At 69.2% G+C, this 57,671-nt stretch carries 48 protein-coding genes (2 of these 48 only partly in view); 19 read left to right on the top strand and 29 right to left on the bottom strand.

The genetic code is table 11. The features are described 5' to 3' along the window. Together LQ566_RS11070 and LQ566_RS11065 are read left to right on the top strand one after the other, a co-directional pair. On the top strand, positions 1-37 hold the 3' end of the coding sequence (locus tag LQ566_RS11070; RefSeq protein WP_231091761.1) for an HSP90 family protein. Its footprint begins 1,763 nt before the window's first position; 37 of the gene's 1,800 nt are visible here — the last part of the coding sequence; its start codon lies off the left edge, out of view; its stop codon occupies positions 35-37. An 18-nt stretch (positions 38-55) separates the two neighbouring features. Then, positions 56-2,842 carry a hypothetical protein gene (locus LQ566_RS11065; protein ID WP_231091760.1) on the top strand — a complete coding sequence of 929 codons (2,787 nt, stop codon included), beginning with the start codon at positions 56-58 and terminating at the stop codon, positions 2,840-2,842. Positions 2,843-3,207: 365 nt separating this feature from the next. On the opposite strand, the gene LQ566_RS11060 is transcribed toward LQ566_RS11065, so the two are convergent. The 6 genes from LQ566_RS11060 to gabT form a co-directional block, all read right to left on the bottom strand. After that, a complete protein-coding gene (locus LQ566_RS11060) occupies positions 3,208-4,578 on the bottom strand; it encodes an NAD-dependent succinate-semialdehyde dehydrogenase (protein ID WP_231091759.1) in 1,371 nt (456 codons plus the stop codon). A gap of 16 nt (positions 4,579-4,594) precedes the next feature. Then, entirely contained in the window at positions 4,595-6,058 is a 1,464-nt protein-coding gene (locus tag LQ566_RS11055) for an NAD-dependent succinate-semialdehyde dehydrogenase (protein ID WP_231091758.1), read from the bottom strand. A gap of 27 nt (positions 6,059-6,085) precedes the next feature. Further along, positions 6,086-7,669, bottom strand: coding sequence for an APC family permease (locus tag LQ566_RS11050; RefSeq protein ID WP_231091757.1), 1,584 nt, complete (start codon positions 7,667-7,669; stop codon positions 6,086-6,088). Between the two features lie 3 nt (positions 7,670-7,672). After that, positions 7,673-8,548 carry a universal stress protein gene (locus LQ566_RS11045; RefSeq protein WP_231091756.1) on the bottom strand — a complete coding sequence of 292 codons (876 nt, stop codon included), beginning with the start codon at positions 8,546-8,548 and terminating at the stop codon, positions 7,673-7,675. After that, positions 8,545-9,903, bottom strand: coding sequence for a flavin monoamine oxidase family protein (locus LQ566_RS11040; protein ID WP_231091755.1), 1,359 nt, complete (start codon positions 9,901-9,903; stop codon positions 8,545-8,547). The genes LQ566_RS11045 and LQ566_RS11040 overlap by 4 nt, the downstream gene beginning before the upstream one ends. Positions 9,904-10,003: 100 nt before the next feature. Continuing rightward, complete coding sequence (gene gabT / locus LQ566_RS11035; protein ID WP_231091754.1) at positions 10,004-11,362, bottom strand: 4-aminobutyrate--2-oxoglutarate transaminase; 1,359 nt, start codon at positions 11,360-11,362, stop codon at positions 10,004-10,006. A gap of 136 nt (positions 11,363-11,498) precedes the next feature. Between gabT and LQ566_RS11030 the strand changes: the two genes are divergently transcribed. From LQ566_RS11030 to LQ566_RS11015, 4 genes are all read left to right on the top strand, one after another. Then, on the top strand, positions 11,499-13,028 hold the full coding sequence (locus LQ566_RS11030; RefSeq protein ID WP_231091753.1) for a PucR family transcriptional regulator: 1,530 nt from the start codon (positions 11,499-11,501) through the stop codon (positions 13,026-13,028). A gap of 192 nt (positions 13,029-13,220) precedes the next feature. After that, complete coding sequence (locus LQ566_RS11025; protein ID WP_231091752.1) at positions 13,221-14,006, top strand: DeoR/GlpR family DNA-binding transcription regulator; 786 nt, start codon at positions 13,221-13,223, stop codon at positions 14,004-14,006. Beyond that, positions 14,003-14,947, top strand: a complete 945-nt coding sequence (locus tag LQ566_RS11020; protein ID WP_231091751.1) for a 1-phosphofructokinase family hexose kinase — start codon at positions 14,003-14,005, stop codon at positions 14,945-14,947. The genes LQ566_RS11025 and LQ566_RS11020 overlap by 4 nt, the downstream gene beginning before the upstream one ends. A 28-nt stretch (positions 14,948-14,975) precedes the next feature. Continuing rightward, positions 14,976-17,000, top strand: a complete 2,025-nt coding sequence (locus LQ566_RS11015) for a PTS fructose transporter subunit IIABC (RefSeq protein ID WP_231091750.1) — start codon at positions 14,976-14,978, stop codon at positions 16,998-17,000. 361 nt (positions 17,001-17,361) lie between these two features. Here LQ566_RS11015 and LQ566_RS11010 read toward each other — a convergent pair whose 3' ends face one another. The 3 genes from LQ566_RS11010 to LQ566_RS11000 form a co-directional block, all read right to left on the bottom strand. Further along, positions 17,362-17,943: an endonuclease domain-containing protein gene (locus LQ566_RS11010; protein WP_231091749.1), complete on the bottom strand. Its 582-nt coding sequence runs from the start codon at positions 17,941-17,943 to the stop codon at positions 17,362-17,364. A gap of 470 nt (positions 17,944-18,413) precedes the next feature. Next, positions 18,414-20,012, bottom strand: coding sequence for a PfkB family carbohydrate kinase (locus tag LQ566_RS11005; RefSeq protein WP_231091748.1), 1,599 nt, complete (start codon positions 20,010-20,012; stop codon positions 18,414-18,416). Beyond that, positions 20,009-20,527 (bottom strand): flavin reductase family protein, encoded by a 519-nt coding sequence (locus tag LQ566_RS11000; protein ID WP_231091747.1) that lies wholly within the window; start codon positions 20,525-20,527, stop codon positions 20,009-20,011. The genes LQ566_RS11005 and LQ566_RS11000 overlap by 4 nt, the downstream gene beginning before the upstream one ends. Before the next feature lie 98 nt (positions 20,528-20,625). Here LQ566_RS11000 and LQ566_RS10995 point away from each other — a divergent pair, with 98 nt between their 5' ends. After that, a complete protein-coding gene (locus tag LQ566_RS10995; RefSeq protein ID WP_231091746.1) occupies positions 20,626-21,219 on the top strand; it encodes a PadR family transcriptional regulator in 594 nt (197 codons plus the stop codon). Positions 21,220-21,596: 377 nt separating this feature from the next. Here LQ566_RS10995 and LQ566_RS10990 read toward each other — a convergent pair whose 3' ends face one another. The 10 genes from LQ566_RS10990 to LQ566_RS10945 form a co-directional block, all read right to left on the bottom strand. Continuing rightward, entirely contained in the window at positions 21,597-22,952 is a 1,356-nt protein-coding gene (locus tag LQ566_RS10990; RefSeq protein ID WP_231091745.1) for an NtaA/DmoA family FMN-dependent monooxygenase, read from the bottom strand. 33 nt (positions 22,953-22,985) lie between these two features. Beyond that, a complete protein-coding gene (locus tag LQ566_RS10985) occupies positions 22,986-23,837 on the bottom strand; it encodes an ABC transporter permease (RefSeq protein WP_231091744.1) in 852 nt (283 codons plus the stop codon). 62 nt (positions 23,838-23,899) lie between these two features. Further along, the gene (locus tag LQ566_RS10980; protein ID WP_231091743.1) at positions 23,900-24,694 is read right to left on the bottom strand and encodes an ABC transporter ATP-binding protein; all 795 of its coding nucleotides are present in this window, start codon (positions 24,692-24,694) and stop codon (positions 23,900-23,902) included. After that, the gene (locus LQ566_RS10975; RefSeq protein ID WP_231091742.1) at positions 24,691-25,800 is read right to left on the bottom strand and encodes an ABC transporter substrate-binding protein; all 1,110 of its coding nucleotides are present in this window, start codon (positions 25,798-25,800) and stop codon (positions 24,691-24,693) included. The genes LQ566_RS10980 and LQ566_RS10975 overlap by 4 nt, the downstream gene beginning before the upstream one ends. 169 nt (positions 25,801-25,969) lie before the next feature. Further along, positions 25,970-26,845, bottom strand: coding sequence for a MurR/RpiR family transcriptional regulator (locus tag LQ566_RS10970; RefSeq protein WP_231091741.1), 876 nt, complete (start codon positions 26,843-26,845; stop codon positions 25,970-25,972). Continuing rightward, complete coding sequence (gene phnE / locus LQ566_RS10965) at positions 26,829-27,656, bottom strand: phosphonate ABC transporter, permease protein PhnE (protein WP_231091740.1); 828 nt, start codon at positions 27,654-27,656, stop codon at positions 26,829-26,831. Before phnE (LQ566_RS10965) ends, LQ566_RS10970 begins: the two co-directional genes overlap by 17 nt. Continuing rightward, positions 27,653-28,471, bottom strand: a complete 819-nt coding sequence (phnE, locus tag LQ566_RS10960) for a phosphonate ABC transporter, permease protein PhnE (RefSeq protein WP_231091739.1) — start codon at positions 28,469-28,471, stop codon at positions 27,653-27,655. The genes phnE (LQ566_RS10965) and phnE (LQ566_RS10960) overlap by 4 nt, the downstream gene beginning before the upstream one ends. Next, positions 28,468-29,292: a phosphonate ABC transporter ATP-binding protein gene (gene phnC, locus LQ566_RS10955; RefSeq protein WP_231091738.1), complete on the bottom strand. Its 825-nt coding sequence runs from the start codon at positions 29,290-29,292 to the stop codon at positions 28,468-28,470. Before phnC ends, phnE (LQ566_RS10960) begins: the two co-directional genes overlap by 4 nt. After that, positions 29,293-30,282: a phosphate/phosphite/phosphonate ABC transporter substrate-binding protein gene (locus tag LQ566_RS10950; protein WP_231091737.1), complete on the bottom strand. Its 990-nt coding sequence runs from the start codon at positions 30,280-30,282 to the stop codon at positions 29,293-29,295. A gap of 23 nt (positions 30,283-30,305) precedes the next feature. Next, positions 30,306-30,983 carry an HAD family hydrolase gene (locus LQ566_RS10945; RefSeq protein WP_231091736.1) on the bottom strand — a complete coding sequence of 226 codons (678 nt, stop codon included), beginning with the start codon at positions 30,981-30,983 and terminating at the stop codon, positions 30,306-30,308. A 122-nt stretch (positions 30,984-31,105) separates the two neighbouring features. Here LQ566_RS10945 and LQ566_RS10940 point away from each other — a divergent pair, with 122 nt between their 5' ends. The 8 genes from LQ566_RS10940 (at position 31,106) to LQ566_RS10905 (ending at position 40,134) form a co-directional block, all read left to right on the top strand. Further along, positions 31,106-31,816, top strand: a complete 711-nt coding sequence (locus LQ566_RS10940) for an amino acid deaminase (RefSeq protein WP_231091735.1) — start codon at positions 31,106-31,108, stop codon at positions 31,814-31,816. A 35-nt stretch (positions 31,817-31,851) separates the two neighbouring features. Continuing rightward, the gene (locus LQ566_RS10935; RefSeq protein WP_231091734.1) at positions 31,852-32,613 is read left to right on the top strand and encodes a TIGR00645 family protein; all 762 of its coding nucleotides are present in this window, start codon (positions 31,852-31,854) and stop codon (positions 32,611-32,613) included. Positions 32,614-32,751: 138 nt separating this feature from the next. Next, the gene (locus LQ566_RS10930; RefSeq protein ID WP_231091733.1) at positions 32,752-33,954 is read left to right on the top strand and encodes a pyridoxal phosphate-dependent aminotransferase; all 1,203 of its coding nucleotides are present in this window, start codon (positions 32,752-32,754) and stop codon (positions 33,952-33,954) included. Positions 33,955-34,170: 216 nt separating this feature from the next. Then, a complete protein-coding gene (gene chvE / locus LQ566_RS10925) occupies positions 34,171-35,349 on the top strand; it encodes a multiple monosaccharide ABC transporter substrate-binding protein (protein ID WP_231091732.1) in 1,179 nt (392 codons plus the stop codon). Positions 35,350-35,434: 85 nt separating this feature from the next. Next, a complete protein-coding gene (gene mmsA / locus LQ566_RS10920; RefSeq protein WP_231091731.1) occupies positions 35,435-36,976 on the top strand; it encodes a multiple monosaccharide ABC transporter ATP-binding protein in 1,542 nt (513 codons plus the stop codon). After that, positions 36,973-38,151, top strand: coding sequence for a multiple monosaccharide ABC transporter permease (mmsB, locus tag LQ566_RS10915; RefSeq protein WP_231091730.1), 1,179 nt, complete (start codon positions 36,973-36,975; stop codon positions 38,149-38,151). Before mmsA ends, mmsB begins: the two co-directional genes overlap by 4 nt. Before the next feature lie 37 nt (positions 38,152-38,188). Next, positions 38,189-39,367, top strand: coding sequence for an ROK family transcriptional regulator (locus tag LQ566_RS10910; protein WP_231091729.1), 1,179 nt, complete (start codon positions 38,189-38,191; stop codon positions 39,365-39,367). Further along, complete coding sequence (locus tag LQ566_RS10905; protein ID WP_231091728.1) at positions 39,364-40,134, top strand: ATP-binding cassette domain-containing protein; 771 nt, start codon at positions 39,364-39,366, stop codon at positions 40,132-40,134. Before LQ566_RS10910 ends, LQ566_RS10905 begins: the two co-directional genes overlap by 4 nt. Before the next feature lie 64 nt (positions 40,135-40,198). On the opposite strand, the gene LQ566_RS10900 is transcribed toward LQ566_RS10905, so the two are convergent. The 5 genes from LQ566_RS10900 to LQ566_RS10880 all read right to left on the bottom strand — a co-directional run bounded on the left by LQ566_RS10900 (position 40,199) and on the right by LQ566_RS10880 (position 43,862). Then, positions 40,199-41,341 (bottom strand): UDP-N-acetylmuramate dehydrogenase, encoded by a 1,143-nt coding sequence (locus LQ566_RS10900; protein ID WP_231091727.1) that lies wholly within the window; start codon positions 41,339-41,341, stop codon positions 40,199-40,201. Between the two features lie 2 nt (positions 41,342-41,343). After that, the gene (locus LQ566_RS10895; protein ID WP_231091726.1) at positions 41,344-41,751 is read right to left on the bottom strand and encodes a MaoC/PaaZ C-terminal domain-containing protein; all 408 of its coding nucleotides are present in this window, start codon (positions 41,749-41,751) and stop codon (positions 41,344-41,346) included. Beyond that, positions 41,748-42,197: an FAS1-like dehydratase domain-containing protein gene (locus tag LQ566_RS10890; RefSeq protein ID WP_231091725.1), complete on the bottom strand. Its 450-nt coding sequence runs from the start codon at positions 42,195-42,197 to the stop codon at positions 41,748-41,750. The genes LQ566_RS10895 and LQ566_RS10890 overlap by 4 nt, the downstream gene beginning before the upstream one ends. Before the next feature lie 57 nt (positions 42,198-42,254). Next, positions 42,255-42,971 (bottom strand): HAD family hydrolase, encoded by a 717-nt coding sequence (locus LQ566_RS10885; protein WP_231091724.1) that lies wholly within the window; start codon positions 42,969-42,971, stop codon positions 42,255-42,257. A 96-nt stretch (positions 42,972-43,067) separates the two neighbouring features. Next, positions 43,068-43,862: a sulfite exporter TauE/SafE family protein gene (locus tag LQ566_RS10880; protein WP_231091884.1), complete on the bottom strand. Its 795-nt coding sequence runs from the start codon at positions 43,860-43,862 to the stop codon at positions 43,068-43,070. A gap of 83 nt (positions 43,863-43,945) precedes the next feature. Between LQ566_RS10880 and LQ566_RS17675 the strand changes: the two genes are divergently transcribed. The 3 genes from LQ566_RS17675 (at position 43,946) to LQ566_RS10865 (ending at position 50,358) form a co-directional block, all read left to right on the top strand. Continuing rightward, entirely contained in the window at positions 43,946-44,710 is a 765-nt protein-coding gene (locus LQ566_RS17675; RefSeq protein ID WP_231091723.1) for a GntR family transcriptional regulator, read from the top strand. Between the two features lie 149 nt (positions 44,711-44,859). Next, positions 44,860-47,052: an alkaline phosphatase family protein gene (locus LQ566_RS10870; RefSeq protein ID WP_231091722.1), complete on the top strand. Its 2,193-nt coding sequence runs from the start codon at positions 44,860-44,862 to the stop codon at positions 47,050-47,052. Positions 47,053-47,073: 21 nt separating this feature from the next. Then, positions 47,074-50,358 (top strand): LamG-like jellyroll fold domain-containing protein, encoded by a 3,285-nt coding sequence (locus tag LQ566_RS10865; RefSeq protein ID WP_231091721.1) that lies wholly within the window; start codon positions 47,074-47,076, stop codon positions 50,356-50,358. A gap of 80 nt (positions 50,359-50,438) precedes the next feature. On the opposite strand, the gene LQ566_RS10860 is transcribed toward LQ566_RS10865, so the two are convergent. The 5 genes from LQ566_RS10860 to LQ566_RS10840 all read right to left on the bottom strand — a co-directional run bounded on the left by LQ566_RS10860 (position 50,439) and on the right by LQ566_RS10840 (position 57,525). After that, complete coding sequence (locus LQ566_RS10860) at positions 50,439-51,197, bottom strand: SDR family NAD(P)-dependent oxidoreductase (protein ID WP_231091720.1); 759 nt, start codon at positions 51,195-51,197, stop codon at positions 50,439-50,441. 25 nt (positions 51,198-51,222) lie between these two features. Continuing rightward, positions 51,223-52,419 carry an ATP-NAD kinase family protein gene (locus tag LQ566_RS10855; protein ID WP_231091719.1) on the bottom strand — a complete coding sequence of 399 codons (1,197 nt, stop codon included), beginning with the start codon at positions 52,417-52,419 and terminating at the stop codon, positions 51,223-51,225. Next, positions 52,419-54,011 (bottom strand): aminomethyl-transferring glycine dehydrogenase subunit GcvPB, encoded by a 1,593-nt coding sequence (gene gcvPB, locus LQ566_RS10850; RefSeq protein WP_231091718.1) that lies wholly within the window; start codon positions 54,009-54,011, stop codon positions 52,419-52,421. Before gcvPB ends, LQ566_RS10855 begins: the two co-directional genes overlap by 1 nt. Before the next feature lie 13 nt (positions 54,012-54,024). Continuing rightward, entirely contained in the window at positions 54,025-55,395 is a 1,371-nt protein-coding gene (gcvPA, locus tag LQ566_RS10845; protein ID WP_231091717.1) for an aminomethyl-transferring glycine dehydrogenase subunit GcvPA, read from the bottom strand. 72 nt (positions 55,396-55,467) lie between these two features. After that, positions 55,468-57,525: a beta-galactosidase gene (locus tag LQ566_RS10840; RefSeq protein ID WP_231091716.1), complete on the bottom strand. Its 2,058-nt coding sequence runs from the start codon at positions 57,523-57,525 to the stop codon at positions 55,468-55,470. Between the two features lie 131 nt (positions 57,526-57,656). On the opposite strand from LQ566_RS10840, the gene LQ566_RS10835 reads away from it, so the two are divergent. Then, positions 57,657-57,671, top strand: the 5' portion of a protein-coding gene (locus tag LQ566_RS10835) for a GntR family transcriptional regulator (RefSeq protein ID WP_231091715.1). The gene runs 642 nt beyond the window's last position; 15 of the gene's 657 nt are visible here — the first part of the coding sequence; its start codon is at positions 57,657-57,659; its stop codon lies beyond the right edge, outside the window.

Here is a 57,671-nt window from a genome sequence, read left to right as displayed (position 1 = left end):
CGCGATGATCGACCTGTCCGCGCGATCCGCGGACTGAGAACACCGCAGGAGTGACATGACCCAGGCCAGCGCCCGCATCCGCGAACTGTTCGCACAGATCGACATGACCCCGTGGGGTCCCGAGGAGCAATCGCTCGTCGCCGAGGCGGTGAAGCTGGCCGTCGAGCTGGGCGATGAGGAGCTGGAGTACCGCGCCCGCATGCGCCAGACCTCCTCGGCCAACATGGCCGGCGACACCGAGCTCACCCTGAGCTCATTCGCCTGGTGCCTCGGCCGTCATGATGCCGATCCGGTGCGCTTTCCCACCGACGTCGGATCCGGTGCGGATCTGATGTGGCAGTTCAAGTGGATGGCGGGATCCCTGCGCTGCTCCCCCGCTTTCACGGAAGCACAGATCGACGCCGTGCTGGACGACATGGAGGAGCACTATCGCCGTGAGGGTCTGGGCCTCAGCGGCGTGTGGATGGCCCGCTTCGAGAGCGCCTGGTCCCGGGGCCTGATCGAGGAGGCCGAGAAGTACCGCGCCCTCCTCACCAGCACGCCGCGCGACGAGCACAGCCACTGCGATGCCTGCACGCGCAGCCAGCTCGCCGGGTTCTTCGTGGATCAGGGACGGGCGGAGGAAGCGCTCGCCCTCATCGACGAGCTCGTGGAGGGCGGCTTCAGCTGCGCGGAGGAGCCCGAGCACGCCCTCGCCCGCGGTCTGCTCTCCTACCTCCGTGCCGGACGCCTGAACGATGCGGTGCTGGCGCACCGTCGCAGCTACCGGCTGGCGCGCACCGACCCCGACAACCTCGCGATCGTCATGCTGAACCTGCAGTTCGTCGTGGTGACCGGCAACTATCCGCGCGCCCTGGCCATGGTCGAGCGTCACCTCGGATGGCTGGCGCACGACGGGCTCAACGACGACGCCCACGCGGTCGCTCTCGCAACGATCGCGCTCGCCCTGGAGGCCGTCGATCGCGACGGCCACGGAGATGCCGTGGTGCGGGGTGCGGACTCCCCCTCGCTCGTCCGCTTCTTCGGCGAGCACACCGGCGCGTGGACGGCGGCGGAACTGGCCGCGGCAGCGGGCGCCGGGGCGGACCGGATCGCCCGGCTCTTCGACGCACGAAACGGCAACACCAGCTTCAGCGAGCGCATCGACGCGATCCGCGCGCTTCGTGACGAGCGCATCGAGGTGCCGTTGGGCTCGGAGGGATATGCGCCGCAGACGGCGACGGACGCTCCGGCCACGCCGGAGGAGCGACTGCATCGCGCCGTCTGCCTGGCGGACTGGGGAGCAGCGCCCGAGGCCATCGCGGCGGCCACGGCGGCTGTCGCCGACGGACTGGATGCGGCACGACTGCACGGCATCATCGTGGGCGCGCATGCGGCGCGAGACGACTGGGACGCGGCGGCCGCCGCCCTCCCGACCCGCATCGCCGCGCTGCGCGCCGCCGGTCGCGAAGCGCAGGCGGATGTGGAGGATGCCGCCGGGCTGGCCCTGTACGGCCGCACGCAGGAGGGCGATGCCGAGAACATCGCGCACCTGCTCGCTCGTCAGGATCTGCCGGACGAGGCCCGCGGCGACCTGGAGCTGGCCGTGGCGTCGGAGCGTGTGGACAATGCCGACACGGAGGGTGCGATCACGCACACGCTGTCCGCCATCGGCGCGTTCCGCGACGCCGGCCTCGATGACCGCGTCGCCGCCGCCGAGATGGTTCTCCTGTCGCTGCGCGCGGGTAGTGGCACCCCGGTGCTCGAGGAGATCGACGAGCTTCTGGAGCGCCCCGCACTCACTGCCGGCAGCCGCGGACGACTCCTGGAGCTGCGCGCCCGGCTGCGGGGAGCCGCGGGCGAGTACCACTCGGGCGCTCTGGACGCCGACGAGGCCAGCCGCATCGCAGCTGCGCTCGGCATCACGGCCGACGTCTACGCCGTCTACGGGCTCGCCGCGATGCTCTTCCACGATGCCGGAGCACCGGCCGAAGCCGCCGCACGCTATCGTGTGGCGGCGCGGCTGGCGGAGTCGGACGGCAACCCGCAGCAGTATCTGACGCTGCGATACCAGCTGGGTGTCTCGCTCATGAACGCGGGTGATGCGGGAGAGTCGGCGGAGGTCCTCGCCGACACGCTCAACCGTGAGACCGAACTCGGCGTGCCCGACGCGTCCCGCGGACAGACGGCGGGAGCGCTGGCGCAGGCGCTGGAGCTGGACCAGCAGTTCGAGGATGCGATCGGGGCCTGGCAATACGCCGGCGAGCTGTTCGCCTCCGGCGGCGACCAGGTGATGTCGGCACACTGTCACGTGCACGCCGGGCGGCTGTTCGGCAAGTTCGGCATGCACGAGGAATCCGTGGAAGAGCTCACCGATGCCGTCGCGATCGCCCGCGCCCACCCCGATGAGGATGAGCTGCTGATGCGCTCGCTGCACCTGCTCGGCCAGGCCACCGGTGCTGCCGGCGATCCGGTGTCGGACACCCACCTCGACGAGGCGTACGCGATGGCAGAGGCCGAGGGCAACGCCTGGACCATGGCGGACATCACGGACTCCCGCGCCCGCGCCCGCGCGGCACGCGGCGACGTGGACGGTGCGGTCGCTGCTGCTCTGCAGGCCGCGGACGCCTTCGTATCGGCCGGGGACTCGGACGGCGCTGCGGGCAGCGAGCTGTTCGCGGGCCGAGTGCTGGCAGGCAACGGCCGCGCCGCCGACAGCGTTCCCGTCTTCCGCGCGGCCCTCGAGCACGCCGATCCGCAGGGTCCGCTGCGTCAGCTGTCTGCCATCGAGTTCGGCGAGGTGCTCGCCTCCCTCGGCCGCCACGGCGAGGCCGCCGAGATCCGCGGCATCGCGGACGCCTGAGACGGCGCTGAGGAGGACTGAGACCAGCAGCGCCGAGCTCCGGAGACGGCAGCGGAGAACTCCCGAGACGGCAGCGGAGAACTCCCGAGACCAGCAGCGGAGAACTCCCGAGCACGGCAGTGCTCAACTCCCGAGACCAGCAGCGCTGAACTCACGAGACCAGCAGCGCAGCACTCCTGAGACCAGCAGCGGATAACTCCCGAGACTGGCAGCGGAGAACTCCCGCGACCAGCAGCGCTGAACTCACGTGACCAGCAGCGGAGAACTCCCGAGCCCGGCAGTGCTCAACTCCCGAGACCAGCAACGCAAAGGCCCTTCGGCACGCGGCAACACTCCTGCGCGAGTCGAAGGGCCTCTGAGCGTCCTCAGGCGGTGCGAATGAGCTTCTTGTTGACGAACTCGTCCGCTGCCAGCGTGCCCAGCTCGCGGCCCGTTCCGGAGGACTTCACGCCGCCGAACGGGAGTTCAGGAGCGTCGGCCAGCACGAGGTTCACGTACACCATTCCCACGTTGAGGCGGTTGGCCACGCGATCAGCCTGCTCCACGTCCGTCGTGAACACGTAGGAGCCGAGACCGAACGGTGTGTCGTTCGCGAGCTCGACCGCAGCATCCTCATCCGCCACCCGGTAGACCACTGCCGCGGGGCCGAACAGCTCCTCGCGGTAGACAGCCATCTCCGGGGTGACGTCGGTGAGCACCGTCGGGTGGAAGTAGGCGCCGTCGCGCTTGCCGCCGAGAGCGAGGGTCGCTCCCTGGGAGACCGCCTCGTTCACCTGCGCCTCCAAGCGCTCCGCGGCGGCCAGCGAGGACAGCGGTCCGAGGACGGTGTCCTCCACCGTGGGATCGCCCACCACAGCGTCCCGCATGGCCGCCGTGAACTTCTCCAGGAACGCATCGTAGAGACCGTCCACGACGATGAACCGCTTGGCACCGTTGCAGGCCTGACCGGTGTTGTCCAGTCGGGCATCGACGCCGGCCGCGACGACAGCGTCCAGATCATCTGCGGAGAGCACGATGAACGGGTCGGAGCCTCCGAGTTCGAGCGCCACCTTCTTCAGGTTGCGCCCGGCCACCTCGGCCACCGCGGCTCCCGCCCGCTCCGAGCCGGTGAGGGAGACGCCCGCGACGCGACGATCGGCGATGATGTCCGCAGACTGCTCGTTCGTGGCACGGATGTTGACGTACGCGCCCTCAGGGAAGCCCGCGTCCCGGAAGATCTGGGCGATCGCCTCCGCAGACTCCGGGCATTGCGGCGCGTGCTTCAGGATCACGGTGTTCCCGTTCATCAGGTTCGGTGCAGCGAAGCGAGCCACCTGGTAGTACGGGAAGTTCCACGGCATGATCCCGAAGATCACGCCGAGTGGCGCCCGGCGGATCACCGCTGAGCCCTCGCCGCCCGAGATGAGCTCGATGGGCTCGTCGGCGGTGAGCTTCTCAGCCATGTCGGCGTAGTACTCGATGATGTCGGCGGCGAACTCTGCCTCGCCCACGGCGGCGGCCTTCACCTTGCCCATCTCGCGCACGATGATGTCGCCGAGCTCTTCGGCGCGCTCGCGGTGCAGGCGTGCCACGTTGCGCAGCAGACGCGCGCGCTCCGCGGCGGACGTGTTCACGGCCCAGTCGCGGAAAGCAGCGGATGCGGCCGCGACCGCGGCGTCCACCTCTGCGGCCGTGGCGGTGGCGTACTCGGCCACGGTCTGCCCCGTGGCGGGATTGACGACGGCATAGTCGGTCATCGGTTCATCCTTTCGATCAGCTGACGGGGATCAGGGTGTACTTCGTGGACAGGTACTCGTGGATGCCCTCGAGACCGCCCTCGCGGCCCACGCCGGACTGCTTGACGCCGCCGAACGGCGCGGCCGCATTGGAGACGACGCCCACGTTGAGACCCATCATCCCGGTCTCCAGCTTGTCGATCATGCGCTGACCGCGTGCCAGGTCCTGCGTGAAGACATAGGAGACCAGACCGTACTCGGTGTCGTTCGCCAGGCGCACCGCTTCCTCTTCGTCCTCGAACGTGGCGATCGCGAGCACCGGACCGAAGATCTCCTCGCGGAGGATGTCGGAGCCGGCGACCACACCGGTGACCACGGTGGGCTGGAAGAACGAGCCCTCCCCCGCGATGGCCTGACCACCGGTGGTCACGGTGGCGCCGCGCGAGACGGCGTCGTCGACGAGCTCGACAGCCTTCGCGACCGCGTCGTCGTCGATGAGCGGGCCGATCGCGACCCCGTCCTCGGTGCCGCGGCCGATCTTCATGGCCGTGACCCGCTCCGTGATGCGGCGCGAGAACTCCTCCGCCACCGACGAGTGGACGATGAAGCGGTTCGCGGCCGTGCAGGCCTGGCCGATGTTGCGGAACTTCGCGGCGAGAGCGCCCTCGACCGCCTTGTCCAGATCCGCGTCGTCGAAAACGACGAACGGCGCGTTGCCGCCGAGCTCCATCGACACGCGCAGCACACCGTCGGCGGCCTGGGCGATGAGCTTGCGGCCCACCTCCGTGGACCCGGTGAAGGAGAGCTTGCGCAGTCGCGGGTCGGCGAGGATCGGAGCGGACAGCGCCGACGAGCGCGAGGTCTGGACGACGTTGACGACACCGGCGGGGAGCCCCGCCTCCTCCAGCAGCTTCACGAAGAACATCGTGGTCAGCGGAGTGAGTGCCGGCGGCTTGATCACCACGGTGCAACCGGCCGCGAGCGCCGGAGCGATCTTGCGCGTGGCCATCGCGAACGGGAAGTTCCACGGCGTGATGAAGAAGCACGGGCCCACCGGGCGCTGCGAGACCACCATGTTCCCGGTGCCCTCAGGGTTCAGCCCGTAGCGCCCGGCGATGCGGACCGCCTCCTCGCTGAACCAGCGGTTGAACTCGTTGCCGTAGGAGACCTCCCCCTTCGCCTCAGCGAGGGGCTTGCCCATCTCCAGGGTCATCAGCAGGGCGAGATCGTCAGCGCGCTCGCGCACCAGGTCGAAGGCGCGACGCAGGATGTCGCTGCGCGTGCGTGGCGCGGTCGCGGCCCACGAGTCCTGCGCGGCGACGGCGGCGTCGAGCGCCCGCTTGCCGTCGGAAGCGCTCGCGTCGGCGATGACCTTGATGACGGCGTTGGTCGCGGGATCGCGAACCTCGAAGGTGCGCCCCTCCTCCGCCGCCACCCAGGCGCCATCGATGTACAGGCCGTCAGGAACCTCGGCCAGAAGGGCTGCTTCGCGGTCAGTCATGTGAATGTCCTCTTTCTTGTGGGGAGGTCAGCGGGCGGCGCGCTGGCTCGGCGGTGCATCCATGCTCAGCGTCTTTCCTTGGAAGAACGCGGGAGACAGGGCGCGCTGGACCAGCATCAGCACGGCGCCGAAGACCAGCAGGCCGACGCCGATGAAGAACACGATTCCGATACCGCCCTCGCCGTCGGCGTTGGCGCCGATGGCGATGGAGCCGTAGTCGGGGGCGAGGCTGTCGATCGCGGTGATGACAAACAGCACCAGCAGGATCACACCGCCCACGAGCGGGCTCGCGAACTTGAAGAAGAAGTCCTTGCCCGAGTCGAACCACTGGTGACGGAAGTACCAGACGCACGACAGCGCAGTGATCCCGTAGTAGAAGCAGATCATCATGCCGAGCGCGAGGATGGTGTCCCAGAGCGCATCCTCGCTCAGGAAGCGCATCACGGCGTAGAAGCCGCCCGCGACGATGGCGGACGCGATCGTGGCGAAACCCGGAGTGAAGAATCGCGGGCTCACGCCGGCGAACTTCTTCGGCACGGCGCCGTAGTGCCCCATGGCCAGCAGCGTGCGGGCGGGCGAGATGAAGGTGGACTGCAGCGAGGACGCGGACGAGGTCAGCACCGCGAGCGAGAGCAGGAACGCCAGACCGCCCATCACCGGGCCGGACAGCGCGAAGAACACGTTCCCGCCGATGTCCTCGTTGGTCAGTCCGAGTCCGGTGTCGCCGATGCCCGAGTACATCAGGCTGCTGATGGTGAGCAGGAGATACAGCGCGATGATCGAGATCACGGTGAGCATCGCCGCCCGCCCCGGCGTGCGCTCCGGGTCCTTCGCCTCCTCGTTCATGGTGAGGGTGACGTCCCATCCCCAGAACATGAAGACGGATGCGGACAGGCCCATCACGATCATGGACACCCCGCCCTCGATCGCGAACGGGTTGAACCAGGAGAACTCCGGCATGTTCGACTCGAAGCCGCCGCCGTTGACCGCCTGCGTGATCGCCATCACGGCGAACACCACGAGGATCACGACCTGGAACGCGACGAGTCCGTACTGCAGCTTCTGCGAGGTGGACACGTCGCGATACGACACCCAGGTGGCCAGCGCGACGAACACCAGGCAGACGCCCACGTTGACGAACGGGTTGCGGGTGATCTCGGCGATGGCCTCGTTACCGGAGATCTGAGAGATCAGGAGGAAAAGGAAATCCACCGCGATGCCGGCGAGATTGGACAGCACCAGGATCGTCGCCACGATCAGTCCCCAGCCCGCCATCCAGCCGACGTACGGCCCGAACGCACGGGTCGCCCACGTGAAGCTGGTGCCGGAGTCGGGCATGGCCTTGTTGAGCTCGCGGTAGCCGAACGCCACCAGCAGCATCGGGATGAAGCCGAGCAGCAGGATCGCGGGCACCTGGAATCCGACCGCACCCACGGCGCCGCCGATGCCGGCGGTGTAGGTGTACGCGGGGGCGATGCAGGAGATGCCCATGACGAGCGCACCGAGCACGCCGACAGTGCCGACGCTGAGACCCTTACGGGAGATTCCGCCGGTGACCGGATCCGGTTCACCGGCAGCCGGGGAGAGCCGAGACTTCGTTGACTCGCTCATGTGTCACGCTCCTTCGGGGCGTTCGCGGGGCACGACGATCATCGGCACCGGGAGTTCGTGCAGCATCCGCGCTGCGGTGGAGCCCAGGAACAGCCGACGCGGCTGTGCCAGGCGGCTGGATCCGACAAGCGCGATCTCGTTCGCATCCCAGTCGAGGTGGGAGGTGGCATCCTCGATGCTGCGCCCTCGTGCCACCTCGACGGCGACGGTCTGACCGTCGGGCAGCTGAGCCGTGGCCTCGGCCTGCATCTCGTCGGCGAGGTCGCCGGCGGCACTGCGCGCCTCATCGGCGGACATGCCCCCGGGCAGATCGATAGCCGCGAGCGACAGCAGACGCAGTTCCGCCCCCAGCTCACGGGCGAGCGCCACGGAGCTCTCCAGCAGGTAGTCCGCACCGGGGCGGTTGCCCACGGCGCATGTGACGCGGGAGATCGGGTGATCCGCATCGACGCCACCGGAGGCGGCCAGCGCCACCGGCACCGGCGAGGAGTGCAGGAGCTGCTGGGCCACCGATCCCAGGGTGTAGCGGCCGAACCGCCCGCCGCCCGCGCCGCCGATCACGATGATCGCCGCGGCGAACTCCTCCGCCGCGGCGATGAGCCCCTCCCCGAACGACTCGCCGAAGCGCACGTGGGCGCTGCGGGTGACGCCGGCGGGAACGTGAACCGCCGCCTCCCGCAGCCACTTCTCGGCCTGCGAGCGCAGGTACTGCTCATAGGACTTCTCCGGCGGCACGATCGGGCTGCGAGTGCCTTCATTCGGCAGCACGATGACCAGATGGAGGGTCACGCCGAGCCCCGCGGCGAGGCGGGAGCCCAGGCGCAGCGCGTCACGACCGGCGTCGGTGGCGGTGTATCCGACGACCACCGACCCGCTCATGCGCGGACCTGGGCGACAATCTGCTCGGCGACCAGGCGACCCATGCGGATCGCGCCGTCGACGTGCTGGAACCCGGCGCCGGCCATGTCGGAGCACGCGAAGTGGATCGGGCCGACCGCTTCACGCAGATCCTTGCCGTACCGGCTGAGGCCACCCAGGTCGAAGCTGGCCGCGTACGCTCCGCGCGTCCATTCCTCCGAGCCCCAGTCGCTCTCGTAGTAGACCACCGGGTTCTTCGCCTCTTCGCCGTAGTAGTGCGACAGCGACTCGAGGATGCGGGCCTTGCGCTCCTCGGCGCTCAGCTCGAAGACGCCGTCGGCGTTCAGATCGGAGACGAAGCCGACGAGGGTGCCTCGTTCATCGCCGTGGTTGGTGTTGTCGTACGCCTCGTGGGACAGCTCGTAGGGGCTGAACGCGGTCCCGGACAGGCCCTTGTCGCGCCAGAACGGGGTCTCATACACGGCGTGAACCTTGATCACGAAGCCCATCGAGATGTGCTGGTGCATCTGGTGCTGTCGGCGCGGCAGCGGCGGCACGAAGGAGATCCGGTCGTACAGCACGGGGGCATGGGCGAGCAGCGCGTGACGGGCGTGGACGATCATGCCGTCCGCACGCGCGGTCACGCCGTCATCGCCCCATTCCAGGAATCGCACCGGCTGCTCCAGGAAAACGTCCTCACCGAGGCGCTCGGCCAGCAGGATCGGCACCTGCTGCAGGCCCCCGACGACGCGCTTGTCGAGAATGAAGTCCGCATCGACGAGGTGGGAGTAGCTGCCGGCGGACGCGGCCATGTGCAGCGACTGGAGCAGCGACACGGTCGCAACGGGCTTGGTGAGCATCGCCGATCCCGTCGGGAAGGCGAGGTTGCGAACGGCCTCGTCGTCCGAGGTCTGCGCCTTGAGCCACTCCAGCCAGGAGATCGCGTCCCACTCCGCGGCCTTCGGGTGAGCCCACGGACGATCCGCGTCGATCTCGGCGGTCATCGCATCCAGCATCTCGGTGATGCGGTCGATCTCACGGCCGGTCTCCTCCGACACCGGGAAGTGCTCGCCGGTGAAGCGGGACAGCGTCCCATCCGGTCCGATGTAGACGCTGTCGCCCTCACGGTAACGGTCGTAGGTGGACAGGCCCAGCTCCGCCACGGTCTCCTGCAACGCGGTCTGGTCCGGGCTGATCCACTGCCCGCCGATCTCCAGCATCGCGCCGTCGATCACGTCGGTCCACAGACGCCCGCCGACGCGGTCGCGCGCCTCCAGGACGGCCACGGACAGGCCCTTCTTGCGCAGCTCGTTCGCTGCGGTGAGTCCGGCGGCGCCGGCTCCGATGATGACGACATCGCGTGTGATCTCGTTCATGAGTGCTCCCTTGCTCTCGTACTGCGAATGGGGGTGCGCATGTCGACTGCGCGGGTGTCGGATGCCCTCCCGGCGCCCCCAGAGCGCCGGGAGGGGTGGCTCAGGCTCCGGCGAGTGCGCCGAGCACGACGTCCAGTCCCTCGTGAAGAAGGGCGTCGTCGATCGACAGCGGCGGCAGGAACCGGATCACGTTGCCGTAGGTGCCGCAGGTGAGGACGATGACACCCTCGGCGATCGCCTGCTTCGCGATCGCACCGGCCAGCGCTCCGTCCGGCGCGCCCGTGGCCGGATCCACGAACTCGACGCCGATCATGGCGCCGAGGCCGCGCACCTCGCCGATACGGGGGTCGCTCGTGGCGGCCTCCTGCATGCGGGCGACCAGGATGCGGCCGATCTCCACAGCACGCTCGGCCAGGTTCTCCTCCTGGTACGCCTCGACGGTGGCGAGGGCCGCGGCGCACGCGACGGGGTTGCCGCCGTAGGTGCCGCCGAGCCCGCCGGTGTGGCTGGCGTCCATGATCTCGGCACGGCCGGTGACGCCCGCCAGCGGCATCCCGCCGGCGATGCCCTTGGCCGTGGTGATGAGGTCCGGTTCGATGCCGAAGTGCTCGCTGGCGAACATCGCGCCGGTGCGAGCGAAGCCGGTCTGGACCTCGTCGGCGATGAAGACGACGCCATTCGCGCGGCACCACTCCACGACGGCGGGAAGGTAGCCGTCGGCCGGAACGATGAAGCCACCCTCACCCTGGATGGGCTCGATGATGACGGCGGCGAGGTTGTCGGCTCCGATCTGCTTCTCGATCATCGAGATGGTCTTCGCAGCAGCCTCGGCGCCGGTGAGTCCGTCACGGAACGGGTACGACGCCGGAGCGCGATACACCTCGGGGGCGAACGGCCCGAAGCCGCTCTTGTACGGCATCGCCTTCGCCGTGAGGGCCATGGTCAGGTTCGTGCGCCCGTGGTAGCCGTGGTCGAAGGCGACGACGGCCTGGCGGCCGGTGTGCTTGCGTGCGATCTTGATCGCGTTCTCGACGGCCTCGGCGCCGGAGTTGAACAGCGCGGTCTTCTTCGCGAACGAGCCCGGCGTGAGCTCGTTGAGCTTCTCCGCCACAGCCACGTACGACTCGTACGGCGCGATCATGAAGCAGGTGTGCGCGAACTGCGCGATCTGCGCCTGAACGGCAGCGACCACCTTCGGGTGCGCGTTGCCGACCGTGGTGACGGCGATGCCCGCACCCAGATCGATGAGCGAGTTGCCATCGGCGTCGACGACGACGCCACCGCCCGCGGCCACTGCGGCGACCGGCACGGTGTGGCCGACGCCCGCGGGCACGGCCGCAGCTTTGCGGTCCAGGAGCTCCTGCGAGCGCGGGCCGGGGATCGCAGTGACGAGGCGACGCTCCTGCGGGAGCGAGGGTCCGCCGAGGGGGGTGGTCTGGGTCGCGTCGATGAGGCTCATGGGGCCGAGCGTACGACGCGGGAATCGCCAGTGCATTATCCAGTGTGTACATTCTTTGTGATACCGATATACGCACTGGACGGTCGCTGCCGACGGCGGCAACACCGGACCGCGCGGGGGCTGAGAGGGCGAGTCGATGGCCGAACAGAGCGTGGTGCCCACGGTGCGGACCCTGCTGGGACGCACCGACCTGCAGTTGTCTCTCGTCGGAGCAGCGAACGAGCAGCCCGACGGCGATCTCGATCGCCCGGTCCGGTGGGTGCACAGTTCCGATCTGGCTGATCCGACCCCGTTTCTCTCCGACGAGGTCGTTCTCCTGACCACCGGCAAGCAGTTCGAGGAGGGCGACGGTCCGAGCGTCTACGTCGACGAGTACGTCCGCCGTCTCGTCGCCCGCGGCGTGCTGGCGCTCGGCTTCGGTTCCGGGGTGGTGCGTCCCGGCGTGCCCGCACCGCTCGCCGAGGCCTGCGTCCGGCATCGACTGGTGCTGTTCGAGGTGCCCTACCGCACGCCGTTCATCGCGGTGGCGCGTGCGAATGCCGAGGCCGTGGCTGCGCAGGCATACGAACGACGGTCGTGGGCCCTGTCCGCGCAGCGCGCCATCTCGCTCGCGGCGCTGCGACCGGACGGGCTCGCCCGCACACTGATGGAGCTCGGACATCAGCTCGGCACGTGGGTGGGACTGTATGACGCTGCCGGGGTCCTGCTGCGGGAGCACCCCACCCACGCCCTCTCCCCCGCGGTCTCCGCCGCCGTGGACGCCGAGGTGGAAGCCGTGCTGCGCCGCGGCGCACGTGCGGCGTCGGCCATCAGCGTGGACGGCGAGCCGTTCACCCTGCAGACACTGGGACGTGGGGGACGGCTGCGCGGCGTCCTCGCGATCGCGTCGGCGGAGCTGGACCAGGAGGGGCGCGGAGTGGTCACCTCCGTCATCGCGATGGCGGGACTCGCCATGGAGCAGCAGGAGGGCGTGCAGCGAGCCCACTCCCGACTCCGCGCCGGAGCGGTGGAGCTGCTGCTCGGCGGGCAGACCACCCTCGCCCGCAGCGTCGCGCGGGAGCTGACGATGCCGCTGCCGCCCGGCCCGGTGCAGGTGGCTCTCGCGGAGGGAGCCGGGCGCACGCTCGCCATCGCGGAATGGCTGGAGCTCTATGCCGCCGACCACGGCGGGGAGGTGTTCGCCGGGCGCGCGGGCAGCGACCTGCTGATGGTCGTATCCGAAGGCTCTCCTGCACCGCAGGAGGTGGCGGCGCGCTTCGAGGTGCGAGTCGGGCTGTCGGAGCCGTGCTCGTACGCCGACGCGCCGGCCGCCGTGGAGCAGGCACGAGTCGCGCTGCAGGGCGCCGAAGACGGCCTGCTGTCGTTCCGCGACCGCCGCGGGCGAGGCGTCCTGGACTCACCCTCCGCCGACGCGCAGGCCGTGGCGCGAGCAACGCTCGCGCCACTGCGGGACCACGACTCGCGCGCCGGTGCCGACCTCACACGCACGCTGCGGGTGTTCCTGGAGAACGACGGATCCCATGAGGCGACGGGCAGGGCGCTGTCCGTGCATCGCCACACCGTGCGCGCCCGGGTTCAGGCAGCGCAGCGTCTGCTGGACGTGGATCTGTCGTCCTTCCCGGTGCGCGCCGAACTCTGGGCCGCCTTCCGCGCCGCGGAGGACTGAGCCGGTGCTTCGCTCGTGCCCTGCGCGTGGATCGCCCGGTTCATCGTGCGCACGTGAACCCTTCGGCCACCCTTTTCGGGTCAGGTGCGCGCAACGAAAACCCCGCCAGAACCTCGCGTCTGTGTCTTCTTGGGTTTATGTTGCTTTTTCTGCGTTTGGTTCGTATTCTGTGGGAACCGGCAAGGAGGCAGGATGTACGCGAGCGAACGGCAGGATGAGATCCGCGCGGTGCTGCGAGAGGACGGACGCGTGTCCGTGCTCGCGCTGTCCGAGCGGTTCGACGTCACCCCGGAGACGGTCCGCCGGGACCTGGATCTGCTCGAGAGCGAAGGGCTCGCCAAGCGCGTGCACGGCGGTGCTGTGCTCGGGCCGCGGACCAGTCGCGCCGAAGTTCCCCTCGTCGAACGATCCCACCGCGTCCCGGAGGCGAAGCAGCGCATCGCCGCACGCGCGCTCCAGGCACTGGAGCCCGGTTTCCGCGGATCGCTCTACCTCGACGCCGGATCCACCACCGCGCAGGTGGCAGCGAACCTCGACACCCACCTCGCGGCGATCGGCGGACACACCGAGGTGGTGACGCACTCCATGCAGCTCGCTGCCGTCCTCTCCGGTGCAGAGCACCTCACCCTCACCGCCATCGGCGGGCGTGTGCGCGGCCTCACCGCCGCCGCCGTCGGGGGCGAAACGATCCGCTCGATCAGCGCGCTGCGCCCCGACATCGCCTTTCTCGGCACCAACGGGCTGTCGGCGGACTTCGGTCTCAGCACGCCCGACCCCGACGAAGCGGACGTGAAGACCGCGATCGTGGCGGCGGGCCGCCGGGTCATCGTGCTCGCCGACGCGGAGAAGTTCGAGGAGGACCTCCTCGTGCGCTTCGCTTCGCTCTCGGACATCGATGTGCTCGTGACCGACGCCGCTCCCCCCCAGCCCCTCGCAGACGCACTCGACGCCGCCGGCGTGGAGGTGTGGCTGGCATGACCATCGTCACCCTCACGCTGAACCCGGCGCTGGACCAGACCATCCGTCTCACGGATGCACTCAGGCCGGGCGACGTCCAGCGCGCTGATGATCAGCGCACCGACGCCGCGGGCAAAGGCGTGAACGTCGCGCGTGCCATCTCGGCTGCCGGCGCCGCCTCCATCGCCGTACTCCCCCTCGCCGACGACGACCCCTACGGACCGCTGCTGCGCGCCACCGGCCTCGTCATCCGTGCGGTGCCGGTCAGCGCCCGGGTGCGCACCAACCTCACCCTGACGGCGCCGAACGGGGAGACCACGAAGATCAATCTCCCCGGCGGCGCCCTCGATGACGCCGAGCTCGACGCGATCATCGCGGTGGTCGTCGCGGCCGCGCGCGGTGCCGAGTGGCTGGTGCTGGCCGGCTCCGTCCCGCCCGGGGTGCCGGCGGACGTTTACGCGCGGATCGCTTCGACCGTGCGCGCCGCCCTCTCCCCCGCCCCGCGGATCGCCGTCGACGCCGCGGGCACCGCGCTCGCCGCAGCGGTGAACGCGCCGGCGAGCGGGCGGCCCGACCTCATCAAGCCCAACGAGGACGAGCTCGCCGAGCTGGTGGGCGCGTCCGCACTCCCCGATGTGAGCGACGTCGCCGCCGCCGCGAGTGAGCTCGTCCGGGGCGGGATCGCGAATGTGCTGGTGACGCTCGGCGGCGACGGAGCGATCCTCGCCGACGCAGACGGGGTGCTGGCAACACCCGCGCCACGCATCCAGGTGAGCAGCACGGTCGGCGCGGGCGACAGCGCGCTGGCCGGATATCTGCTGGCCGACACCGCCGGTGCTGGTCGTGAAGAACGACTGCGCCAGGCCATCCGGTACGGGTCGGCGGCCGCCACCCTGCCCGGGACCCAACCCCCTTCCCCTGCCGATCTCGGCACCGAACCGCTTCCCGTGCGCGCGCTCTGAGCGCACCCCTCGACCGACGGAGGTCATCATGGTTTCAGCAATCACCCCCGAGCTGGTGTCGCTCGATGCGCCCCTGGGCGCCGACAAGAGCGCCGTCATCACCGCACTCGCGCAGCGCGTGGCCGACACCGGTCGCGCGACGGACGCTGCGGGCCTCTATGCCGCCGCGTGGGCGCGCGAAGAGCAGGACGAGACCGGGCTTCCCGGTGGCATCGCGATCCCGCATGCCAAGACCGCAGCCGTCGCGGTTCCCTCGCTCGCCTTCGCACGGCTGAGTCCGGGCGTCGACTTCGGTGCCGATGACGGTCCCGCGGATCTGGTGTTCCTCATCGCCGCGCCCGCCGACGCCGACGAGGAACACCTGGGCATGCTGTCCAGTCTCGCCCGAGCCCTCATGACTGACGAGTTCACCGACGCGCTGCGCGCCGCCGCGACCCCCGCTGATGTGGTCTCCCTGGTGCGGATCGCCGTCGGAGAAGAGGACGCGGCGCCGGTGGAGGCGCCCGCGGCCGCACCCGTCTCCACCGCCGCGCCGGTGGACGACACGCTCCTGATCGACGGTCGCCCGGCCCGCATCGTCGCGGTCACGGCATGTGCCACCGGCATCGCCCACACGTTCATGGCCGCCGATGCCCTCACCGCGACCGGCGCGGACCTCGGCGTCGACCTGGTCGTCGAGCCGCAGGGCTCCAGCGGATACAAGCCGCTCCCGCAGCACGTCATCGACGAGGCAGACGCCGTGATCTTCGCGGTGGATGTGGACGTCCGCTCCCCCGAGCGATTCGCGGGAAAGCCCGTCATCCGCTCCGCCGTGAAGCGCGGCATCGAGCAGCCGAAGCAGATGATCGCCGAGGCCGTCGCTGCCAGCAGGGACCCGCAGGCGGCGCGTGTGACCGCCACGTCGCAGGCGAGCACCGCCGACACGGCGAACGAGAGCGCCGGAGCGGCCGTGAAGAGATGGCTGCTCACCGGTGTCAGCTACATGATCCCCTTCGTCGCCGGCGGCGGTCTGCTGATCGCGCTGGGCTTCCTGCTCGGCGGGTACAGCGTCACCGATGACGCAGCGAAGGTCATCACGGAGAACTCGCTCTGGCAGCTTCCCGCGGGTGGACTGGGGCAGTACCTCGGCTCTGTGGCATTCATGATCGGTGATGCCTCCATGAAGTTCCTCGTGCCGGCGCTCGCGGGATACATCGCGTTCGCGATCGCCGACCGCCCCGGCATCGCCCCCGGCTTCGTCGCGGGTGCCGTGGCTCTGCTCATGAACGCCGGCTTCATCGGCGGTATCGCCGGCGGCCTCCTCGCCGGCTGGGTGGCGTGGTCTCTCGGCCGGCTCGATCTGCCGCGGTGGCTGCGCGGACTGATGCCGGTGGTGATCGTGCCGCTGATCGGCTCGATCGTCGCATCGGGGATCATGATCCTGTTCCTCGGCCGCCCGATCTCAGCGCTGATGGACGCGATGACCAACGGACTCAACGATCTCGCCGGCACCGGGGCGATCGCCGTGGTGGGCCTGATCGTCGGAGTCATGATGTGCTTCGACCTCGGCGGCCCGGTCAACAAGGTGGCGTACGCGTTCGCCGTGGCGGGGCTCGGCACCGCAACGACGGCGAACAGCACGCCGTATCTGATCATGGCGGCGGTGATGTGCGCCGGCATGGTCCCCCCTCTCGCGATGGCGCTCGCCTCCACCGTGCTGGCACGCCGCCTCTTCTCGCCGGTGGAGCGTGAGAACGGCAAGGCCGCGTGGCCGCTGGGCCTCGCCTTCATCTCCGAGGGCGCTATCCCGTTCGCCGCCGCCGATCCGTTCCGTGTGATCCCGGCGTCCATGATCGGCGGGGCGATCACCGGCGTACTGAGCATGCTGTTCGGCGTCACCTCCCGCGCACCGCACGGTGGCGTGTTCGTGTTCTTCGCACTCGACCCCTTCTGGGCGTTCCTGCTGTCGCTCGCGATCGGCACCGTCGTATCGGCGCTCGTGGTGGTGGCGTTGAAGAAGTGGGCGCGCCATTCCCCCGTTGCTGAGGCCGTCGCGGAGCCCGTCGCCGCCTGAGTGCCCGCACACCTGCAGCGCCGTCCGGCTTCGATCCGGACGGCGCTGTGCGCGTGAGCCGGCGCTGTGGCGGATGAAAAACGCATCGCGGACGAACCTCCGGGGTGCGTTTTTCATCCCCCACAACCAGGTCGCGTCCCTCACCAAGGCATACGTCGGCGCCGGCGCCGACCGAACGCACACCGTAACGTAACTCCGGCGACGGAGCGATCGGATAGCGGATGAAAAGCACACCCCGCGCACACGCTTGCAATGCGAAATCCATCTCCCACCGGCGCGCGTTCCGACCAGACGGCGTGATGCGTCGGCCGCAGCTGGAAAACGCACCGGGGGCGACCGTCCGGGGTGCGTTTTCCATCTCTCATCGGACGTCGCGTGACGAGATTGCCCGGCGGACGGATGCGAGCAGCGATGCCGCGCCTTCGACCAGGTCGAGCTGGGTGATTCGGATGACGATCCATCCCCGTTCTTCGAGTGCCCGCTGGCGCTGGATGTCGCGTCGCCACTGCGCAGCATCCGTCCGGTGCCCGTCTCCCTCGTATTCGATGGCGATGCGCCACTGCGGATACGCCAGGTCCACCCGCGCGATGAGTCGACTGTCACCCCAGACCTCATGTTGCATGACGGGTTCGGGAAGGCCCGCCGATGCCAGCAACAGCCGCGTCTCGGTCTCCTTCGGCGACTCAGCGCCGGGCCGGGCGAGATCCAGCGCGCGGCGGATCGTGGCGCACCCGGGAAATCGGCCCCAGCGCGCGAGCTTCGCCGTCACCTCCTCCGTGTCGAACACGGGTCGGCCGCCACGCAGGCCGGGGTAGTTGTCCGCCGGAGTCAGCACGGCGTCCAGCAGAACGACGGCAGCGCGGACGTTCAGCTGGGCCGCGCAGCTGAACACGGTGGACACAGGGTCCACCACGGGAATCGCACCGATCAGCCAGCCCTCCACCCTGTCCTGCGCCAGCCGGCGCCCATGGATCCCGCGGGCCCTCGGCGGCGACATAGTGGTGGGTGAGCACACTTCCAAAGGCTCTCCCACACGCCACCGACGTGGATGAGGAAGTCTCCACAAGCGCGCGGCGGTAAGGCCGACGAAGAGTTGCCGAGGCTTCAGGCGAAGGACACCAGACGCGACGACATCGGCGAACGTCGCGGGCGCAGACGTAGATCGCACCCCAGGGAATGGACGGCAGAGATCGCCCGCGGCGGCTCGACCCCGACCAATGCCGTGCATCTCCCCCTCGCGCAGCGTGAAGGCGGAGCCGAGGTCAGGAGGGATCGCTATGCGATGGCGCATCCGCCGATCCTGCCCCCGAGCACGACGTGCGCGCCATGAACGGGCCTGGGGAGGAACGAACGTTCACCATGGAAGATGGAAAACGCACCGCGGACGGTCGCCCGGGGTGCGTTTTCCATCTCTCACGCGGGAACGATCCCTGTGGCCAGCGCCTCATCGAGCGTGGCGGCGGAGATCCGGTAGGCCGCGGCACCGACGCTGCAGGCGGCGATGGCGCCCGCCGCATTGGCTCGCCGGACCGCGTGCTCCAGATCGAAGCCCCGCGCCAGGCTCGCAGCCAGGGCACCGCAGAACGCATCGCCCGCACCGGTGGTGTCCACCGGATCGATGGCGAACGCCGGCACGTGGAAGACCTCGGCGCCCCGCGGATGAACCCGCACCCCCGCACCGCCCAGCGTGACGACGAGGGTGACACCGTCCGCAGCGAGAGCATCGACGCCGCCCAGCGCCTCACACTCGGTCTCGTTCACGACGAGGATGTCGACAAGATGAAGCAGCTCGCGGGCCTCCCCGTGCGCCGGCGCGGCGTTGAGGATGCGCACCGCGTGGGACCCCGCGGCGAGCGCCGCACGGACCACGTCAAGCGGAACCTCCAACTGCACCAGTACCACGGCCGCATCGGCGACGGCGACGGCCGCATCGGCGCCGGTGAGAGCTCCGTTCGCCCCCGCGGCGACGGCGATGCTGTTGTCGCCGTCGGGGTAGGACAGGATGTGCGCGACACCGGTGGACTCGCCCACCGTCTGCACATGATCGACGCCGACCCCCGCGGCGACCAGCGCACGCGTGAGCTGCTCCCCCGCGTCGTCGTGCCCGACCGCCGTGCAGAACTCCACGCGCGCACCGCTGCGCGCCGCCGCCGTCGCCTGATTCAGGCCCTTGCCGCCGGGGAATCGTCCGCCCGCGGCCCCGAGCAAGGTTTCGCCGACAGCCGGCGGCCGCTCGACGCGCACGACGATGTCGAGATTCGCGCTCCCCACCACGGCGACGCGAGCTCCAGGAACGACCGCGCACTCGCCGGCTTCGGCCACCCCGTGACCATCAGGCTCCCCCACAGCACGCTCGCCTGATTCAGTCGCGCTGTCATCTCTGAACGTCGCTACAGCACGCCCACCGGATTCCGTCGCAGCGCGCCGACAGGGTTCGGCCGCAGTACGCCCCTCGGATTCGGCCCGAGTGCGCCGACCAGGTTCCGCCACCGCGCTCCCACCGAGCTCCGCCATGACGCGCTCGCCTGATTCCGTTTCCGCACGCTCGCCGGGCTGCACCACGGCGTCTTCGTCGACGGCCATCGCCGCGCGTCCACCGAACTCGACTCCCGCCACCGCACCCCCGCCGACCTCCGCGAGCGCGCGGCGCGCGTCGGCGATGTCCCTATGAGTCTGGGCGATGAGTTCATCCACGTGCGGAAACCTCAGGGTGGCGCGGAGCCTGCGCACCAGCGTCACCGAGACGCTCCGCCCGTACAGATCGAGTTCCACGTCGTGAAGGTGCACCTCGATCCGCCGCGCCCGCTCCCCGGCGAAGGTCGGATTGGAGCCGATGCTCGCACTCGCCCCGATGCGATCCCCGCCGTCCACGCTCACCCACGCGGCATACACCCCGTCGGACGGCAGCTCCTCCGAGCCCACGGCAAGGTTCGCCGTGGGAAACCCGAGCACGCGGCCGCGGCCGTCACCGGGGACGACGATCCCCATCACGGTTCCGAGGCCCTGCGTCATGCGCGCGTGCTCGCCTGCTCGGCGAGAATCGCGCGATACCGGCTCTGATGGAACACGAGCGGCTCGACATCGTCGAACAGCGTGACGTCGAGGATCTCGTACAACGCGATCTCGTGATCACCGCCGTCGAACCTGCTGTGAGGGCGGCAGGTGAGCCAGAGAGCTGCGCCGTCCAGCAGGATCGCCCCACCGGCGCTGCGCTGCCAGGAGTGCTCGCCGAACCGGTCCTGATCACGCGACGACAGCCGTCTGCTGAGCGGTTCGTGGTCGGCGGCGAGAACGCTCATCCCGAGCTCGGGCGCCGCGGCGAGCACCGGCCACGTGCGCGAGGAACGTGCCGCGCTGATGGCGACGAGCGCGGGATCGAGCGAGATCGAGGTGAAGGAGTTCACCGCCATGCCCACGGGTTTCCCGTCGACGTGGGCGGCGAGCGCGACGACCCCCGTGGGATAGACGGAGAACGCCCGGCGGAGGGCCAGATCGCGCGGAAGGGGCTCGGCGGCTGCGGTCGTCATGTCTGAACCTTTCATTAGTCAACATTGACTAATGAAGAGAATACTAATGCTCGGCGCTCCCAGCAAGTGCCGGACGGACCATTCAGTACGCTTTGTCCATGTCGACCACACGCCTCGTCGTCCTCGGTGCCGTGAAGCAGTTCCAGCCGGTGCACGGATACTTCCTGCGCCGCGAGCTGATGAGCTGGCACGTGGACGAATGGGCGCACATCCAGCCTGGTTCCATCTACAACGCCCTGCGCGCTCTCGAAGTGGACGGGTACATCCGCGAGGCCGGCACGGAGACGGACGGCAAGCGTCCCGCTCGCACCACGTACAAGATCACTCCCACCGGCGAGGTAGAACTGCAGCGCATGCTGCGCGAGAACCTCTGGAACGTGGAGCCGTTCGACACCCAGTCGGTCATGACCATCGCCTCGTTCATGTTCGTGCTCAGCCGCCAGGAGGTCATCGCCGGCCTCGAGCACCGCCTCATCAAGAGCGACGCGATCATCACCACCAACGGCTTCAACGTCGAGGACACGCTGCGCTCCGACACCACACCGCGCTACGTCCGGGAGATCTTCGATCTCTCGACGGCGCGACTCGTCGCGGAGAAGGAGTGGGCCATGCGGCTGCTGGAACGGCTGCGCAACGGTGAGTACGTGTTCGCCGGCGAGTCGGTTCCCGACCCGGTCCCCCGCACGGATTGAACCGGCAGAGCCCCGCAGCGTGCTGAGATCGCACGGACAAAGAAGACCGACTGAGCCCCGCAGCGTACCGAGACCACACGGACAAAGAAGACCGACTGAGCCCCGCAGCGTACCGAGACCACACGGACAAAGAAGACCGACTGAGCCCCGCAGCGTACTGAGACCACACGGACAAAGAAGACCGACTGAGCCCCGCAGCGTACTGAGACCACACGGACAAAGAAGACCGGCAGAGCCCCGCAGCGTACTGAGACCACACGGACAAAGAAGACCGGCAGAGCCCCGCAGCGTGCTGAGGTCGCACGGACGGAGAAGACCGGCTGAACCGATACGACAAGACCCCCGACGCCGTCGGGGGTCTTGTCGTCAGAGACGGTTCAGCGCCGCGCGCGGTACGCGGCTCCGGGGTGCGAGTCGGCGAGCGCGGGCGAGGACGTTCCCATGATGCGCTCGCGCAGCGTCTGGGGCTCATCACTCGGCTCGGCGATCGCGCCGCGCTCCCGGAGGATCGGCAGCACCTGCTCGATGAAGTCCTTCGTCGACGCCGGCGGGATCACCGGCGAGAACAGGAATCCGTCGAGGTCCGCGCCGTCGGCGAGCTCGATCATCCGATCCGCCACCTGCTCCGCGGTTCCCACGACCGGACGCGCTCCGACGCCGTGCCCGTGCCAGTCGCGGAGCACATCGCCCACCGTCTTGTCCGCGAAGCGCGCCACCTGCGTCTGCGACAGCTCGGTGTGCAGTTCGCTCATCGGCGTCTCCGGCGCATACGCGGACAGATCCAGTCCCGTGAACCACGCGTAGGAGGCCACCGTGACGTCGGGGTTCTGCGCCTCCGCCACCGACGCGTACTTGCGCTGCGCCTCCTCCTCGGTTGCGCCGATCACGGCGGAGAAGGCCGACAGGATCTTCACCTCGTCGGCGCGGCGACCGTTCGCCACCGCTTCCTGGCGGATCGCGGTGGAATGTCCACGGAGCTGTTCGACCGTGCCGGAGCCGACGAACATCGCCTCTCCGTGCTTGCCGCCGAACGCGCGCCCCGCGGGCGAAGCACCCGCCTGCAGCAGGAGCGGTGTGCCCTGGGGAGAGCGGGACGTGTTGCCGAAGCCGTGCGAGCGGAAGTACTTGCCGTCGTGGGAGATGCGGTGCACCTTGCCCGGGTCGGCGAACCGGCCGGACTTGTCACGCTCCAGCGCGCCCTCCTCCCAGGCCTGCTCCCACAACTTGTAGACCACCTGCATGAAGTCGTCCGCCATCTCGTACCGGTCGTCGTGGCCCACCATCGGAACGCCGAAGCCCTGCACGGCGGTGTCGGCCGTCCCCGTGGTCACCACGTTCCAGCCGATGCGGCCGCCGGAGAGGATGTCCAGGGTCGCCATCCGGCGCGCGAACGCGTAGGGCGGCTCCAGCAGCGTGGATCCCGTGGCGACCAGCCCGAGGCGGGTGGTCTCGGGAATCAGCGCCCCGAGGATGATCGCCGGGTCCAGTCGCGGCAGGTCGAGACCTTCCACGCTGCAGATCTCCGGACGCTCGCCCGCTACGTCGGCCCAGCCCCACGCATCGGCGAGGAAGAGGAAATCGAACCCGGCGTCCTCGACCATGCGCGCGGTGTCGCGCCAGTAGTCGAGTTTGTCGAAGAGGTAGCGTCCGTTGTCCGGGTGACGCCAGGTGGCCGTTCCCGAGTCGTTGGCCTGTGCGTTCTCGAACAGGCCGAGCCGCAGCTGCTTCACCATGGGTGTTGCCTTTCTGTTGTGAGGTCTGTGGACTCAGCGCGCGTTGACGTCGCCATCGCTCCACCACAGCACGCGCTTGCGCACCACGGCGAGGAGGACGATGAGCAGCACGCCGAGCAGCGCGAGGAGGGTGATGGCGCCCCAGGTGACGGGGAGGTTGGCCTGCGCGGCCGAGGTCGTCACCAGCGAGCCGAGCCCGGCCTGCTGACCGGCGGCGACGAACTCCGCCACCGCGGCACCGACGACGGCCATCGGCAGGGCGATCCGCAGTCCCGCGAACACATACGGCAGACTGCCCGGCAGACGCAGTTCACGGAATGTCTCCCAGCGGCTGGCGTGCAGCGTGTGAAACACGTCCAGAGCGCGGGGGTCGACGTCGCGGAGACCAGCGAGGGCGTTGACGAGCATCGGGAAGAACACCACGAGTGCGGTGACGATGAACTTCGGCACCATGCCGAATCCGAACGCCACCACCAGGGCAGGCGCGATGGCGACGATCGGGGTGACCATCACGATCACCACGAGCGGCATCACGGCCCGCTCGATGATGCGGAACTCCGCCATCACGACGGCCACGAGGAAGCCGGCGAGAATGCCGCTCGCGGCGCCCACCACCACTTCCAGCAGGGTGGTGAGGAAGTTCGCCCAGTACATGCCCGCGTCCTCGAGGAGACTCGCCCCGATGTCGTTCAGCGCGGGGATCACGTAGGGGTTCGCGATGGCGACGATCTGCCAGAGGATCGCCGCGATGACGAAGGTGATCACGGTGGGCAGCCACGCGCCGGGCCGGAGCCAGGCGGGCGCGCCGCGTCTGCCTGCGGCACGGGCCTCACGGGTGAGGAGGGTGCCGGTGGCTGTGGTGCGAATGGTGTCGGTGTCAGACATGGACCTGCTCCCTCTGTGCGCAAGGGCACCGGCGAACGGCGGTGCGGCGAATCGTTCTCGTCTCAGACATGGACCTGCTCCATCTGCGCGCGAAGGGAACGGCGAACGACCGCTTCGATGTCACGGAACGCGTCGGTGGCATAGGCGTCTTCATCCCGAGGGCGGGGAAGATCGATGTCGATGACATCGGCGATGCGCCCGGGGTGAGCGGACATCACCACCACTCGATCCGAGAGCATGATCGCCTCGGGCACCGAGTGCGTCACGAACATGACGGCTTTGCGGTTGGACTGCCAGAAATCCAGCAGCGCGATGCGCTGCAGATCACGGTTCATCTCATCCAGCGCGGAGAACGGCTCATCCATCAGCATGATGGCGGGGTCGAAGGCGAAGGCGCGGGCGATCGCCGCACGCTGCTGCATGCCGCCGGAGAGCTGACCGGGGTGCTTGTGAATCGCGTGCCCCAGCCCGAAGGTGCGAAGCAGCTCCTCCGGATCGCGCAGCTGGCGCTTGCCGTTGGCAGCGCGATTGATCTGCACGGGCAGGCGCACGTTCTCCAGCACCGTCTTCCACGGCAGCAGCGCCGGCGACTGCGGCACCAGGCCGATGTTCTTCTTGCGTGACGCCTCCCGCACGGGCTCGCCGTCGATCGTGACGGATCCGGAATCGGCGTCGAGGAGTCCGGCGACCACTTTCAGCAGCGTCGATTTCCCGCTGCCGCTCGGGCCGATGACCGAGACGAACTCACCCATGCCGATCGTGAGACTGATGTCGTCGAGCACCGTCACGCGCTTGCCGTCCACGCCGAACGACTTGCTGACGCCGCGAACCTCGACGCCCGCTCCGGCCGCCATCATTTCGCCGGCCAGACGAGAGCGTCGCCCTGGTACAGGTCGGCGACGAGGTCCTCGTCCATCATGTCCGCGATGGCGGGAAGGCTCTTCACGTCGCCGTACTTCTGCACGAGCGCATACTCGGGCTCCCACATCGCCGCCGTCTGCACGCCGGGGGCACCGCCAGTGCTGTCACGCACCCAGGCGGACTCGACCTCCCAGGTGCGCGCCAGCTGTTCGCGCGGGAACGCGGCACCCTGGTTGTTCGCTTCGGCGAGGGCCGCGAGCTTGTCGATGCACATGTCGGACTGCTCCAGGCACTCCCCCAGCGCCCGCAGGCTCGCCCGCATGAAGTCCGCCGCCACCTCGCGGTGCTCCGAGAGGAACTTCGAGTTGACCTCCATCACGTTGTAGGTGCCCTGCACGTCGAACTCATCAGGAAGGAACTCGACGAACGGCTGATCCGCCGCGCGCAGCGCCTGCGGCTGGTTGGAGGCGTACCCCACGATGGCGTCGACCTGGTCGCGCACGACCACCGTCGGATCGTAATTGGTCATCTTCACCATCTCGACCTTCGACGCGTCGACGCCCGCGTTGTCCAGCATCGCGGATGCGATCGGGGTGAGATTGATGAAGTAACCGAGCGACCCGCCCTCGAGATCCTTCAGGGACTGAAGCTTGTCGTTCCCGAAGATCGAGAACGGCGGCGTCGTGCCGTACGTGGCGATCGCGGTCAGGTTCTTCGAGTTCGCGGCGGCGAGCATCACGTCGCTGGCGCTGCCGAGCGCCGTGAACTGCGCCTGACCCGCTGCCACGAGCTGCTGCCCGTTGGCTCCGGAGGCGTTGATCTCGACATCCAGGCACAGCTCGTCGAAGTAGCCCAGCTCCTGGGCGAGGAACACGTCCATCTGCCCCGCGCTGGCGGAGTAGCCGTAACCGGAGATGTAGGTGATGGTGCCGACCGCCTTGTTCCGCGCGCACGTGTCCGCGTCGACGGCCGCGTTACTGGGGGCTGCGGTCGATGAGTTCGACTGCGTCGAGCAGCCGGTGAACACGAGTGTCAGAGAGAGTGCGGTCGTCACAGTGGCGGCTACCCGTCGTCGGGTGCGCTGCGCAGAGGGAGTGGCCATGGGGGTCCCTTCTCGGCCTTCGTCATTGATTGGCTCGATCAAAGTAACATAGTCAATCTTGACTGTGCAAGATCAAACCATTTCGCCCCATCCGGAGCAGTCCCCCCTCGGGGACGACGAAAAACGCAGCCCGGACCGCGTCCGGGCTGCGTTCTCGAGGTTCGGGTGGCTACTCGCCGGCGTCGGTGAGGTTCTCCGAGAGGATCTCGAGCACACGACCGCGCGCATCCGCGGCCCGCGAGCCGAGCTCGCGGGCGACGGCATCGACGAAGACCTCCACGAAGACAGCGTGAGCCACGCGGGAGGTGTGCTCCAGCTCGTCGCGGAAGGAGACGCCCGAGGGCGCGATCACCAGTGACCGATCCGCCAGCTCGGTCAGCGCAGACGACGCGAACGAGGTCAACGCGACGATGCTCGCCGCATTCCGGGCGGCCGCAGCGGCACGCAGCGACGACTCGTTGGCTCCTGACCCGGAGATCACGAGACACACGTCCTGCCAGCCGAGACCGCTCGCGGCGATCTGCTGGGCGATCGCATCCGGAACGAACTCCGCGGGCCGACCCACCGCGGTGAGCCGCATCGACAGGTCGCTCGCGATCGGCGCCGACAGCCCGTTGGCGACGACCAGCAGGCGCCGCGCCTCGGCCACCGAACGCACCGCCGCCGACACGACCTCGTCGTCCAGCATGCTGATCGCCTGCGGGAGCGACTGCGCCACACGATCGATGGCCGCGCGCATACGTCCCACGACGCTCTCGTCGTAGTCCGTGCCGCTGTCGCCGTGCGCGGCGAGTTCGGCCGCCAGCGCCACCCGCAGCTGCGGGAAGCCGCGATAGCCGAAGCTCTGACAGGCGCGGATCACGCTGGAGCGCCCGATCCCCACCCGGTCAGCGAGCTCCTGGGCGGTCAGCTCCACGACGGTCTCGGGCGACTGCAGCACCAGATCCGCCACGCGTCGCTCGGTGGGCTGAAGCGAGTTCAGCACCGTAGCGATGCGCACACTGGGCGGGGCACTGCGCGCTCCCGGCTCACTGCTGCTTGACACGTGCACCCTCCATGATCCGCCGGCGCAGCGCCCCGGAGACGGCGTCGATGGCCATCGTGACGACCACCACGACGATCAGCAGCACGCCGACCGTCGACCACTCACGGTACTGGGTGTAGGAGGTCAGCATGTCGCCGATGCCGCCGACGCCGATCAGTCCGAGCACCGCGGACGAGCGGACGTTGATCTCGAAGCGGTACAGCCAGAACGACAGGAAGGCCGGCGCGACCTGCGGCCACACGCCCCACCGGATCACCTGCAGGGTCCCGCCTCCTGCGGCGCGCGCCGCCTCGATCGGGCCCGGAGTGACCGCCTCGACCGCCTCGTACCCCCACTTGCCGAGGGTGCCGACACCATTGATCGCGAGGGCCAGGGCTCCCGTCAGCGGAGTGAGGCCGGTGACGGAGAGGATGATGATGGCGAAGATGATCTCCGGTACGGCCCGGATCAGCGAGAAGATCCCGCGCAGCAGCCACCGCAGCCAGGCAGGGCCGAATCCGCGCGCGGCGAAGAAGCTGACCGGCGTGGCGAGGATGATGCCGAGCACCGTGCCGATCCAGGCCATCTCGATGGATCGCCAGGTCTGCAGCAGGGCGTCGGGCAGCTTCGCCCAGTTGGGCGAGGCGAACATCAGGCCGACGTAGCGGATGATCTCCGCCGGCAGATCGGCGAGGCGCGACCAGGTGATGTCCACCGACCAGAACGCCACCAGCACCACGACGGTGACCGCACCGCCGACGAGAAGCCGCCACGGATGGCGGGGCTGGACGGGCAACGAGGACGCGGGGCGCGCGAGGCCGACGGCGCTCATACGAGCCTCCGTCGGATGGCATCGCTGACCACGTCGATGACGATCACCACGATGAGGATCTCCAGGATGATGAGCGAGAGCTGATCGTAGCGGTAGAACGTACGAACCGAGTCGATCAGCAGCCCCATGCCGCCCGCCCCGACCAGACCCAGGACGGTGGAGGCACGAACGTTCAGCTCGAACACGAACAGCACCTGGCTGGCGAACGCCGGCCAGGTGTCGGGAAGCACCAGGGCGCGGTTGATCTGCGTCTGCGTGCCACCGGCCGCCCGGCCAGCCTCGATCGGCCCGGCGTCGGTGATGTCGATGGCCTCCGAGACCAGCTTGACGATGATGCCGAGATTGAAGATGACCAGCGCGAGGATGCCGGGCAGGGCACCGACGCCCACCATCGCCACGAGCACCGCGGCGTACAGCAGGTCCGGGATGGAGCGGATGACGTTGAGGACCGTCCGCACCACGCCGCGCGACCACGCGTTGGGGTTGCTCGGACGAGCCGCCCAGAAGCTCACCGGCAGCGCGATCACCGAGGCGACCGCGGTGGCGATCACGGCCATCTGCAGCGTCTCCACCCAGGGCGCCACGGTGCGTGGGAAGAACGCCCAGTCCGGCATCAGGAGCTTGACGACCTTGTCGGCGCCGTGCTGCCAATTGCGCACGATCGCCTGCAGATCGAAACCGATGCCGATACCGGGCAGGCACATGATGACGGTGATCGCGATGACCACGGCGGCGATGGCCCACAGCTTCCACCGGCCGCGAGGACGCTCCGGAAGCGTCACGCTGCGGCCATTGGCGAGAGTCACCGAACTCATGCGCCGGACCGGTCCGCGGTGGTGAGGGAGCGACCGTAGATCTCCTCGAAATCGGCATCGGTGGCCGTGGCCGCGGGACCGTCGTAGACGACCGTGCCGCCCCGCATCCCGATCATCCGGGTGCCGAACTCGCGCGCGAGATCCAGCAGGTGCAGGTTCACCAGCACCGTGATCCCGAGGTCGCGGTTGATGTCCTGCAGGTCCGTCATCACGCCGTGGGCGGTGGGCGGGTCCAGGCTCGCGACGGGTTCGTCGGCGAGCACGATGCGCGGCTGCTGCGCCAGAGCGCGCGCGATCGCGACGCGCTGCTGCTGTCCGCCCGACAGGGCCGAGGCACGATCGTAGAGCTTGGGGAGGATCCCCACCCGATCCAGGGCGTCGTACGCGAGCTCCTTGTCCGTCTCGCGATAGGCGCCGATCATGGTGCGCCAGAGCGGCGTGTGGGCGAGCCGGCCCACGAGCACGTTCTGCAGCACGCTGGCGCGACCGGCCAGGTTGAACCCCTGGAAGACCATGCCGATGTCGCCGCGCAGGCGCCGAAGCTCACGACCGGAGGCACCATCGACGTGGTGACCGCCCACGGTGAGAGACCCGGAGCTGACCGGAACCAGCCCGTTGATCGTTCGGATCAGCGTGGACTTCCCCGAGCCGGACAGGCCGACGACGGCCACCATGTCGCCCGCGGCGATGTCCAGGCTCACATCGTCGAGGCCGACGACGCCGTTGGGATAGCGGACCGTGACGTGGTCGAGCGAGATCGACCACGGCGCGGACGCCACGGCCGAAGCCGCGACGTCCGCGCTGTTGTGCGTGGCGGTCACTTACTGCAGCCCCAGTTCCTTCGCGGCCTTGGCCACCACGTCCAGGGAGGACGGGTCGGCCGGGGCCAGCTTGGTGATGGAGTAGATGCTCTGCAGCGCCTCGGAGCCGGCCTCGGTGTTGGAGAAGTCCTCGAGGGCCTTGGTGATCTTGTCGCGCAGCTCGGGCGAGAGGTCGTCGGTCAGTGCGACGCCGTCGTTGGGGATCTCCTCGCTGAGCGCGAAGACGACGACCTTCTGACCGACGTCAGGGGTGTCCTTCTTCACGATGTCACGCGCATCCCAGAAGCTGAAGCCGACCTCGGCGTCGCCGTTGTAGACGGCCAGCACGCTGGCGTCGTTAGCGGTGACCGGCAGCTTCTCGAAGTCCTTGTCGATGTCCAGCCCGGCCTCCTTCAGCGCGAGCATCGGGTAAATGTAGCCGGCGGGCGAGCCCGGACCGAGCAGGGCCACCTTGGAGCCGGCGATCTTCGCGATGGCGTCGAGTCCCGCCGGACCCTTCAGCGCGTCGGCGCCGTTGCAGAACAACTTGCCGTCACGCTCGACCGGCTTGTCCGCACAGTACTTGTCGGGGTTGTTCGTCATGAACTGCGCCGGGTAGGTGATGTTGCCGTTGCGCTCGGTCTGCAGCACGGTGTGAGCGCCGTACATGTCCGAGGCCTGCCACAACTGCAGCGACGGCAGGAACCCGATCTGAGCCTGGCCTGCGCCCATCGCCTCGACGGCTGCCTGGTAGTCCTTGGAGACCACGCCGGTCACCGGGATCCCCAGCGCCTCGGTCAGCGCGTCGGTGAGCGGAGCTGCCGTCTCGACAAGACCCGACTGGTCCTGCGAGGGCACCAGCGCAAGGGTGAGCGAGGTGGGGTCGGAGGCGGCGGCGCCGGTCGCGTCGCCGCCGGCGGATCCGGAGTCACCGGAGGCGCAGCCGGCCAGGCCGAGGGCGATGAAGGCTGCGGCGCCGAGGCCGGCAGCGCGGATGAGGGAGGTGCGCATGTGCATTCGCTTTCGTGTGGGGCTCAGAGTGCAGAGGTGGCTGAAGAGTGGGAAGTGGAGGTGGAAAGCCACGAGTGCAGGTCTTCCCACAGCTCGGGCAGAGTCGGTGCACGGTGATCGGGAGTGGCGGACTCGTCCGCGAACTCGCCGACCAGTGCGGTGCGGCCACCCCGGCGGTGCACCGGGGCGAGGTCGTTGCGCCAGATGTCTCCGATGCTCAGCACATCGGTGACGCCTTCCGTAGCGAGGTCATCGAGCAGGGCCTCCAGCCCTGCGGGCTTGCCGACGCTGGTGACGACGCGATCGAAACCGCCCGCGATACCCAGTGCGTCCAACGCTTCGGCGATGCGCACGTCCGGCGCATTGGTGGCGAGGATGCGCAACGCGCCTGCCTCCCCTGCCGCCCGGAGGAACTCGGCAAGACCCGCGGGAGCGGTGATCGTGGCCTCCGGCGTGCCGAGCACGGCGCGGCTGGCGAAATAGGCGGCGCTCAGCACGTCGGCGGTGACGCCGCGGTCCTCTGCCGCCGCGCGGATCACGTCGTATCCGTCCAGCAGATCGGGCGAGGGCACCGCGAGCGCCTGTTCGATCCCGGTCACGCCGCCGAGTTCCTCGACCGCACGGGCATAGGCCCGCAGCGGCCCGTCGCCGAGTGCGACGGTACCGTCGAAGTCGAAGATCACTGCTGGTCGGTTGGTCACGAATCCTCCTGGTGGACGTTGCGTCCATGATGCACGCAAATGGTGGACATTTCGACCATTCTTCATGAACGACGCGTGAACACCCGACCGGGCGCCGGAAACAGGCGTCCTAGAGTGGGCTCATGCGCTCCGATCTCCCGACCGACAGCGACCCTCACGACACTCACGTCCATCGCCTGGACGAGGCGGCGGTCATCGCGTCCACCGATCCCGACCGTGCCATCACGTCCCTCCGCTGGCTCGATGCATCGATCACTTCAGACCGGGACGCGCGCGCGTTCGCGGCCTGGGGATGGTCAACGGTCATCGATGAGAACACCGGAGAGCCGGTGATCGGCACTGAGCTGTTCGCCGCGCTGCATCGCCGCGCGGGGATCAGCGCCACCTGGCCGGTGGGCAACGCCGGACTCCTGCACTGCTACGGATATCTGCTCTCGCGCGCCCGGACCCCGTACGGACTCAAGCGCGAGAGGTGGCTGTCCTCCGAACTCGCACGCGCCGCCGGGCTCCCCGGCGACGCCCTCACCCCGTGGCGGCCCGGGTCGACGCTGCTGGCACGAGCCGCACGGCTGATGGCCAGCGCCCTGAGCGATGACGCACCACACCTGGACATCGACGTTCCCGCATCGGAAAGCACCGTGGCATCGCGAATCGGCATCCTGCACAACGCCGGGATCTCCGCGGTGGCATACAGCGTGGCGGGGCGGCTCATCACGACCTTCCCGATGAGTACTCCCCCGGAACGGATCCGCAGCGACCTGTCGGCAGAATCACCCCGGCTGCGCTGGAATGCGGTCCTTCCGGCCGCCGGTCATCCGCACCCCGTATCCTGAATCGTCCCGAAACGAACGAGATCCAGGGGGAACCTGTGGCCGCCCAGAAGTCCGCGAACTCCGCTCACGGCACGACGACCTACAACGATCGGCCCAGCGCACGAGCGCTCGGCGCCTTCATTTTCGCCAGCCGGTGGCTGCAAGCCCCGATCTACGTGGGGCTCATCGTCGCGCAGCTGGTGTATGTGGTCGTCTTCATCTACGACCTCATCGGCCTGATCGGTGACGACGTCATCACGCCGATGGTCAGCGGCCATCACCCCAACGAGTCCACCATCATGCTCGCGGTGCTGGGACTGATCGACGTGGCCATGATCGCCAACCTCCTGATCATGGTGATCGTCGGAGGCTACGAGACCTTCGTCTCCAAGATCAACCTGGAACAGCACCCCGACCAGCCGGAGTGGCTCAGCCACGTCAACGCGAACGTGCTGAAGGTCAAGCTGGCCATGGCGATCATCGGGATCTCCTCGATCCACCTGCTGAAGACCTTCATCGAGGTCTCGAACATGAAGGACGGCGTCGCACCCGGCCTCGCCGACGGCGGTCACGGCAACGAGATCACCTGGGAGGGCGCGATGTGGCAGGTCATCATCCACATCGCCTTCATCTTCTCGGCCCTCGCGCTGGCGTGGATCGACCGGATGCAGATCACGGCGGATGCCCGCATGCGCGTGGCGGAGGCCGAGGCCACCAAGACGCAGCTGGAAGCCGACGTCCTGGAGAACTCGCTGCCCGAGGTGCACCGGGACGCCCGGCCTGCGGCGCCCGTGGTGTCGCCGGATCTGCACGCCTGATCCGGATCAGTTCCGCGAGGCCTTCCCCCGCGGGCGAGAGCCGGCGCAATGCGTCGATCCTCGCCCGCAGCCGGCATTCTCGCCGTGGTCTGTGACGAACAACACGACGGAAATCGCGCTGCGCGGTACGCTCGGGGTGTGACTGAGCGCGCTCCCCTCTCCCGCAAACTTTCCGCCATCGCCGAGTCTGCGACCCTCAAGGTCGATGCCAAGGCCAAGTCGCTGCAGGCGGCGGGCCGTCCGGTGATCTCCTACGCCGCGGGCGAGCCCGATTTCGCCACCCCGCAGTTCGTCGTGGACGCCGCCACGGAGGCGCTGAAGGACCCCAAGAACTTCCGCTACACCCCTGCCGCGGGTCTGCCGGTGCTGCGCGAGGCGATCGCCGCGAAGACACTGCGCGACTCCGGCCTGGAGGTGGCACCGAGCCAGGTGATCGTCACCAACGGCGGCAAGCAGTCGGTGTACCAGGCGTTCCAGGCCGTGGTGAACCCCGGCGATGAGGTGCTGCTTCCCGCCCCGTACTGGACCACCTACCCCGAGGCCATTCAGCTGGCCGACGGCGTCCCCGTCGAGGTGTTCGCCGGCTCCGACCAGGAGTACAAGGTCACGGTGGAGCAGCTGGAGGCCGCTCGCACCGACAAGACCACCGTGCTGGTGTTCGTCTCCCCCTCCAACCCCACCGGTGCCGTCTACACGCCGGAGGAGACCCGCGCCATCGGACAGTGGGCGCTGGAGCACGGGATCTGGGTCATCTCCGACGAGATCTACCAGAACCTCACCTATGATGGCGTGAAGGCTCTCTCGATCGTCGAGGCCGTGCCCGAGCTCGCCGGCCAGACCATCCTCGTCAACGGCGTCGCCAAGACCTATGCGATGACCGGTTGGCGCGTGGGCTGGATGGTCGGCCCCGCCGACGCGATCAAGGTGGCGGGCAACCTGCAGTCGCACCTGTCCAGCAACGTCAACAACATCGCCCAGATCGCGGCGGCCACGGCCCTCACCGGCCCGCAGGACGAGGCGGAGCAGTTCCGTCTGGCGTTCGACCGCCGGCGTCAGCTGATCGTGTCGGAGCTGTCGAAGATCGACGGCATGACCGTGCCGACCCCGCAGGGCGCGTTCTACGTGTACCCGGACGTGACGGGCCTGCTCGGCCGCACCTGGCGCGGCAAGACGCCCACCACCAGCCTCGAGCTCGCAGACCTCATCCTCGACGAGGTCGAGGTGGCCGTGGTTCCCGGCGAGGCGTTCGGTCCGTCCGGCTATCTGCGTCTCTCGTACGCCCTGGGCGATGACGCACTTCTCGAGGGCGTTCACCGCCTGCAGGAGCTGTTCCGCTCCTAATCCGTTTCATAGCGCGCAAATGGCTCCAATCCCCCGTGGATTGGAGCCATTTGCGCGCTATGAAACGGATTTCGTTGAGTTTGAGTCACGAAACGATATCGACGACTTGACTTCGAGTCTCGAACCCAACAGAGTATTCACCGTCGATGAAGACCCTTCGAGTCTTCATCGGAGGACGCCGACCGGCGTGACGTTCACAGCAAAGGAGCTCAGAGAATGAAGAAGAAGTACGCAGTGGCCGCATTCGGCCTCGCGGCGATGCTCACCCTCGCCGGTTGTGGCGGAGGCGGTGCGGGCGGCGGCGCAGGTGCCGGTGCCGGCGGCGACGCGACCTCGGGCGCCACCGGCGGCGCGGCGGACAAGGGCGACGTCCTCGTCGGCGTCTCGATGCCCACGCAGACCTCGGAGCGCTGGATCGCCGACGGCGATGCCGTGAAGAAGGGACTGGAGGACGCCGGCTACCAGGTGGAGCTGCAGTACGCGGGCGATGACATCCCCACGCAGGGTCAGCAGATCGACCAGATGATCACCAAGGGTGCCGACATCCTGATCATCGCCGCCATCGACGGAACCGCGCTGTCCACGCAGCTCGACGCCGCGGCCGCAGCCAACATCCCGGTGGTCTCCTACGACCGCCTCATCCGCGACAACGAGAACGTCGACTTCTACGTCACGTTCGACAACTACAAGGTGGGTGTCCAGCAGGCGACGTCGCTGCTCGTGGGCCTCGGCCTGCTCAAGGAGGACGGCTCCGAGGGCACCGCCACCGGGCCGTTCAACATCGAACTGTTCGCCGGCTCGCTGGACGACAACAACGCCCACTTCTTCTGGCAGGGCGCCATCGACACCCTGCAGCCGTACATCGACAAGGGCACCATCAAGGTCCCGTCGGGTCAGACCAAGATCGAGCAGGCGGCGACGCTGCGCTGGCAGCAGGAGACGGCGCAGAAGCGCATGGAGGACCTGCTCACCTCCACGTACAGCAACGGCACCAAGCTCGACGGCGTGCTGTCACCCTACGACGGCATCTCGCGCGGCATCATCACGGCGCTCCAGGGCGTCGGGATGGGCCCGACGGTGGCCGACGGCCTGCCGATCGTCTCCGGTCAGGACGCCGAGATCGCCTCGGTCAGCCTGATCAACAAGGACGTCCAGTTCGCGACGATCTTCAAGGACACCCGCAAGCTCGCGGAGCAGTCCGTGGTGGTCGCCGAGGACATCCTCGCCGGCAAGGACCCCGAAGCCAACGACACCAAGACGTACGACAACGGCGTCAAGGTGGTCCCGAGCTACCTGCTGCAGTCGGACGTGGTCTACAAGGACAACATCCAGAAGCTGCTGGTCGATTCCGGGTACTGGACCCAGGACGAGGTCGACAAGGGCGTCGCGGAGTAAGCACGCCACCGACGGGGGTGCGTCGCACGCGCGGCGCACCCCCGCTCAGGCGATTGCATCCGCACAGGTGAAAGGAGGAACCGGCATGAACGCACCCATCCTGCAGATGCGCGACATCACCAAGACGTTCCCCGGCGTGAAGGCGCTCCAGGGCGTCGATCTCGAAGTCGCGACGGGAGAGATCCACGCGATCTGCGGCGAGAACGGCGCCGGCAAGTCGACCCTCATGAAGGTGCTCTCCGGGGTCTACCCGCACGGCACCTACGAGGGCGAGATCGTCTACGAAGGCGAGGAGGCGCGCTTCTCGTCGATCAACGACTCCGAGCACGTCGGCATCGTCATCATCCACCAGGAGCTCGCCCTGGTGCCCTACCTCAGCGTCGCGGAGAACATCTTCCTCGGCAACGAGCGACGCGGCCGGGGACGGCTCATCGACTGGGATCGCACCAACGCCGAGGCCGCGAAGCTGCTGGCCCAGGTCGGTCTGGACGAGAACCCGACCACCCCGGTGGGCCAGCTCGGTGTGGGCAAGCAGCAGCTCGTGGAGATCGCCAAGGCGCTGTCCAAGAACGTGCGCCTGCTGATCCTCGACGAGCCGACGGCTGCCCTCAACGACACCGACTCCGCTCAGCTGCTCGATCTGCTGCGCCGGCTCCGCGAAGACGGCATGACCTCGATCATCATCTCGCACAAGCTGAACGAGATCGCTGCGATCGCGGACAGCACCACGATCATCCGGGACGGTCGCACGATCGAGACCCTCGACATGCACGACCCCGCCTCCACCCAGGAGCGGATCATCCGCGGCATGGTGGGACGCGATCTCGAGCACCGCTACCCGGAGCGCACCCCCGACATCGGCGACGAGGTGTTCCGCATCGAGGACTGGTCGGTGAACCACCCCACCCAGCCCGGCCGCGTCGTGGTCGAGGGCGCGAACCTCACCGTGCGCGCCGGCGAGGTGGTCGGCATCGCCGGCCTCATGGGCGCGGGGCGCACGGAACTCGCCATGAGCGTGTTCGGCCAGACCTATGGCCGCGGCGCCACCGGCAAGGTGTTCGTGCGAGGGCGCGAGGTGGACACCTCCACTCCGTCGAAGGCGATCGCGGCAGGCATCGCGTACGCCACCGAGGACCGCAAGCACTTCGGCCTGAACCTCATCGACGACATCCGCCACAACATCTCGGCCGCATCCCTCGGGCGTATCTCCCGCGGTGGCTGGATCGAGGGCAACGAGGAGCTGGCCGTCGCGGAGCGCTACCGGGCGGACATGAACATCAAGACGCCCACCGTGCTGGCCACCGTCGGGAACCTCTCCGGCGGCAACCAGCAGAAGGTGGTGCTGAGCAAGTGGATCCAGACGGAGCCCGATGTGCTGATCCTCGACGAACCCACGCGCGGAATCGACGTCGGCGCGAAGTATGAGATCTATACGATCATCAACAGGCTCGTGGCCGCAGGAAAAGGTGTGCTCGTGATCTCCTCGGAGCTTCCCGAGCTGCTCGGCATCTGCGACCGCATCTATACCCTGGCGTTCGGGCGCATCACCGGTGATGTTCCCATCGCGGACGCCGACCAGGAGAACCTCATGACCCTGATGACCCTCGAAAGGACCAACGAGCGATGACCGCCGTCAACAACCTCGCGAGCCTCGTGACGCGGAACCTCCGCCAGAGCGGCATCGTCGTCGCGTTCGTGGCGATCGTGATCTTCTTCGCGATCCTGAACCCGACCTTCCTCTCGCCGGGCAACCTCACCAACATCGTCCTGCAGTACTCCTACATCCTGATCCTCGCCATCGGCATGGTGATCGTCATCATCGCCGGCCACATCGACCTCTCGGTGGGATCGGTGGTGGCGCTCACCGGAGCGGTGGCCGCCGTGATCGTGATCAAGGGTCAGCAGCCGTGGTGGGTCGGCGTGCTCGCCGCCCTGGCCGTCGGCATCGTGGTGGGCGCCTGGCAAGGCTTCTGGGTGGCGTATGTGGGCATTCCCGCCTTCATCGTGACGCTCGCCGGCATGTTGCTGTTCCGCGGCCTCACCTTCCTGGTGCTCAACAACGTGTCGCTGTCGCCCTTCGGCGGCGAGTACTACCAGATCGCCAATGGCTTCTTCAACGGTCTCCTGGGCGGCTACGGGGTCGACACCTTTACGCTGGTGATCTTCGGGATCGGCGTGGTGGGCTACGTGGTCTCGCAGATCCGCGCCCGTCGCGGCAAGATCGCCTACCAGCAGAGCGTCGAGGGCCTGCCGTGGTTCATCCTGAAACTCGTCGCGGTGGCCGCCGTGGTGATGTGGTTCGGCTTCCAGCTGGCCAGCAGCCGTGGACTCCCGTTCGTGCTGATCATCCTCGCCGTGCTGATCATCGTGTACTCGATCATCACGCAGAAGACGGTGTTCGGCCGTCATGTCTACGCCATCGGCGGCAACCTCAACGCAGCCCTGCTCAGCGGTGTGAAGGTGAAGAAGGTCAACTTCTGGATCTTCGTCAACATGGGCCTGCTCGCCAGCATCGCCGGCATCGTGTTCTCCGCTCGCACCAACGGCGCTCAGCCCGGCGCGGGGAACATGTTCGAGCTGGACGCCATCGCGGCCTGCTTCATCGGCGGCGCGGCGGTCACCGGCGGTGTCGGCCGCGTGGGCGGCGCGATCATCGGTGGCCTCATCATGGCCGTGATGAGCAACGGCATGCAGCTGATGGGTCTGGACCAGGCGACGCAGCAGGTGGTGAAGGGCCTCGTTCTCCTCATCGCCGTGGCCTTCGACGTCTGGAACAAGCGTCGCGCGGGGGCCGCACGCTGATCCGGGTTCGCACCGGTGGCCGCGATAGGCTCGCGCTGTGAGCAGATGGCCGGCCGGATCCCAGTCAGGACTTCGCGAGGCAAACGCCGCGAAGATCATTGACACGATCAAGCGCTTCGGCGGGCTCACGCAGGTTGAGCTCGCCGAAGCGACCGGTCTTTCCGCGGCGACGGTGTCGGCCATCGTGAAGGACCTCTCCCAGTCGGGGATGGTGGAGACCCATCCCACCTCGCGCAGCGGCCGCCGGGCCCAGCTGGTCACCATCGCCCGCCGCACGGGGGTGGTCGGCGCCGTGCACGTGGGGACCCGGTCGATGCGGGTGCGCCTCAGCGACGTGAACCAGACCTCGCTGGCGGAGCGCTCCATGCCGCTCGCCGCCGATCACGCCGAGGACACGGTGCTCGACCGCATCGCACTGCTGATCGTGGACATGCTCGGCATGATCGCCGCAGAGGCGGACGACCTCATCGGCGTCTGCATCGCTGTCCCGGTTCCCGTTGACCCGGCCACCGGTCATGTCGCGCTGCGCGGCATCATGCGCCGGTGGGAGGGCGAGCCGCTTGCGGAGGTCATGAGCCGGCGCCTGGCCTGCCCGGTGTTCGTCGAGAAGGACGCGAATCTCGCGGCCCTCGCCGAGTCGATTCGCGGTTCGGCACGAGACGCCGCGGAGAGCGTGTTCGTGCGCGCGTCGCACGCCACCAGCGCCGGCATCATGATCAACCGCCGTATCCACCGAGGTCACGACGGTGCAGCGGGCGAAATCGGGCATGTGCAGGTGGACCCTGCCGGAGCCATCTGCCGGTGCGGTCAGCGCGGCTGCCTGGACACCGTCGCCGGTGCCGATGCCATCCTCGAGCCGCTGCGAGCCACCTACGGCCAGTTGAGCTTTCGTGACGTCATCGTCCAGGCGGCGGCTGGGGACCCCGGCTGCGCGCGCGTGATCGCCGATGCCGCCTCCGCGATCGGAACCGTGGTGGCGGGTCTCGGTCGCGCCATCTCCCCCGCGGTCGTCAGCGTCGGCGGGGAGCTCACGGAGGCCGGGCCGATCTTCATGGTCCCCTTCACCAATGCGCTTCGTGCGCACACGCCCGCGGGTCTGCACTCCTTCCAGGACCCGGTTCCCTCCGCGTTCGGCACCGACGCCGAACTGGTCGGCGCCACCATCATGGTGTTGCAGTCCACGGATTCCACGTCCCTTCTCGAGGAGCGAGCATGAGCCTCCCCGTCTCGATGCCGGCAGCGCAGCCGGCACCGCCGCTGCTGAACATGCGCGCCGTCACCAAGCAGTTCGGTGCCGTGGAGGCGTTGAAGGACGTCGATTTCACCGTCCACGCCCGTGAAGTGGTCGGACTCGTCGGCGACAACGCGGCCGGCAAGTCCACCCTGGCGAAGATCATCGCGGGCGCGCTCACCCCCACCGCGGGCGAGATCAGGGTGGACGGAGAGGTACGGGAGATCTCCTCCCCCTCCGACGCGCACGCCCTGGGAATCGCCACCGTGTTCCAGGATCTCGCCGTCTGCGAGAACCTCGATGTCACGGCGAACGTGTTCCTGGGCCGGGAGCTGCGCGGCAGCGGCGGCTGGATGCAACAGGGCGAGATGGAGGTCGCCACGCGCGCCGCGCTCAACGACCTGGCCGCGCACATCCCCTCCATCCGCAGCCCGCTGCGTGACCTCTCCGGCGGACAGCGCCAGGCCGTGGCGATCGCCCGCACGCTCATCGGTCAGCCGCGCCTGGTCATCCTGGACGAGCCGACGGCGTCGCTCAGCGTGGCGCAGACGGCCGAGGTGCTGACCCACATCGAGCGACTGCGCGAACTGGGCCTCGGTGTCGTGTTCATCAGCCACAACCTCGCCGACGTGCAGGCGATCTCCGACCGTGTCGAGGTGCTACGCCACGGTCGCAACAACGGCAGCTTCAGCGCCGATGTGCCGCAGGCCGATCTCATCGCCGCGATCGTCGGGGCCACTCGGCGGGGATAAGCCTTCGTAGTGCGCGAATGGCTCCTATCCGGGCGGGATAGGAGCCATTCGCGCGCTATGAAAGCTAGAGCTCCACGCCGACGAGGATCGGCTCGGGCTGCAGCGTGAGGCCGAACTCGGACTGGACGCGGGCACGGACGAACCGCGCCAGCTCCGCGATCTCCTCGGCAGAGGCACCGCCCCGGTTGGTGAGGGCGAGCGTGTGCTTGGTGGACAGACCGGCTCGCGATCCCGGAAGCCGGAATCCCTTGGCCACCCCGGCGTGCTCGATGAGCCATCCCGCGCTGACCTTGACGTCCTGAGTCGCAGCGACGATCGGGGGCACCGTTCCGTCATATGCCGCCAGCGGAATGGCCGTCGCCGTCGCCGTGCCGCTGTCGGCGGCCACGGGCCAGCGCGGGCAGTCAGCCGGCAGCGTCCGGGCGAAATCCTCCGGAACGATGGCGTTCTGGAAGAACGACCCGGCGCTGTTCGTATCGGGATCGGCGGGATCGAGCACCATGCCCTTGCGCGCCCGGATCGACAGGATGGCACGGCGCACCTCCGCCAGCGTCATCGACTCGTGGTCCCCCAGCCCCAGCGCAGTGCGCAGCTGGCCGGGCGGGATGGACAGCGCGGCGTCCCCGACCACGCCGAGATCCAGGGTGACGCTCAGGATCACCGCGTCGCGCTCAGCCACCGAGCCGTAGTGGCTCTTGAGCACCGAGGTCCGAAAACCCAGTCCCAGCTCCGCGGCGGGAACTTCCGACACCTCGCCGGTGGACTCGTCGATGAGTTCCACGCCGACCAGGGTCTGGACGATCTCCTGCCCGTACGCCCCGATGTTCTGCACCGGCGCCGCGCCCACGGTTCCCGGGACGCCGGAGAGCGCCTCGATGCCGGCGAGCCCGTGCTCCACCGTCCAGCCCACGAGATCGTCCCAGCCGTGGCCGGCCTGCACGCGGATGCGGGCGACGCCGTCGGCGGGGTCGTCCAATCGCTCGATGCCCGTGGTGCGCACACGGATCACGGTGTGATCGAGTTCGCCGTCACCGGCGAACAGGTTCGAGCCGCCGCCCAGCACCAGCCACGGCTCGCCCGATGCCCAGGTCTCGCGGAGCGCGTCGACGAGCTCCTCGCGCGTGTGCGCGTCGATCATCCGGGCGGGCACGCCGCCCGAACGCAGGGTGGTGAGCTCGCTGAGCGGGATCGGGGTGATCTCCGCCATGCTCACGCGTCCGTGCGGACCGTGAGCTGCGCCTTGCCCAGCACGGTGGTCTCGCCGTGCTTGACCGTGAGATCGATGCGCACGGCGCCCTCCAGCACCGCACCGACCACGGCGATGATGTCCAGGTGCGCGCCCTCGGCGGCGTCCACGACCACAGGACGAGTGAACCGCACGCCGTAGTCGGTGATCCGGCCGGTGTCGCCGATCGCCTCGGCCACGGTGTTCACGGCGATGCCCATGGTGAGCATGCCGTGGGCGAGCACGCCGGGAAGGCCCACCTCGGCGGCGATGTCGTCACGGTAGTGGATCGGGTTGAAGTCCCCGGAAGCCCCGGCGTACTTCACCAGGCTGTCGCGAGTGAGGTGCACGCTGCGCTGAGCGATCACATCGCCCTTCTCGAACGCGGTCATTCGGCTCCTCCTCCCACCAGCAGCACGGATGTGGCGGTAACGACGTGCGCGCCCTGCGCATCGGTGATCGTGGCTTCGCTCGTGACCATGGCGTTGCCGCCGAGAGTGCGGATTCCGGTGACGGCCAGCTGTGCCACCAGCTCGTCGCCGGCGACGATCGGGCGCGAGTAGCTGAAGCGCTGTTCGGCGTGCACGAGACGGTGCAGCTCGATGCCGGAGTCCTCCAGCTCGAGCAACTGCTGCATGGTGCGGTCCTGGATCACCATGGCGAAGGTCGGCGGTGCGACGACATCCGCGTAACCCAGCGCACGCGCGGCCTCGGGGTCAACGTGCTGCGCTGCGGTGGCGAACGTGGCGCGCGCGAACTCGCGCACCTTCTCACGACCGACGAGATAGGGGGCGGTCGGCGGGAACACACGCCCGACCAGATCCGGATTCACACTCACCCCGCCATCCTACCGACCCGCTCTCCGGCGCCCTCCGCGCGGGCCGGGGAAAACGGCTCAGCCCCGGTCGAGGATCGATGCGACGAGATCGGCCATATCGGTGATGATGACCTCCGCCCCGGCCGCGAGCAGGCGCTCGGCCGGGGTGTGGGTGGCATCGCCCGGGGCATAGCCCCACACGCGTGCCCCGGCCGCCACACCCGCTGTCACCCCGGCGACCGTGTCCTCCACCACCACGGTGCGCTCGGGCCCCACCCCCAGCGCGGCCATCGCCGAAAGATAGACATCCGGCGCAGGCTTCGTGCGCGGCTGTTCGAGCCCCGAGAACACCTGGGCTCCGAACGCATCGGCCAGGCCCAGCATGTCCAGCTGCAGCTCGATCTTCGCCCGATCCGCGCCGCTGGCCAGCGCGATCCCGCGCGGAAAACGTCGGGCCGCGGCACGCACGGCCTCGGCGGCGCCGGAGATCGGCTGCAGGTGTGCGCGAAGCGCCTCGTCGCGGCCGGCCCGGAACCGGACGATCCAGTCGTGGTCGATGCGCACACCTGTGTGCTGCTCGATCACGTCAGCGCGGTCGATCAGGGCATGCCCCGCGAACTCCGCCAGGCACTCCTCGCGAGTGAGCTGCCAGCCGAGCTCCGCCAGCATCCCCCGCAGCACCTCGTTGGTGAGCCCCTCGGAGTCGGCGATGACGCCGTCGCAGTCGAAGATGACGGCATCCACGCGAGTGGGGACGGCGGTGGGCGCGGGCGTGGTGCCGGTGCTGGCGGTCATGGTCTCGGGGGTCTCCGGTGCGGTGTCAGTGGTCGGTCATGGCGTCGGGGCTGTGGTGGCGGTGTCGGCGGCCCGGCGTCAGCGCTGCGGACCGCGTCAGTCCTGGTTCCGGCCGCGGATGGCCTTGATCGCCATCTGGGCACCGATGTAGACCATGAACACCGCGAACAGGATGTTGCCCAGCCACGGATCGATGTGGCTCGCGAAGAACGCCCCGACCGCCGTCGTGCAGCACGCGGCCAGGCCGATCAGCACGCCGCCGAGCAGATCGACGTTTCCGCGCCGGACGTTGCCGATCGTGCCGGACAGTGCGGTCGGGATCATCATGAGCAGCGAGGTGCCCTTGGCGATGAGATCGCTGGCGCCGAACAACAGCATGAGCAGCGGCACCACCACGACGCCACCGCCGACGCCCAGCAGGCCCGCAAGGACTCCGGTGACCAGGCCCAAGAGCACGAGTCCCGGCCCGGTGAGCCAGGTGACGTGGAGTTCCGCATCGCGCGAGGGCACCACGAAGAACAGGCTGATGATCACCAGCACCACGAAGGCGACGAAGCCCCAGCGCAACGCGGTCTGGGAGATGCGCGGCAGCAGGGCGGTGCCGATCTGCGCGCCCACGACGGATCCGGCGGCGAGGATGAGCGCGGGGATCCAGGCGACGTTTCCGCCGACCGCGTAGGAGATCACCCCGACGGTGGCGGTGGGGACGATGGCGGCGAGCGAGGTGCCTGCGGCGATGCGCTGGTCGAAGGCGAGGAGCATCACGAGCAAGGGGACGATCACCGTGCCACCGCCCACCCCGAACAGGCCCGATAGCAATCCCGCCGCCAGGCCGATCACGAGGTACAGGATGATCGATCGCGCGGAGCGCGGGGCGGCGTCGGGGGTCATCACTGCTCGAGCCTATCGTCCGGCGCTGCGCCTTCCGGCCGCCTCCGTCGTCGAGGCGCCGACGAGGCGGGTAGCATCCGAGCGTGGCATCTCAGGAGGGCGCGAGCACCCGACGCGACGGCGAAGCGCCGACGCAGACGGCGCGCATCAGCGCGGACCTCCGGCGGCGCATCGTTGCGGGAGAGTTCCCGATGGGCGAGCGGCTGCCGAGCGAGGCCGCGCTCGGAGGCCAGTACGGCGCGACGCGCAGCGTCATCCGAGGCGCGCTGGCGCGCCTCGCGCGCCTGTCTCTGGTCGAGGCCCGGCCGCGGGATGGCTGGATCGTGCTCGACGCCCGCCGCACGCAGGGATTCGCCCGCATGCAGTCGTTCGCGGAATGGGCACTCGCCGGCGGCCGCATGCCCGGCGGCCGGATCGCCAGCCGGGAGACGGGCGCAGCCACAGCGCGCGAGGCTCAGCGCTTCGGAATCCGGTTGGGCGAGCCGCTGGAACGCTTCGTCAGAGTACGGACTCTGGACGAGCGCCCCGTCATGGTCGAACGATCGACCTGGGCGCCGTGGTTGGCTCCCGTGGTGGCCGAGTTCGCCGACGACGTGGTCTCCACCACCCAGGCACTCGCCGACGCGGGCATCGTGGTCGCCGCCACGAACCATCGCATCGAGGTGTCCGCGGCATCCACGGACGAGGCCGCCCTCCTCGGCGTCCGCCGCTCGAGTCCGCTGCTGCAGGTGTCACGAACCACGGTCACCGCAGACGGGCGCCTGGTGGAGATCGGGGTGGATCGCTATCGCGCCGGCGTGATCGCCTTCGAGATCGACGCCGGCGCCCCGACCCGCAGCGCCATCTGACCGTCGCCGGCACCGAGGCAGCCCAGTGTGCGCACTCGGCGAGCGGACTGCGCGCACGCCATACGGATGACGACCGGCGTTCACCCGGCGTTCGGATTCGGTTGCTGGTGTCGTGAGGTCCCCCTTCACGCCCCGATTCAGGAGTTCGGATGTCCAGCGAGCCCACCCCCTTCACCCCCGATCCCTACGAGCGCGCGAAGACCGTTCCCGACCAGATCCTGCGCTCCGGTCTCTCTCGTCGCGGCATGCTGAAGGCGCTCGGCCTCATGGGCGCCGCCGCTGCGGCGGGGGTCGCGGGTGTCACGGCCTCCAGCACGCCGGCGTCCGCCGCGCAGGCAGCCGCCGCGAACGCCGCTCCCGCGGCGGCATCCCGCGTTCGCGCGGTGCTCCCCGACGGCTTCGCGGGGGACATCACCGACATCAAGCACGTGGTCGTGCTGATGCAGGAGAACCGGTCGTTCGACCACTACTACGGCGCTCTCCCGGGCGTGCGCGGCCACAACGACAAGCAGGCGCTGCGCTTCCAGAACGGCACCGACGTCTTCTCGCAGCCCTCCGGCACCTCGTTCGTCCGGCCGAACCGGGTCACCACGGTGGCCGGTTCCACCACGGGGCTCGACCACTCCTACTCCGGCGGCGCGGGCGCCTGGGCGGGTGGCCGCTACAACAACTGGATCGGGGCCAAGGGTGCGAGCACGATGAACTACCTGAGCGGCGAAGAGCTGCCCTGGCAGTATTCACTGGCCAGCGCATACACGATCTGCGACAACTGGCACTGCTCCGTCATGGGTCCCACCACGCCCAACCGGCTCTACGCGTGGACGGGGACATCCGGCGGCGGCACGGGCAACGGCGGTGAATCCAACGGCATGCGCGCCTGGCAGACCTACCCCGAAGCGCTCCAGGACGCCGGCGTCTCCTGGCGGATCTACGTGGACAACACCAACAACGGCTCGAGCTGGGTCGGCGACTACACCGACAACCCCATCCGCGGCTTCGCATCGTTCACGACATCGGGGTCGACGGCCACCGACATCGCCAATCGCAACGATCCCGTCAAGAACGCACCGGGAACGGGACTGGTGTGGCGCGCAGGTTCGGCGCCCTACAAGAGCACCGGCGTGCCGAACAATGACAGCGATACCAACCTGGACGGCGTGCTCCGCGACTTCATCGCGGCATGCCGCCCCGGAGCGGAGTTCCCCCTCCCCCAGGTGAGCTGGGTGGTTGCGCCCTACAGCTGGTCGGAGCATCCCTCGGCCAACCCGGAGCACGGCGCGCACTTCTGCAACCGGGTCATCTCCACGCTGCAGAGCAACGAGGAGATCTGGAACAGCACCCTGCTGATCATGACCTTCGACGAGAACGACGGCTACTTCGACCACGTGCTCCCGCCGTTCGCCGAGCCGGGCACCGAGGGCGAGTACTCCGGTTCCACGCCGCTCGGCTACGGCGCCCGCATCCCCACCATCCTCGTCTCCCCGTGGACGCGCGGCGGCTGGGTGGGGACCGAGACGTTCGATCACACCTCGATCATCCGGTTCCTGGAGACGTGGACGGCCGCCATCGGAACCCCCGCGCGCTCGACGACCATCACCGACTGGCGCCGCGCCATCAGCGGCGACCTGACGAGCGCGATGGACTTCCAGAACCCGATCTTCGATGTCCCGTCGCTCCCGGACACCGATGCGCTCGTCCAGATCGCCCGCGCCGGCGGCACCATCAGCACACAGGTTCCCGAGGCGGACAAGTGGGACGGCGGCACGCTGACGGCACGCCCGCTGTCATACCACCCGCACGGCACATTCACCGAAGACCGCGCGGCGGGAACGGTTACGGCGACGCTGAGCCTCGCGGGAGGACCCGACGGCAAGGCCGTGAGCCTGCAGGCCTTCCCCGACCGCCACCTGCCGTTCAGCAACACGCCCTACACCGTCTCGGCGGCGAACCCACGCACGCACACCTGGGACGCCACGGCCACCGAGGGCCGCTACGCGTTCTCGGTGTACGGACCGGACGGATTCGTCCGCTCCCACGCAGGAACCGTCATCCCGGCGGGACAGAACAACGCCGGGGTACCCCGTGTGGACGTCGACCTCGTCGGAGGATCCGAGCCCACGGTGACGGTGCAGCTGCACAACGACGGCCGCCAGCCGGTGCACTACAACGTGGTGCCGAACGACTTCGCCGGCGAAGCGCGGCGCGTGTGGGTCAAGCCCGGCGAGAGCGCCGAGCTCGTCTGGCCGACCGACAACGGTTACTACGACGTGGTCATCACCGCCGACACCAGCACCGGGTGGGTGCATCGCTATGCCGGCCGCGTCGCCCAGCTCGGCTTCTGAGACGGATCGGAGAGAACAGAGATGAGCGTGACACTCCACGGCACGCGACGCCGCGTGCTCGGTGCACTGGCGGCGACGGCGATCGCCACCGTGATGGCGGTGACGGGGCCCGCGGCATCGCCCGTCCAGGCCGCCGCCACGGTGACCCCTGTTGCCACCTACACCTTCGACGAAGACCAGGGCGCGGCCATCACGGACGTCTCCGGCAATGGACTGGATGCCAGCTGGGTCGGGACTCCTGCTTACACCTCGGGCGTGAGCGGCACAGCTGTGGCGGTCTCGTCCGGCAAGAACTATGTGAAGCTGCCGCTGGTGGCCGGCAAGACCGACGCCTCGGCGAGCTTCTCGTACACGTTCTGGATGCAGCTGCAGAGCCGCACGTCCTACGGCACCCTGATGAGCAACCAGAACTTCGTCTCGTGCAACAACGCGGGGATCACGCTCTACAACCAGACCACACCGGGCGTACTGCAGGCGTGCTGGGGACAGACTCCGGGCGGCACGAAGGAGTACCTGAACGGTGCGACGCCCAATCTGAAGGGCACCTGGCACCACGTCGCCGTCACGGTGGATCGCACGGCGAACCAGGTGAAGGTCTACACCGACGGCGCTCTCACGGCGACCTCTCCCGCGGGATACGTCACCGCGAACACCAGGTTCGCCAGCGGGCTGGCGTTCAACATCGGCGGCTTCAGCGGCAGCGAGACCGACTCCGCCGACGGGTACACGAACGCCCTCATCGACACGCTGAGCTTCTACAACGACGTCGTCCCCGCCTCTCAGGTGGCCGCGGACTACGCCGCGCAGAAGCCGCTGCAGTACACGATCGCCTTCGACGGCAACGGCGCGACCGGCGGCTCGACCGCGTCCCAGCAGCTGGTGGGCGGACAGACCGCGTCGCTGAACAAGAACGGTTTCACGCGCAACGGGTTCCTGTTCCAGGGGTGGGCGGCAACCCCCACCGGCCCGATCGTGTACGCCGATGCCGACAGCGTCACAGACCTTGCCGTCACCCCGGACGCCGTCGTCACCCTTTACGCGGTCTGGGCCGCGCGCCCCGCGACGACCGACGGTTCGACGCTCGCGAAGGGCTTCGTCTCGGGTGTGTTCCGCGCACCGACCGGCCGCGTCGGCGAATCCATCTCCCAGTCCGTGGCCGGGCTGTGGAACGGCCGAGCGCCGACGTTCACGAAGGCGGACGGGGACGACTGGCTGAACGTGAGTGCCGACGGAACCGTGACCGGAACGGTGCCGGCGGCGGCGGTCGACGTCCCGGGCTGGATCCTCGTGTCCGCGAGCGACGGAACCACCACCTCGCTGATCAGCGTGGAGGTGCCCGGCGTCGAGGCGGGTGCTCCGGTGGCGCTGGATGCCGTCACCTGGAATCTGTGGGACGGCGGGTCACACGTGGATGATGCCCGTCTGAAGAACCTCGCGGTCATCGCCGAGAACGGCTTCGATGTGATCGGGGTGCAGCACGACGGCGGCTCCGGTGCGTCACAGCTGGCCGCAGCCCTCGGATGGCACGCCCTGGAGGGCCCGGGTGACACCGGCATCCTCTCCCCGTATCCGCTGACGGCCGACACGGCGGCCGAGGAGGACGCCCCCGCCTTCGGCGCCACCGCCGACGTGCTCGGACAGGACGTCCGCGTCTGGAGCGTGGCTCTGGATGCCGGCGGCTACGGACCGGATGCCGCCTGTGACGCGTCCCCCGCCGATCCCGGCGCGCTCATCGCCGCAGAGCGTGCCACGCTCCGCTTCGCACAGACGGAGGCGGTGTCCCGCTCGCTGCGGGACGACCTCGCCGTTGCCGCGCGCACTCCGGTGATCGTCCTCGGCGATCTGCAGTCCCCGTCCGGCGCCGACTGGACGGATGCCACCGCGGACGCGCACTGTGTCACCGGTGGCGTGGACTGGCCGGTGCCGGCGGCCTTCGCCGCGGCCGGGCTGACCGACGCGTTCCGTCTCGCACACCCCGACGCGGCCGAGCGCGGCGACACGTGGTCGCCGATCATCGACACCCGGCCGAACGGCTCGCCGCAGCCGCAGGATCGCATCGACTACGTGCATTTCGCCGGCGCACCCCTCACCCTCGACGGCGCCAACACCGTGGTGGCCGGCTGGCCCTCGAAGACGAACGTGATCGGCAACGCGTGGGCGAGCAATCATCGCGCGGTGGTGGCGTCGTTCCGCCTCGGCGCACCCGCCTCTGCGGTCGCCGCGACCGCAGAGGATGCACAGGCCGCCACCGACGCAGGCGCAGCGGTCACGCTGTCGCCGGTGTTCTCGGCCGGAACCGAGCTGGGCGGGCTGCCCGCCACGGCTGAGCTCACCGTGACGCCCGCCGATCCCGCGGCGGGGACGTGGACGGTGTCGGGCTCCGACATCACGTTCATCCCCGCGGCAGCGATCACGGACGCCACGGTCACGGCGACCTACCTCGTGACCTCCAGCAACGGCACGACCGCTGAAGCGAACCTCACGGTCACGGTGACCTCGCCCGCGACGCCGGCCACCGCGAGCGCGAGCGCGGCGGACACCGAACCGGGTCGCGCGGTCGAGCTCGTCCTGACCTACTCCGCCGGCACACTCACCGGTGGCGCACCCGCGACCGCCACCGTGGCGATCCAGCCGGATGATCCGGCGCTTGGCCGCTGGGACCTCGCCGATACCGACGAGCCGGGGCCGTTCGCACGACTGCTTGCGCTCGTCGCGCAGGCCGGTGGACCCGATGTGCGCTCGCGGATCGTCGTGTTCACCCCGGCCGCGGGTGTGGCGGACGCGATCGCGACAGCCGTGTTCACGGTGTCGTCCTCCAACGGGACGACCGCGTCGAACACGGCCACGGTGACCGTCGGATCCCTGTCGCCGACGCCGACGGGGACACCGACGGAGGAACCGACGACGGAACCCACCACGGAACCGACAACGGAGCCGACCACGGAACCGACCGGAGAGCCCACGACGCAACCGACCGGGGAACCCACCACGGAACCCACGACGGAACCGACCGGGGAGCCCACCACGGAACCCACGACGGAACCGACCGGGGAACCCACCACGGAACCCACCGGCGAGCCCACGGGCGTTCCGACCACGGCACCCACAACGCAGCCCACGGATGCGCCGAGCAGCACCCCGCCCGTTCCCGGGTCCACGGGTCCGGTGGGACCGAGCGCGACACCCGATCTGCCGTCGACGGGCACGGACGCGTCGTCTCTCGCGTTTCCCACCGCGCTGGCCGCGCTCCTGCTCCTGATCGGAGCCCTGGCGGTGCGCGCTCGGGCGCGCACGCGCCGCGGCTGAGCAGCGGTCAACCGCGAAGGTCCGGGACATCCGCACGCGGGTGTCCCGGACCTTCGTCTTGCCGCACCGGCCGGGGGCGATCAGGCGATGCCGCCGCCATCCACCACCAGGGCGGAGCCGGTCACGTAGCTCGAATCATCGCTCGCGAGCCAGACCACGGCCTGCGCGATCTCGCGCGGCTCACCCATCCGGCGAAGGGGACGATCCGCCGCCTCGGCGAGGAACGCGTCGGTGTCCTCGCCCAGCTGGCGAGCCTCATCGCGCAGCATTCCCGTGTTCACGTCGCCCGGGTTCACCGAGTTCACGCGGATGCCGTCAGGCCCGTGGTCGATCGCGAGCGCGCGCGTCATGTTCACGACCGCGCCCTTGGAGGCGCAGTACGACAAGGCACGACCGCCGCCCTTGAGGCCCCATCCGGAACCGGTGTTCACGATCGAGCCGCCGCCGGCAGCGCGCATGATCGGCACCACGTGCTTGCACATCAGGTAGATCGCTCGCACGTTGACCCCGAAGACCAGGTCCCATTCGTCGACCTCGATCTCCTCCGCGGTGGAACGGCGGATGATGCCGGCGTTGTTGAACGCCACGTTCACGGTCCCGAACTCCGCAACGACGGTCTCGACCACGCGGCGGATGTCGGCTTCCTGCGACACGTCGGCGCCGATCGCGATCGCGGTGCCGCCCGCCGTGCGGATCTCGGCAGCCACGGCTTCCGCCGCCTCGCTGTTGAGATCGACGACGGCGACGTCGGCCCCCTCGGCCGCGAGCGCGAGACAGGTGGCTCGGCCGATGCCGCCGGCGCCACCGGTGACGATGGCCTTCTTGTTCTCCAGACGCATGGCGTTCCTTTCTGGTGGTTCCTGGTCAGGTTCGGGCGCCCTCGGGCGCCGAGACGGGGTAGATGCTGGTGGACGCTGCACCGGTGACGACCGGGACGAAGCCGGCGAGGCTCGCATCCAGCGTGGCATCCCCGGTGTCGACGATGAGCGGTGCGCCGTGCAGATCGATGAGTTTCTGCTCCGCGGCGACCACGAGGAGAGGATCCGGCCCGATACCGCGGAGGACGGCGGCGGACAACTGCTGGTTGCCGCGGCCGAGCAGGAAGCCCTGCCCGCCGATCACGGTGACGACGGCCTGTGCGGGCCCCGCCGCGACGATCTCGAGCAGGTCCCGTTCGCTCGCCCCGGCCAGCACGAGTGCGCCGTCGCGCACCACATCGACGCCGACCGGTGTGCCGACGATGCCGAGCTGGCGCGCGACCTCCCTCATGGTGCTGCCCGGGCCCAGCAGGTAGCTGACGCCCGGGCGCATCCGGGAAACCGCGCCGGCGGCGGCCGCTCGCACGGCCGCATGCTCATCGGCCGGACTCGCCGCCTTGCGGGCTTGGGTCCGCCCCGGCCGTACCGGAATCGGCAGGGTCGCGAACAGGCGCGGCCGGGTCTCGCCGCGGCGCAGCTCTTCTTCGTCCGCATCCAGCACATCGGCCTCGGACACGGGGAGTCCGCCCGATGCGACCCACTCGGCAGCGATGGCCCCGGCCGCGGCCGGCGAGACCGCGAAGGCGGCGGAGTACATCTTCACGCCCGCGGGAATCCCGAGCACCGCGAGAACCCCCTCAGCGGCGGAGAGGCCCCGCGTCGCGGGGTTGCTCCGGCGGGCAGGGGCTTCTCGCGAAGAGATCGGCGGGCCGAGGGCGGTCGCGATGTCCCGCGCCGTGCCGTCGCCCCCGGCGAACAGCAGCAGCGTGACGCCGGCGTCGCGCAGCGCGCCCACCGCCGAGACGGTGTCGGCGGCCGTGGACGGGGATCCGGCGGGGACGATCACCACGGGAGTGAGCCCGGCTTCGCGGACCGCATCCTCCCCCATCGCCCCGCCGATCGTGAGCACTCGGGTGTCGGGTGCCGCGGCCGCGAGCACGCGCAATGCGGCGACCGCCCGCGAGCCTGCCCGCGGGAGCGAGCCCACCGCGAGCGCCGCCTGCTGCACGCCGACCCCGTCGGAGCCGGCGAACCCGGCGGGCCCGCCGACGCCGGCGATGGGGTTGACGAGCAGACCGATCATCAGGCCGGCTGCGCGGACGCGGAGCGGTTCGCCTCGGGGTACTTCCGCAGGTACGCACGCCAGGTGATGGCCCAGCGGGACGGGTCGTCGAGCTCGTCGTGATGCGTGTGGTGCACGCTCTGGTTGTGCGGCGCGGTGCGCACGGTCTCCGTCGCTTCACGCGCTTCACGGGCGACCTCGGCCAGCACAGCGACGTACTCGTCGAGCTCCGCCATCGAGTACGACTCCGTCGGCTCGAGGGTGAACGGCTGCGGCACCACGTAGGGGTGGTGGCTGGTCCAGTAGTGCATGCCGAAGTCGGCGAGACGGATACCGATCTCCTCGGAGGTGACACCGGTCTGCTCGAACAGCTCCTGCCAGGAGTAGCGGACCTGCTCGATCCGGCGCCGGCCCGTCGCGTACGGAGCCGAAGCGCCGGGAATGCGGCGCACCTTCTCCAGCAGGTAGTTGTTGTTCAGTACCGCGATCTCCGCGACCGCCCGCAGCCCCTCGGCCCCCAGCGCCCGGATCCACAGGTAGGCGCGCGCGATGGTGGGGATCGGGCCGAAGGACGGACCGGTGTGACCGATCGACTGTTCTCCGGGCTCCACGATCACGAACCGGTCGCCCTCCTTCACCACGCGCGACCCGGGCAGGAACGGCGCCAGCGCCGCGGTCACGGCGTTCGCACCGCCACCGGGCCCTCCACAGCCGTGCGGAGCGCCGAAGGTCTTGTGCAGGTTGAAGTGGCAGACGTCGAAGCCCGCCTCGCGGGCCCGGGTGATGCCGAGGATGCCGTTAGCGTTGGCCTGGTCGTAGGACGCGAGCGCGCCCACCTCGTGCGCGGCGGCCACCCACTCCGCGATCTGCGGGTTGTAGATGCCGGTGTCCTCGGGGTTCGTGACCATGATGGCCGCGGTGCGCTCCGAGAGCGCAGCGCGCAGGGCCGCCAGGTCCGGATAGCCGTCGGCATCGGGGTACAGCGTGATGACGTCGTACCCCGCGGCCTTCGCCGCCGCTGCGTTGGAGGGATGGCTGAAGATCGTGGTGATCACCTCACGGCGCTGCTCGCCCTCGCCACGAGAGGCGTGATAGGCCCGGATCATCGCGATGTTCGCCCATATCGCTGCAGATCCTCCCTGGGTGTTCAGCGAGACCGCGTCCATCCCGCTCACCTCGGCGAGCGCCTCCTGAAGACCGTGGACGACGGCCAGCGCTCCCTGCACGTCAGCGGGGTCCTGCCGCGGATGCAGATCCTGGAGCTGAGGCACCGCGATCAGCTGGTCGTTGACCTTCGGGGCGTATTTCATCGTGCAGGTGCCCTGACCGATGTCCACGTTCAGATCGGCACCCAGGTTCTCCTGGGACAGACGCAGGTAGTGCTTGAGGACGCGCATCTGCCCCATCTCGGGGAGGGCGGGAGGCGTGGCACGGCGCAGCCCGTCGGGAAGGTCGGCGAGGACATCGCCCACGCGCTCACGGATGCCCGGCTCGATCGGGGAGACGAGCACACCCCGCTCTCCGGGGGCCGACAGCTCGAAGATGATCGGCTCGTCCCAGCGGGCCTGGTGGAAGCGGCGCAGCGCCGGCTTCGGTGCGATCGGCAGACTCATGCTCGCTGCTCCTTCACTCTGTGGTGGCCAGGCGCTCGAGCGCCGCGGCCAGGTGGTCGATGTCGGACTGCGGGGTGAGTTCGGTGACGCACACCAGCAGGAGGTGCTCGCCGACGGCGACGCCGGGTTCGAATCCGTCACGGCGCAGGGCGTCGATCACTCCCCGGGCGGTCAGTCCCGTGCCCGACAGGTCGAGCGTGAACTCGCGCAGGTGCAGGGCCCCGTCGCCGAGTTCGATGCCGGGGATGGCGGACAGCATGTCCTGCGCGTAGCGGGTGCGCGCCAGCAGGGACTCACCGAGCTCGGCCATGCCCTGCGGACCCATCAGCGCCAGGTACACCCCCGCGGCGATCCCCCAGAGGGCGGCAGCGGTGCCCACCCATTCCTTGCCCTCTTCGCGCAGCGCGAAGGAGGTGCGATCGTAGGCCACGTCGCCGAAGCCGTACTCCCCCGCAACATCGGTGGAGGCCAGCCCGAACAACCGCGACGGCATCTCCATGACGAAGCGCTCGTCGTCGTGCACGGCGATGAAGCCGCCGTGCGCCCCTCCGAACCACGCGTGCAGCCCAAGCGACTGGATGTCTCCGGCGACGATGTCCGCGCCCTGCTCCGCGGGCGGGGTGAGCACGCCGTATCCGATCGGATCCGTCCCGACCACCAGGAGGGCACCGGCTGCATGAGCCGCACGCGCGAGTTCCGGGAGCGCGGCCTCGACGGCACCGGTCACGCTGGGGGTCTCGACCCACACGGCCGCCGTGTCGGCATCGAGTGCGGCCGTGATCGCTGCGACGTCAGCCGTGCCGTCGGCGCGCGCCACGTCGACGAGCTCCAGGTGGGCCGAGACGAAGTCGGCGACCTTGCCGAGCTTCTCGGGCAGGACGTCGCTCGCCACGAGAACACGCGAACGTCCGGTGATGCGCCCCGCCATCGCGATGGCGGTGGCGGTGGCCTGGAACCCGTCGTAGGTCGGCACGTTCACGACATCCATCGCGAGCAGCTCAGCCATCAGCGACTGGTACTGGAACAGCGCCTGGAACCGGCCATGGTCCTCGTACGGCTCCCCCGCGTACGCGGTGAGGAACTCGCTGCGTCCGATCACCTCGTCCACGACGGCCGGGACGAAATGCGCGTAGGTGCCGTGGCCGAGGAAGCTGCGTCGCTCTCCCAGCGTCCGGTTGCGGCCGAGCAGGGTGCGGGCGTGACGGACGAGGTCCTGCTCGGCCGGCAACGCCTCCGGCAGGTCCAGCGGACGGTCCAACCGCAGCGCAGCGGGGATGTCGGCGTAGAAGTCCTCGACGGATTCGGCCCCGACCGCGGCGAGCATCGCCGCTTTCGTGGCCGGAGCCGTATTCGGAATGTAGGGGTGCACGAACGGTGTCGTCATCAGGTCCTTCATTCATCGTGCGTCCGGAGCGGACGTCGGTTCTGAGTCCGCGAACGGACGGGAGGGACGCGGTCAGTCCGCGAGGGTCAGGAAGGGAACGGGCCCGGTTCGAGGGGTGCGCAGCACTGCGACGCCGTACCGCTCGAGGGTGATGGCGCCCTCGCGAACCTCACCACCCAGCAGATCCACGGCTGCGGCCGGGACATTCACGCGCAGGGGCGTCGTACCGTGGTTGATCGCGAAGGTCCAGTCGGTGTCCTGGTCAGAGCGAGTGACCACATCCAGGTCACCGGCCGTGCGTTCGCGCACGGGGAGCTCCGCGTCGGACAGCACGGCGCGCATCACCGCACTCAGCCCGTCATCGTCAAGCATCGCCGACACGTACCAGGCAGAACCCGAGCCGTGGGAGTTGCGGGTGATGGCGGGGCGTCCCGCGAGTTCCCCGGTGCCGTACTGCGCGCGCACCTGCGTGGCTTCGCCGGCCTCGATCCACTCGCTCCAGTGCGCGACGCCGAGCGGTACCGCGTCGAACTGCACCTGCTCGGTGAGCCCGTCGGCGATGGGCCAGACTTCGTCCACCTCGATACCCAGCAGATCCCGGAGCGGGCCGGGAGCCCCGCCGGGGTGGACGGCCTCGTTCGGATCGACGACTCCGGAGAACGGCCCGACGGCCACGGTCCCGCCGGCGGCGACGAAGGCCTCCAATGCCCTGGCCTGCTCGTCCGTGGCCACGTAGAGGTTGGGCACGAGCACCACGTCGTAGCGGTCGAACGGCCCCGTGGCGCGAACCGCATCGACCGGCTGGCCGAGTACGAAGCTCGCCGCCGCCCACGCGCGCACCTGGCTCGCCCAGCTGAGCCGCTGGGACGGCAGCGATTCGATCGCCGTCTCGCCCCACCAGGAGTCCCAGTCCACGACGACCGCGACCCGGGCGCGCACCCGCGATCCGCGAATCTCCGCGAGCGCACGGAGCTCGCGTCCGAGTGCGCGCGTCTCGCGGAAAGTCCGCGAGCGCTCTCCGCGATGCCCGAGCATCGCGGAGTGGAACTTCTCCTGGCCGTACTGCGCCTGACGCCACTGGAAGAACATCGCCCCGTCGGATCCGTGGGCGATGGCCTGCAGGCTGTCCGAGCGCATCTTGCCCGGTGCCTTGGGAACATTCACGTCCCGCCAGCTGACGGCGCTGGCCGACTGCTCCAGCAGCAGCCAGGGAGCCCCGTCCTTGAGCGAGCGCATCAGTCCGTAGTTCAGGGCGGCGCCCCGGTGGGAGGTGGGATCGGCGGGGTCGGGGTAGGCGTCGTCCGTGACGATGTCCTCGGCCTCTGCGAAGCGCCAGTAGTCGAGCTCCCGGAACATGCTCATGAAGTTGGTGGTCACCGGGATATCGGGCGTGACCTCCCGCAGCACGTCCACCTCGGCGCGGAACAGCTCCAGCAGCGCATCCGAGGAGAACCGCTCGAAGTCCAGCAGCTGCGTGGGGTTGATCGGTCCCGGAGCCCGCTTGGGAGTCTCGATGTGTTCGAAGTCCGGATAGCGCTGGCCCCACACGCCCACACCCCAGGCCTGGTTCAGTGCCTCGATGGAGCCGTAGCGCTCGGCCAGCCATCGCCGGAAGTGCCGGTCGGATTCCGGGCACCAGCACCGTGCGGTGTGATCGCCGTACTCATTGGACACATGCCACATCACGACGGCCGGGTGAGTGCCGTAGCGCTCGGCCATCGCGCGTGCCATCCGGGCGACGTGCGCGCGCCAGATCGGCGACGAGGGGCAGTACACCTGACGGGAGCCGAAAGCCAGCGGCAGACCGCGGTCGTCCGACGGCATCATCTCGGGGTGGGCGCGCAGCAGCCAGGCCGGAGGCGTGGCCGTCGCCGTGGCGAGATCGATCGCGATGCCCCCCTGCCACAGCAGCTCGATGATCCGATCCAGCCAGCCCCACTCGAACTCCCCCGGGCGGACCTCCAGCTGCGGCCAGCTGAAGATCGGCAGGCTCACGATGTTGACGCCCGCGTCACGCATGAGACGGATGTCTTCGTGCCAGGTGGCCTCATCCCACTGATCGGGGTTGTAATCGCCACCGTAGGCGAGGCCGTCCAGCCGCAATCCACGGGCGGTGTGCTGCGTGCTCACGAGGGCTCCTCTCTGATGTCCTGTGCTCATCCTACCGTGCACTGTATTCTGTATACAAGATATTTTTGCTCCGAGATCGCCCGCCTGCCCGTAGGCTGGCGAGCGAAACGGGGTCATGCCGGAGGAGGAATATGGCCATCGAACGG

The sequence above is a fragment of the Microbacterium nymphoidis genome (assembly GCF_021044885.1).
In the GTDB taxonomy this organism is placed as follows: Bacteria; Actinomycetota; Actinomycetes; order Actinomycetales; family Microbacteriaceae; genus Microbacterium; species Microbacterium nymphoidis.
The sequence above is the reverse complement of the archived record's forward strand: the minus strand, read 5'-3'. Positions and strand labels throughout refer to the sequence as shown.

Bases quoted from the DNA above. Each gene is read 5' to 3' on its own strand.
- LQ566_RS10860 (WP_231091720.1), bottom strand. From the start codon at position 51,197: ATGCGTCTGGAGAACAAGAAGGCCATCGTCACCGGTGGCGCCGGCGGC.
- LQ566_RS10975 (WP_231091742.1), bottom strand. From the start codon at position 25,800: ATGGCCACTCCCTCTGCGCAGCGCACCCGACGACGGGTAGCCGCCACT.
- LQ566_RS11005 (WP_231091748.1), bottom strand. From the start codon at position 20,012: ATGACGCAGGGCCTCGGAACCGTGATGGGGATCGTCGTCCCCGGTGAC.
- LQ566_RS10940 (WP_231091735.1), top strand. From the start codon at position 31,106: ATGCGCTCCGATCTCCCGACCGACAGCGACCCTCACGACACTCACGTC.
- LQ566_RS10855 (WP_231091719.1), bottom strand. From the start codon at position 52,419: ATGATCGGTCTGCTCGTCAACCCCATCGCCGGCGTCGGCGGGCCCGCC.
- gcvPA (WP_231091717.1), bottom strand. From the start codon at position 55,395: ATGACGACACCGTTCGTGCACCCCTACATTCCGAATACGGCTCCGGCC.
- LQ566_RS11030 (WP_231091753.1), top strand. From the start codon at position 11,499: ATGGCCGAACAGAGCGTGGTGCCCACGGTGCGGACCCTGCTGGGACGC.
- LQ566_RS10905 (WP_231091728.1), top strand. From the start codon at position 39,364: ATGAGCCTCCCCGTCTCGATGCCGGCAGCGCAGCCGGCACCGCCGCTG.
- LQ566_RS11055 (WP_231091758.1), bottom strand. From the start codon at position 6,058: ATGACTGACCGCGAAGCAGCCCTTCTGGCCGAGGTTCCTGACGGCCTG.
- phnE (WP_231091739.1), bottom strand. From the start codon at position 28,471: ATGAGTTCGGTGACTCTCGCCAATGGCCGCAGCGTGACGCTTCCGGAG.
- phnE (WP_231091740.1), bottom strand. From the start codon at position 27,656: ATGAGCGCCGTCGGCCTCGCGCGCCCCGCGTCCTCGTTGCCCGTCCAG.
- LQ566_RS11040 (WP_231091755.1), bottom strand. From the start codon at position 9,903: ATGAACGAGATCACACGCGATGTCGTCATCATCGGAGCCGGCGCCGCC.
- LQ566_RS10900 (WP_231091727.1), bottom strand. From the start codon at position 41,341: ATGGCGGAGATCACCCCGATCCCGCTCAGCGAGCTCACCACCCTGCGT.
- gabT (WP_231091754.1), bottom strand. From the start codon at position 11,362: ATGAGCCTCATCGACGCGACCCAGACCACCCCCCTCGGCGGACCCTCG.
- LQ566_RS11050 (WP_231091757.1), bottom strand. From the start codon at position 7,669: ATGAGCGAGTCAACGAAGTCTCGGCTCTCCCCGGCTGCCGGTGAACCG.
- LQ566_RS11060 (WP_231091759.1), bottom strand. From the start codon at position 4,578: ATGACCGACTATGCCGTCGTCAATCCCGCCACGGGGCAGACCGTGGCC.
- chvE (WP_231091732.1), top strand. From the start codon at position 34,171: ATGAAGAAGAAGTACGCAGTGGCCGCATTCGGCCTCGCGGCGATGCTC.
- LQ566_RS11020 (WP_231091751.1), top strand. From the start codon at position 14,003: ATGACCATCGTCACCCTCACGCTGAACCCGGCGCTGGACCAGACCATC.
- LQ566_RS10985 (WP_231091744.1), bottom strand. From the start codon at position 23,837: ATGTCTGACACCGACACCATTCGCACCACAGCCACCGGCACCCTCCTC.
- LQ566_RS10870 (WP_231091722.1), top strand. From the start codon at position 44,860: ATGTCCAGCGAGCCCACCCCCTTCACCCCCGATCCCTACGAGCGCGCG.
- mmsA (WP_231091731.1), top strand. From the start codon at position 35,435: ATGAACGCACCCATCCTGCAGATGCGCGACATCACCAAGACGTTCCCC.
- LQ566_RS10980 (WP_231091743.1), bottom strand. From the start codon at position 24,694: ATGATGGCGGCCGGAGCGGGCGTCGAGGTTCGCGGCGTCAGCAAGTCG.
- LQ566_RS11025 (WP_231091752.1), top strand. From the start codon at position 13,221: ATGTACGCGAGCGAACGGCAGGATGAGATCCGCGCGGTGCTGCGAGAG.
- LQ566_RS10990 (WP_231091745.1), bottom strand. From the start codon at position 22,952: ATGGTGAAGCAGCTGCGGCTCGGCCTGTTCGAGAACGCACAGGCCAAC.
- LQ566_RS10885 (WP_231091724.1), bottom strand. From the start codon at position 42,971: ATGACCGCCAGCACCGGCACCACGCCCGCGCCCACCGCCGTCCCCACT.
- LQ566_RS10995 (WP_231091746.1), top strand. From the start codon at position 20,626: ATGTCGACCACACGCCTCGTCGTCCTCGGTGCCGTGAAGCAGTTCCAG.
- LQ566_RS10865 (WP_231091721.1), top strand. From the start codon at position 47,074: ATGAGCGTGACACTCCACGGCACGCGACGCCGCGTGCTCGGTGCACTG.
- LQ566_RS10950 (WP_231091737.1), bottom strand. From the start codon at position 30,282: ATGCGCACCTCCCTCATCCGCGCTGCCGGCCTCGGCGCCGCAGCCTTC.
- LQ566_RS11065 (WP_231091760.1), top strand. From the start codon at position 56: ATGACCCAGGCCAGCGCCCGCATCCGCGAACTGTTCGCACAGATCGAC.
- LQ566_RS11015 (WP_231091750.1), top strand. From the start codon at position 14,976: ATGGTTTCAGCAATCACCCCCGAGCTGGTGTCGCTCGATGCGCCCCTG.
- LQ566_RS11000 (WP_231091747.1), bottom strand. From the start codon at position 20,527: ATGACGACCGCAGCCGCCGAGCCCCTTCCGCGCGATCTGGCCCTCCGC.
- LQ566_RS10880 (WP_231091884.1), bottom strand. From the start codon at position 43,862: ATGACCCCCGACGCCGCCCCGCGCTCCGCGCGATCGATCATCCTGTAC.
- gcvPB (WP_231091718.1), bottom strand. From the start codon at position 54,011: ATGAGTCTGCCGATCGCACCGAAGCCGGCGCTGCGCCGCTTCCACCAG.
- LQ566_RS11045 (WP_231091756.1), bottom strand. From the start codon at position 8,548: ATGAGCGGGTCGGTGGTCGTCGGATACACCGCCACCGACGCCGGTCGT.
- LQ566_RS10895 (WP_231091726.1), bottom strand. From the start codon at position 41,751: ATGACCGCGTTCGAGAAGGGCGATGTGATCGCTCAGCGCAGCGTGCAC.
- mmsB (WP_231091730.1), top strand. From the start codon at position 36,973: ATGACCGCCGTCAACAACCTCGCGAGCCTCGTGACGCGGAACCTCCGC.